The sequence below is a fragment of the Kitasatospora sp. NPDC057500 genome (assembly GCF_042802195.1).
GTDB lineage: Bacteria > Actinomycetota > Actinomycetes > Streptomycetales > Streptomycetaceae > Kitasatospora.
This window is the reverse complement of record NZ_JBHVER010000033.1, coordinates 1-53,540: the sequence shown is the minus strand read 5'-3', so window position 1 is coordinate 53,540 and position 53,540 is coordinate 1. Positions and strand designations below refer to the sequence as shown.

General features: G+C 73.0%; 53 protein-coding genes, 1 other RNA gene and 1 pseudogene. 22 read left to right on the top strand and 33 right to left on the bottom strand.

Annotated elements, in window-relative coordinates; genetic code table 11:
- Positions 1-103: 103 nt before the first annotated feature.
- Both yaaA and ACFU74_RS10465 read right to left on the bottom strand, forming a co-directional pair.
- A complete protein-coding gene (gene yaaA / locus ACFU74_RS10470; protein ID WP_380754777.1) occupies positions 104-889 on the bottom strand; it encodes a peroxide stress protein YaaA in 786 nt (261 codons plus the stop codon).
- Positions 890-930: 41 nt separating this feature from the next.
- Positions 931-1,386, bottom strand: a complete 456-nt coding sequence (locus tag ACFU74_RS10465; RefSeq protein ID WP_380754774.1) for a DUF3995 domain-containing protein — start codon at positions 1,384-1,386, stop codon at positions 931-933.
- A gap of 157 nt (positions 1,387-1,543) precedes the next feature.
- Between ACFU74_RS10465 and ACFU74_RS10460 the strand changes: the two genes are divergently transcribed.
- The 5 genes from ACFU74_RS10460 to rnpB all read left to right on the top strand — a co-directional run bounded on the left by ACFU74_RS10460 (position 1,544) and on the right by rnpB (position 5,523).
- The gene (locus ACFU74_RS10460) at positions 1,544-1,705 is read left to right on the top strand and encodes a hypothetical protein (protein WP_380754772.1); all 162 of its coding nucleotides are present in this window, start codon (positions 1,544-1,546) and stop codon (positions 1,703-1,705) included.
- A complete protein-coding gene (locus tag ACFU74_RS10455; RefSeq protein WP_380754769.1) occupies positions 1,702-2,073 on the top strand; it encodes a type II toxin-antitoxin system death-on-curing family toxin in 372 nt (123 codons plus the stop codon). The genes ACFU74_RS10460 and ACFU74_RS10455 overlap by 4 nt, the downstream gene beginning before the upstream one ends.
- A gap of 46 nt (positions 2,074-2,119) precedes the next feature.
- On the top strand, positions 2,120-3,586 hold the full coding sequence (locus ACFU74_RS10450; RefSeq protein WP_380754766.1) for an RNB domain-containing ribonuclease: 1,467 nt from the start codon (positions 2,120-2,122) through the stop codon (positions 3,584-3,586).
- A 26-nt stretch (positions 3,587-3,612) separates the two neighbouring features.
- On the top strand, positions 3,613-5,112 hold the full coding sequence (locus ACFU74_RS10445; RefSeq protein WP_380754763.1) for an MFS transporter: 1,500 nt from the start codon (positions 3,613-3,615) through the stop codon (positions 5,110-5,112).
- A gap of 13 nt (positions 5,113-5,125) precedes the next feature.
- Positions 5,126-5,523: RNase P RNA component class A (gene rnpB / locus ACFU74_RS10440), an RNA gene on the top strand.
- Between the two features lie 73 nt (positions 5,524-5,596).
- Here rnpB and ACFU74_RS10435 read toward each other — a convergent pair.
- Complete coding sequence (locus ACFU74_RS10435; protein WP_380754760.1) at positions 5,597-5,854, bottom strand: Prokaryotic metallothionein; 258 nt, start codon at positions 5,852-5,854, stop codon at positions 5,597-5,599.
- A 107-nt stretch (positions 5,855-5,961) separates the two neighbouring features.
- Positions 5,962-6,378 (bottom strand): ACT domain-containing protein, encoded by a 417-nt coding sequence (locus ACFU74_RS10430; RefSeq protein ID WP_380754758.1) that lies wholly within the window; start codon positions 6,376-6,378, stop codon positions 5,962-5,964.
- A 249-nt stretch (positions 6,379-6,627) separates the two neighbouring features.
- Between ACFU74_RS10430 and ACFU74_RS10425 the strand changes: the two genes are divergently transcribed.
- A complete protein-coding gene (locus tag ACFU74_RS10425) occupies positions 6,628-7,215 on the top strand; it encodes a PadR family transcriptional regulator (protein WP_380754756.1) in 588 nt (195 codons plus the stop codon).
- Between the two features lie 39 nt (positions 7,216-7,254).
- On the opposite strand, the gene ACFU74_RS10420 is transcribed toward ACFU74_RS10425, so the two are convergent.
- Both ACFU74_RS10420 and ACFU74_RS10415 read right to left on the bottom strand, forming a co-directional pair.
- Positions 7,255-7,452: a hypothetical protein gene (locus ACFU74_RS10420; protein WP_380754754.1), complete on the bottom strand. Its 198-nt coding sequence runs from the start codon at positions 7,450-7,452 to the stop codon at positions 7,255-7,257.
- Between the two features lie 28 nt (positions 7,453-7,480).
- Positions 7,481-7,711, bottom strand: a complete 231-nt coding sequence (locus ACFU74_RS10415) for a hypothetical protein (protein WP_380754752.1) — start codon at positions 7,709-7,711, stop codon at positions 7,481-7,483.
- Positions 7,712-8,150: 439 nt separating this feature from the next.
- Between ACFU74_RS10415 and ACFU74_RS10410 the strand changes: the two genes are divergently transcribed.
- Entirely contained in the window at positions 8,151-8,852 is a 702-nt protein-coding gene (locus tag ACFU74_RS10410; protein ID WP_380754749.1) for a bifunctional DNA primase/polymerase, read from the top strand.
- A 179-nt stretch (positions 8,853-9,031) separates the two neighbouring features.
- Here the strand turns inward: ACFU74_RS10410 and map are convergent, their stop codons facing one another.
- Positions 9,032-9,877 (bottom strand): type I methionyl aminopeptidase, encoded by an 846-nt coding sequence (gene map / locus ACFU74_RS10405; protein WP_380754748.1) that lies wholly within the window; start codon positions 9,875-9,877, stop codon positions 9,032-9,034.
- A 162-nt stretch (positions 9,878-10,039) separates the two neighbouring features.
- Between map and ACFU74_RS10400 the strand changes: the two genes are divergently transcribed.
- Positions 10,040-10,267, top strand: a complete 228-nt coding sequence (locus ACFU74_RS10400) for a hypothetical protein (protein WP_380754783.1) — start codon at positions 10,040-10,042, stop codon at positions 10,265-10,267.
- A gap of 19 nt (positions 10,268-10,286) precedes the next feature.
- Here ACFU74_RS10400 and ACFU74_RS10395 read toward each other — a convergent pair whose 3' ends face one another.
- Together ACFU74_RS10395 and ACFU74_RS10390 are read right to left on the bottom strand one after the other, a co-directional pair.
- Complete coding sequence (locus tag ACFU74_RS10395; RefSeq protein WP_380754745.1) at positions 10,287-11,636, bottom strand: MFS transporter; 1,350 nt, start codon at positions 11,634-11,636, stop codon at positions 10,287-10,289.
- Positions 11,637-11,766: 130 nt separating this feature from the next.
- The gene (locus ACFU74_RS10390; RefSeq protein WP_380754743.1) at positions 11,767-12,387 is read right to left on the bottom strand and encodes a hypothetical protein; all 621 of its coding nucleotides are present in this window, start codon (positions 12,385-12,387) and stop codon (positions 11,767-11,769) included.
- Positions 12,388-12,434: 47 nt separating this feature from the next.
- Between ACFU74_RS10390 and npdG the strand changes: the two genes are divergently transcribed.
- Positions 12,435-13,127 carry an NADPH-dependent F420 reductase gene (gene npdG / locus ACFU74_RS10385; RefSeq protein ID WP_380754742.1) on the top strand — a complete coding sequence of 231 codons (693 nt, stop codon included), beginning with the start codon at positions 12,435-12,437 and terminating at the stop codon, positions 13,125-13,127.
- Positions 13,128-13,222: 95 nt separating this feature from the next.
- The gene (locus ACFU74_RS10380; protein ID WP_380754739.1) at positions 13,223-13,408 is read left to right on the top strand and encodes a hypothetical protein; all 186 of its coding nucleotides are present in this window, start codon (positions 13,223-13,225) and stop codon (positions 13,406-13,408) included.
- Between the two features lie 28 nt (positions 13,409-13,436).
- On the opposite strand, the gene ACFU74_RS10375 is transcribed toward ACFU74_RS10380, so the two are convergent.
- Positions 13,437-14,252: a site-2 protease family protein gene (locus ACFU74_RS10375; protein WP_380754737.1), complete on the bottom strand. Its 816-nt coding sequence runs from the start codon at positions 14,250-14,252 to the stop codon at positions 13,437-13,439.
- A 199-nt stretch (positions 14,253-14,451) separates the two neighbouring features.
- Between ACFU74_RS10375 and ACFU74_RS10370 the strand changes: the two genes are divergently transcribed.
- The gene (locus ACFU74_RS10370) at positions 14,452-17,811 is read left to right on the top strand and encodes a BTAD domain-containing putative transcriptional regulator (protein ID WP_380754735.1); all 3,360 of its coding nucleotides are present in this window, start codon (positions 14,452-14,454) and stop codon (positions 17,809-17,811) included.
- Between the two features lie 87 nt (positions 17,812-17,898).
- Here the strand turns inward: ACFU74_RS10370 and ACFU74_RS10365 are convergent, their stop codons facing one another.
- From ACFU74_RS10365 to panB, 3 genes are all read right to left on the bottom strand, one after another.
- Positions 17,899-18,711 carry an ABC transporter permease gene (locus ACFU74_RS10365; protein WP_380754732.1) on the bottom strand — a complete coding sequence of 271 codons (813 nt, stop codon included), beginning with the start codon at positions 18,709-18,711 and terminating at the stop codon, positions 17,899-17,901.
- A complete protein-coding gene (locus ACFU74_RS10360; RefSeq protein WP_380754730.1) occupies positions 18,708-19,736 on the bottom strand; it encodes an ATP-binding cassette domain-containing protein in 1,029 nt (342 codons plus the stop codon). Before ACFU74_RS10360 ends, ACFU74_RS10365 begins: the two co-directional genes overlap by 4 nt.
- Positions 19,737-19,895: 159 nt before the next feature.
- Complete coding sequence (gene panB / locus ACFU74_RS10355; protein WP_380754728.1) at positions 19,896-20,765, bottom strand: 3-methyl-2-oxobutanoate hydroxymethyltransferase; 870 nt, start codon at positions 20,763-20,765, stop codon at positions 19,896-19,898.
- Between the two features lie 274 nt (positions 20,766-21,039).
- Here panB and ACFU74_RS10350 point away from each other — a divergent pair, with 274 nt between their 5' ends.
- The 3 genes from ACFU74_RS10350 (at position 21,040) to ACFU74_RS10340 (ending at position 24,790) form a co-directional block, all read left to right on the top strand.
- Positions 21,040-22,665: an MFS transporter gene (locus tag ACFU74_RS10350; protein WP_380754725.1), complete on the top strand. Its 1,626-nt coding sequence runs from the start codon at positions 21,040-21,042 to the stop codon at positions 22,663-22,665.
- A 224-nt stretch (positions 22,666-22,889) separates the two neighbouring features.
- On the top strand, positions 22,890-23,531 hold the full coding sequence (locus tag ACFU74_RS10345) for a TetR/AcrR family transcriptional regulator (RefSeq protein WP_380754723.1): 642 nt from the start codon (positions 22,890-22,892) through the stop codon (positions 23,529-23,531).
- Between the two features lie 203 nt (positions 23,532-23,734).
- Complete coding sequence (locus tag ACFU74_RS10340) at positions 23,735-24,790, top strand: endonuclease/exonuclease/phosphatase family protein (protein ID WP_380754721.1); 1,056 nt, start codon at positions 23,735-23,737, stop codon at positions 24,788-24,790.
- Positions 24,791-24,799: 9 nt separating this feature from the next.
- Here ACFU74_RS10340 and ACFU74_RS10335 read toward each other — a convergent pair whose 3' ends face one another.
- Positions 24,800-26,554, bottom strand: coding sequence for an NAD+ synthase (locus ACFU74_RS10335; protein WP_380754718.1), 1,755 nt, complete (start codon positions 26,552-26,554; stop codon positions 24,800-24,802).
- Between the two features lie 150 nt (positions 26,555-26,704).
- Here ACFU74_RS10335 and ACFU74_RS10330 point away from each other — a divergent pair, with 150 nt between their 5' ends.
- The gene (locus ACFU74_RS10330; protein WP_350555271.1) at positions 26,705-28,066 is read left to right on the top strand and encodes a glutamine synthetase family protein; all 1,362 of its coding nucleotides are present in this window, start codon (positions 26,705-26,707) and stop codon (positions 28,064-28,066) included.
- Between the two features lie 75 nt (positions 28,067-28,141).
- Here the strand turns inward: ACFU74_RS10330 and ACFU74_RS10325 are convergent, their stop codons facing one another.
- The 13 genes from ACFU74_RS10325 to ACFU74_RS10265 all read right to left on the bottom strand — a co-directional run bounded on the left by ACFU74_RS10325 (position 28,142) and on the right by ACFU74_RS10265 (position 40,883).
- A complete protein-coding gene (locus ACFU74_RS10325) occupies positions 28,142-29,419 on the bottom strand; it encodes a tyrosine-type recombinase/integrase (RefSeq protein WP_380754715.1) in 1,278 nt (425 codons plus the stop codon).
- 3 nt (positions 29,420-29,422) lie between these two features.
- A complete protein-coding gene (locus ACFU74_RS10320; protein ID WP_380754713.1) occupies positions 29,423-29,653 on the bottom strand; it encodes a helix-turn-helix domain-containing protein in 231 nt (76 codons plus the stop codon).
- Positions 29,654-29,909: 256 nt separating this feature from the next.
- Positions 29,910-31,892, bottom strand: a complete 1,983-nt coding sequence (locus ACFU74_RS10315; RefSeq protein WP_380754709.1) for a DUF3987 domain-containing protein — start codon at positions 31,890-31,892, stop codon at positions 29,910-29,912.
- A 75-nt stretch (positions 31,893-31,967) separates the two neighbouring features.
- Entirely contained in the window at positions 31,968-32,318 is a 351-nt protein-coding gene (locus ACFU74_RS10310; RefSeq protein WP_380754707.1) for a hypothetical protein, read from the bottom strand.
- Positions 32,315-32,911, bottom strand: coding sequence for a hypothetical protein (locus ACFU74_RS10305; RefSeq protein WP_380754704.1), 597 nt, complete (start codon positions 32,909-32,911; stop codon positions 32,315-32,317). Before ACFU74_RS10305 ends, ACFU74_RS10310 begins: the two co-directional genes overlap by 4 nt.
- A gap of 187 nt (positions 32,912-33,098) precedes the next feature.
- Positions 33,099-33,371 (bottom strand): hypothetical protein, encoded by a 273-nt coding sequence (locus ACFU74_RS10300; RefSeq protein ID WP_380754701.1) that lies wholly within the window; start codon positions 33,369-33,371, stop codon positions 33,099-33,101.
- A 14-nt stretch (positions 33,372-33,385) separates the two neighbouring features.
- Positions 33,386-33,835 carry a hypothetical protein gene (locus tag ACFU74_RS10295; protein ID WP_380754698.1) on the bottom strand — a complete coding sequence of 150 codons (450 nt, stop codon included), beginning with the start codon at positions 33,833-33,835 and terminating at the stop codon, positions 33,386-33,388.
- A gap of 37 nt (positions 33,836-33,872) precedes the next feature.
- Positions 33,873-34,061, bottom strand: coding sequence for a hypothetical protein (locus ACFU74_RS10290; RefSeq protein WP_380754696.1), 189 nt, complete (start codon positions 34,059-34,061; stop codon positions 33,873-33,875).
- 238 nt (positions 34,062-34,299) lie between these two features.
- Positions 34,300-36,564, bottom strand: coding sequence for a hypothetical protein (locus tag ACFU74_RS10285; protein ID WP_380754693.1), 2,265 nt, complete (start codon positions 36,562-36,564; stop codon positions 34,300-34,302).
- A gap of 93 nt (positions 36,565-36,657) precedes the next feature.
- Positions 36,658-38,505, bottom strand: a complete 1,848-nt coding sequence (locus ACFU74_RS10280) for a hypothetical protein (protein WP_380754690.1) — start codon at positions 38,503-38,505, stop codon at positions 36,658-36,660.
- Between the two features lie 14 nt (positions 38,506-38,519).
- On the bottom strand, positions 38,520-38,942 hold the full coding sequence (locus tag ACFU74_RS10275) for an ATPase (RefSeq protein ID WP_380754687.1): 423 nt from the start codon (positions 38,940-38,942) through the stop codon (positions 38,520-38,522).
- A gap of 49 nt (positions 38,943-38,991) precedes the next feature.
- Entirely contained in the window at positions 38,992-40,599 is a 1,608-nt protein-coding gene (locus tag ACFU74_RS10270; protein WP_380754684.1) for a DUF2637 domain-containing protein, read from the bottom strand.
- Entirely contained in the window at positions 40,596-40,883 is a 288-nt protein-coding gene (locus ACFU74_RS10265) for a hypothetical protein (RefSeq protein WP_380754681.1), read from the bottom strand. The genes ACFU74_RS10270 and ACFU74_RS10265 overlap by 4 nt, the downstream gene beginning before the upstream one ends.
- A gap of 715 nt (positions 40,884-41,598) precedes the next feature.
- On the opposite strand from ACFU74_RS10265, the gene ACFU74_RS10260 reads away from it, so the two are divergent.
- Positions 41,599-42,372 (top strand): helix-turn-helix domain-containing protein, encoded by a 774-nt coding sequence (locus tag ACFU74_RS10260; RefSeq protein WP_380754678.1) that lies wholly within the window; start codon positions 41,599-41,601, stop codon positions 42,370-42,372.
- Entirely contained in the window at positions 42,369-42,842 is a 474-nt protein-coding gene (locus ACFU74_RS10255; RefSeq protein ID WP_380754675.1) for an NUDIX domain-containing protein, read from the top strand. The genes ACFU74_RS10260 and ACFU74_RS10255 overlap by 4 nt, the downstream gene beginning before the upstream one ends.
- On the opposite strand, the gene ACFU74_RS10250 is transcribed toward ACFU74_RS10255, so the two are convergent.
- Together ACFU74_RS10250 and ACFU74_RS10245 are read right to left on the bottom strand one after the other, a co-directional pair.
- On the bottom strand, positions 42,839-43,423 hold the full coding sequence (locus ACFU74_RS10250; protein WP_380754780.1) for an HD domain-containing protein: 585 nt from the start codon (positions 43,421-43,423) through the stop codon (positions 42,839-42,841). The two genes, ACFU74_RS10255 and ACFU74_RS10250, sit on opposite strands and share 4 nt — an antisense overlap.
- Positions 43,413-43,847, bottom strand: a complete 435-nt coding sequence (locus ACFU74_RS10245; RefSeq protein WP_380754672.1) for a GntR family transcriptional regulator — start codon at positions 43,845-43,847, stop codon at positions 43,413-43,415. The genes ACFU74_RS10250 and ACFU74_RS10245 overlap by 11 nt, the downstream gene beginning before the upstream one ends.
- 501 nt (positions 43,848-44,348) lie before the next feature.
- On the opposite strand from ACFU74_RS10245, the gene ACFU74_RS10240 reads away from it, so the two are divergent.
- Positions 44,349-44,780, top strand: coding sequence for a hypothetical protein (locus tag ACFU74_RS10240; protein ID WP_380754669.1), 432 nt, complete (start codon positions 44,349-44,351; stop codon positions 44,778-44,780).
- On the opposite strand, the gene ACFU74_RS10235 is transcribed toward ACFU74_RS10240, so the two are convergent.
- From ACFU74_RS10235 to ACFU74_RS10225, 3 genes are read right to left on the bottom strand one after another with little or no spacing between them, the layout of a single operon-like run.
- Positions 44,745-45,239: an HIT family protein gene (locus ACFU74_RS10235; protein ID WP_380754666.1), complete on the bottom strand. Its 495-nt coding sequence runs from the start codon at positions 45,237-45,239 to the stop codon at positions 44,745-44,747. The genes ACFU74_RS10240 and ACFU74_RS10235 overlap by 36 nt on opposite strands.
- Positions 45,175-45,624, bottom strand: coding sequence for a TIR domain-containing protein (locus tag ACFU74_RS10230; protein WP_380754663.1), 450 nt, complete (start codon positions 45,622-45,624; stop codon positions 45,175-45,177). The genes ACFU74_RS10235 and ACFU74_RS10230 overlap by 65 nt, the downstream gene beginning before the upstream one ends.
- A 37-nt stretch (positions 45,625-45,661) precedes the next feature.
- Positions 45,662-46,639: a toll/interleukin-1 receptor domain-containing protein gene (locus ACFU74_RS10225; RefSeq protein WP_380754660.1), complete on the bottom strand. Its 978-nt coding sequence runs from the start codon at positions 46,637-46,639 to the stop codon at positions 45,662-45,664.
- A gap of 41 nt (positions 46,640-46,680) precedes the next feature.
- Here ACFU74_RS10225 and ACFU74_RS10220 point away from each other — a divergent pair, with 41 nt between their 5' ends.
- The 4 genes and pseudogenes from ACFU74_RS10220 to ACFU74_RS10205 all read left to right on the top strand — a co-directional run bounded on the left by ACFU74_RS10220 (position 46,681) and on the right by ACFU74_RS10205 (position 51,859).
- On the top strand, positions 46,681-46,839 hold the full coding sequence (locus tag ACFU74_RS10220; RefSeq protein ID WP_380754657.1) for a hypothetical protein: 159 nt from the start codon (positions 46,681-46,683) through the stop codon (positions 46,837-46,839).
- Between the two features lie 431 nt (positions 46,840-47,270).
- Positions 47,271-47,357 (top strand): annotated as a pseudogene (locus ACFU74_RS10215) (glutamine synthetase); the annotation flags it as partial.
- 153 nt (positions 47,358-47,510) lie between these two features.
- Positions 47,511-48,689 (top strand): hypothetical protein, encoded by a 1,179-nt coding sequence (locus tag ACFU74_RS10210; protein WP_380754655.1) that lies wholly within the window; start codon positions 47,511-47,513, stop codon positions 48,687-48,689.
- Between the two features lie 137 nt (positions 48,690-48,826).
- Positions 48,827-51,859, top strand: coding sequence for a bifunctional [glutamine synthetase] adenylyltransferase/[glutamine synthetase]-adenylyl-L-tyrosine phosphorylase (locus tag ACFU74_RS10205; protein WP_380754652.1), 3,033 nt, complete (start codon positions 48,827-48,829; stop codon positions 51,857-51,859).
- 85 nt (positions 51,860-51,944) lie between these two features.
- Here the strand turns inward: ACFU74_RS10205 and ACFU74_RS10200 are convergent, their stop codons facing one another.
- On the bottom strand, positions 51,945-52,856 hold the full coding sequence (locus ACFU74_RS10200; protein WP_380754650.1) for a phosphatase PAP2 family protein: 912 nt from the start codon (positions 52,854-52,856) through the stop codon (positions 51,945-51,947).
- Between the last annotated feature and the right edge of the window lie 684 nt (positions 52,857-53,540).

Sequence of the window (53,540 nt, the reverse complement as noted above, 5' to 3'; positions counted from 1 at the left end):
CCGCCGCGGGGCGCCAGATCAACCCCCCGGGCCACCTGCGCTGCCGGGGGCGGGGGCGGGCCGCACCACCCGACCGGCCCCGGCTCCCGGCGCTCCTCCGTGCTCAGTGCACCTCGGTGACCACCACGTCCAGCTGCCACGGCTTGCGCGCGGTGCCCTCGGCGGCGACCTCCACCCGGTGGCCCAGCCCCAGCAGCGCGTCCAGCAGCTCGGCGGGGGTCTTCGGCTCGGCGCCCGCCACCAGCAGGTTGCGGACCAGCCGGCCCTTGGTGGCCTTGTTGAAGTGGCTGACGACGGTCCGCCGGCCGTCCCGCTCCTGGAGCACCCGCACGGTCGCCGTCCGGGCTGCCACCTCGCCGGCCGGCTTCCACGCCGCCGCGTAGGCGGAGGAGCGCAGGTCCAGCACCAGGCCGTCGGCGACCTCCGGCAGCACATCGGCCATCGCACGCCGCCAGTACGCGCCGAGCGCCCCCGGCCCGGGGAGCTTCACACCCATCGAGCAGCGGTAGGGCGGGATCCGGTCACCGATCCGCACCGCACCCCAGAGGCCCGAGAAGACCAGCAGGCTCCGCTCGGCCCGGCCGTACGCGGCCTCGTCCAGCGTCGCCAGCCCGAGGTTGTCGAACAGCACCCCGGTGTACACCTGCCCGGCCGGGAACGCCCCCGCCGTCGGCAGCCCCGCGTTGCGCGCCACCTCGCCGCGCAGCCCCGGGCTCAGCCCGAGCACCCCGGCGGCGGCGTCCTCGTCCCCGCGGCACAGCGAGACCAGCGCCTCCAGCACCTCCGCCCGCGCCGCCGTCAGCCCGGGCAGCGACAGCCCGTCGAGCGCCACCGGCACACCGTCCCCCGACGCGGCCTTCCCCTCCGAGGGCGGCAACAGCACCAGCACGACGGACTCCTCCACACTCCACGGCCACGAACCACGCCACCCTACGCAACCCACCCCCGCCCCGGGAAACCGCTGGTCACCGCGGCTCCGGCGCCGAGCGCCAGGCAGAGCGGCGCGTAGTACCGGGTGTCCATCCGCCGGAACCGCTCGCTGCGCGCGCCCAGCCCGAGACCGGACACCACCAGCCCGCCCGCCCCGCGGGCCAGCAGCACCGCCGACACCGCCCGCACCCCCGCCCGCCGCACCCGCGCCGGCCCCACCGCCGGCGCCACCCCGGCCTCCGCCGCCACCAGGTAGGCGGCCGCCCCGAGCGCCCCGGCCACCGCCGCGCACGCCGCCGCCGGCGGGACGCCCTCGCCCGTGCCGACCACGGTGTCCGCGAACTCCTCCGGCGTCCGCAGCGGCCACGGCGTCACCGTCCACACCGCGTGCAGCGCCCCGGCCACCGCGAGCCCCCCGGCCACCGCCGCACCCACACCCCGAGTCACCGCACCCATCACCCGGACCTCCGTCCCCGCCGATTCCCTGACGCCGACCACGCTACGACCCCTCACACGCCGGCCCCCGGGCGGATAACCGGTGGCCGCCGCGGGCCCGCCCGGCCTACTGTCCGGTCGAACCGACAGTGCCGACCGAACCGAGGAGCGTGCCGCGATGACCCCGAACCCCCTGGACCGCGTCCCCGGCGGCGACGACGCCGTGGAGGAGTCCCCCGCCGCGCGACCCCCGGCCACCCGCGCCGAGCGCCGTGCCGCCCTGGTCCACCGCATCCGCGAGGCCAACGCGGAGACCCTGGAGAGGCTGAAGGACCTGTGATCGACTACCTCGACCCGGACGACGTCAGCTATCTCGCCGGGGGCCCGCGCAACATCCGTGACCTCGGCGCCCTGCACTCCGCCCTCGGGCGGCCGCGGGCGAGCGTGTTCGGCGCCGACGCCTACCCCGACCTGTGGACCAAGGCCGCCGCGCTCGGCCAGAGCCTCGCCCGCAACCACCCGCTGGTCGACCGGAACAAGCGCACCGCCTTCGAGGCGATGCCGCTGTTCCTCGACTACAACGGCGAGCCCTACACCGACCCCGGCCCCGACGAGGCCGTCGCCTTCGTCCTCCGGCTGGCCACCGGCGGCTACGACGACAGCCTCACCCTCGCCGCCGCGGACCTGCGCACCCTCCTCGGGCGCTGACCCGCGCCGACGGGCGGCGGGCGGCCGGGCGGCCTACGCTGCCCCCATGCCCCGCCGAAAGCTGCGCGTCAAGGCCGCCGACTCCGCCCGGATCAACGAGGAGCTGGCCGAGCTGCGCGCCCGGCTGGAGATCCGGGCGGAGTGGCCCGAGGCCGTGCTGGCGGAGGCCGAGGAGGCCGCCGGCTCGCCGCGGATGCCGGACCACGACGCCACCGACCTGCCGCTGTTCACCGTCGACCCGCCCGGCTCGCGCGACCTCGACCAGGCCATGCACCTCGCCCACCGCCCCGGCGGCGGCTACCGCGTCCACTACGCGATCGCCGACGTCGCCGCCTTCGTCCGCCCCGGCGGCGCCGTCGACGAGGAGGCCCGCCGCCGGGTGCAGACCCTGTACTTCCCCGACCGCCGGGTGCCGCTGCACCCCGCCCGGCTCTCCGAGGACGCGGCCAGCCTGCTGCCCGGGGAGGTGCGCCCGGCCCTGCTCTGGCAGCTCGACCTGGACGCCGACGGCGCCGTCGTCCTCGCCGACCTGCGCCGCGCCGCCGTCCGCTCGCACCGCAGGCTCGACTACGCCGCCGTGCAGCGCGCCGTGGACGCCGGCGGCGCCGACGAGCAGCTCGGCCTGCTCGCCACCGTCGGCCGGCTGCGCGAGGAGCGCGAGCGCGCCCGCGGCGGGATCAGCCTGCCGGTGCCCGAGCAGGAGATCGAGGAGACCGCGCGCGGCTACGCCCTCGGCTACCGCGCGCCCGGTCCCGCCGACGGCTGGAACGCCCAGATCTCGCTGCTCACCGGCCTGGCCGCCGCCGATCTGATGCTGGACGCGGGCGTCGGCCTGCTCCGCACCCTGCCCGCCGCCCCGCCCGCCGCGTACGAACGGCTGCGCCGCACCGCCGACGCGCTGGACGTCGACTGGCCGGACGGCCTGCCCTACCCGGACCTGGTCCGGTCGCTGGACCCGGAGCGCCCGCTGCACGCCGCCTTCCTCAACGAGTGCACCGGCCTGCTGCGCGGCGCCGGCTACCACGCCTTCGACGAGAGCCGGGGCGTGCCCGCCCCCGCCGACCCGGCGCACGCCGCGCTGGCCGCGCCGTACGCGCACTGCACCGCGCCGCTGCGCCGGCTGGCGGACCGGTACGCGCAGGAGGTCTGCGCGGCGGTCGCGGCGGGGGAGCGGGTGCCGGACTGGGTGCGCGAGGCGCTCACCACCGTGCCCGGGCTGATGGCGGGCGGCGAGCGCCGGGCGGCCGAGGTCGAACGGGCCTGCGTGGACCTGGTGGAGGCGGAGCTGCTGGCCGGCCGGGTGGGGGAGGAGTTCCGGGCGGTGGTCATCGACGTGGACGAGAAGCGGCCGGGCCGCGGCACCGTCCAGCTCCGCGAACCGGCCGTCCGGGCCCGCTGCGAACGCCCGGACGGCGCCTCGCCCCCCACCGCGCTCCCGCTCGGCGCGCGGATCACCGCCAGGCTCGCCACCGCCGACCCCACCACCCGGACGGTCCGCTTCGTCACCCTCTGACGCCCGCCCGGTGGGAGGATCGATCCGTGCCCGAAGCCACCCCCCAGAGCCCGCCCGCGGCCGACCCCGGACGCCGCCGCCGGCAGCTCGTCCTGGCGATCTGCTGCCTGAGCCTGTTCATCGTCGGGCTCGACAACACCGTGGTGAACATCGCCCTCCCGCAGATCCAGCGGGACCTGGACGCCCCCGCCTCCGGCCTGCAGTGGATCATCGACGCCTACACCCTGGTACTGGCCTCGCTGCTGATGCTGTTCGGCTCGCTGGCCGACCGCTTCGGCCGCCGCCGGGTGTTCCAGACCGGTCTGCTGGTCTTCGTGCTCGGCTCGCTGCTCTGCAGCCTGGCGCCGGGCCTGGGGTGGCTGGTGGCGTTCCGGGCGGTGCAGGCGGTCGGCGGCTCGATGCTCAACCCGGTGGCGATGTCGATCATCACCAACACCTTCACCGAGCCGCGCGAACGGGCCCGGGCGATCGGCATCTGGGGCGGCGTGGTCGGCATCTCGATGGCGCTCGGACCGCTGCTCGGCGGCTTCCTGGTGCACGCCGCCGGCTGGCCGGCGATCTTCCTGATCAACGTCCCGGTCGGCCTGCTGGCCTGTCTGCTGACCGCCCGCTACGTCCCCGAGTCGCGCGCGCCCCGGGCCCGTCGGCCGGACCCGGTGGGGCAGCTGCTGATGATGGTGCTGCTCGGCTGCGGCACCGCCGCGATCATCGAGGGCCCGGAGCACGGCTGGACGTCCCCGCTGATCCTCGGCCTGGCCGCGGCGGCGCTCGCCGCACTGGCCGCCTTCCCGCTCTGGGAGCGGCGGGTCGCCGAGCCGCTGGTCGACCCGCGGTTCTTCCGCAGCGCGCCGTTCACCGGCGCCACCGTGACGGCCGTCTGCGCCTTCGCCTCGCTCGGCGGCTTCCTCTTCCTCAACACCATCTACCTCCAGGACGTCCGCGGCTACAGCCCGGTGGAGGCCGGCCTGTGGACGCTGCCGATGGCCGGGATGATGCTGGTCTGCGCGCCGGTCTCGGGCCGGATCGTCGGTGCCCGGGGCCCGCGGCTGCCGCTGGTGCTGGCCGGCCTCGGCCTGGTCGCCAGCGGCCTGCTGCTCACCCGGCTGGCCGCGGACTCCCCGCCGGGCCTGCTGCTGGCGGCGTACGGGCTGTTCGGCTTCGGCTTCGGGTTCGTGAACGCGCCGATCACCAACGCCGCCGTCTCCGGCATGCCGCGCGCCCAGGCGGGCGTGGCGGCGGCCGTCGCCTCCACCAGCCGGCAGGTCGGCCAGTCGCTCGGCGTCGCGGTGATCGGCACCGTGGTCGCCTCGTCGGTGGTCGGCACCGTCGCCGTCGGCTTCGCCCCGGCGACCCACGCAGGCTGGTACGTCATCGCGGGCCTGGGGGCCACGATCGGCCTGCTCGGCCTGGTCACCACCTCCGATTGGGGCACCGCCACCGCCACCCGGGTCGCCGCCGGCCTCGGCGGCGACCCGCCCCTCACCCGCCCCGGGGTACGGGAGGCCCCGCCCGAGCGGCTACCATGACCACTACGGCGGAAGAGCCGGCCGGGCGGTCGCGACGGGTCTTCGGACCCGCCGAGGAACGTCCGGGCTCCACAGAGCAGGGTGGTGGGTAACGCCCACCCGGGGTGACCCGCGGGACAGTGCCACAGAAAACAGACCGCCCGCCGCTTCGGCGACGGGTAAGGGTGAAACGGTGGTGTAAGAGACCACCAGCGACCGGGGTGACCCGGCCGGCTCGGTAAACCCCACCTGGAGCAAGGTCAAGATCGGTGCCTCACGGCGCCGTGCGCGGATGCTTGAGGGCTGCTCGCCCGAGTCCGCGGGTAGACCGCTCGAGGCTGTCGGCAACGGCAGCCCTAGATGGATGGCCGCCTCCCTGGGCCGCGCGAGCAACCCAGGAGACAGGACCCGGCGTACAGGCCGACTCTTCCGCCCCTTCCCCTTCGACCAGGTGGGACCACCTGGTCGGGGGGTTTCGTCGTTCCGGGGCGGCCGCGCGGCGGGATCAGCCCGGGTGGGTGCCGACGGCGTCGCGGATCTGGTCGCCGAGGCCGCCGTTGACGCGGGCGCAGTTGGCGCAGCAGAAGAACATGCCGGCGACCTCGACGCCGTGGCCGACGATGCGGACGTTGCAGTGCTCGCAGCGCGGGGCGAGCTTCTCCATCGCGCACTCGAAGCTGTCGAAGGTGTAGGTGTCGCCGGTGACCGTCTTGATCTCGAAGGCGAGCCAGTAGTCGTTGCCGCAGGTGACGCAGATGGCCATGGCGGCGCACTTCCTTCCGGGCGGAGGGGAGGGGCCGGGCGGGGGTGCCCGGCCCCTCCAGTCTCCGAGGCGCCGCGCGGGGCGGCCACCCGGCGGGTCCGAGCCGGTCAGCCGGTGGGGGCGGTGCCGGCGGCGTGCGCGGAGAGGTCCTCCAGGGCGCGGACGGCCAGGTCGGCGTCGTCGGCGGCGACGAAGAGGTGGTCGTGGTGGAAGCCGGCCACCACGTTGCAGCTGATCCCCTCCTCGGCCAGCCGGGTGGCGACGGCGGCGGTCAGGCCGACGGCCTCCAGCGCCGAGTGGATCCGCAGGGTGATCCAGGCGGCGACGTACTCGTAGCGCAGGCCGAGCGCGTCGGCCTCCTCCTGGGCGACCACCACCGTCACCCCCTCGGGTTCGGCGACCGTGGCCACCGGCCGCAGTCCGGCGGGCACCTTGGTGGGCAGCGTGCAGTAGACGTACCGCCCCGGGTTGAGCAGGGGGTGCAGGTCGCGCAGCAGTTTCGCGAGGTCTCGTTCTCCGGCCATGCCCCGCACCGTAGCGGCCGGTGGCCGGGAAGCGGTGGAGGGCGTATCGGAATCCGTTGACGGCCGACAGTCACCGATATATCGTCGAGTTATCGGGACAGTGACTCGACTGTTCTGAACGATCGTCTGACCATCGTCTACTGGGTCGCGGCGGAGCGGCCCGAACGGGAGGTGGGTGCGGTGCGCCCAGGACGATTCCGTGGTGAAGGGGGCCCCGGCGGCTGCCGCCCGGGGCCGGAGTTCGCCGGGATGCCCGGTGAGTACTACGAGGGCCGGGGGGCGTTCGGCCCCTTCGGGCCGCCGTTCGGCGGCGGGCCGGGCGGACGGCCGGGCCCGCCGTGGGCCCGGGGCGGTTTCGGCGGTCCGCCGTGGGTCCGGGGCGGCCGGCGCGGCGGGCGGGCCCGGCGCGGGGACGTGCGTGCCTCGCTGCTGGCGCTGCTCAAGGAGCGGCCGATGCACGGCTACGAGATGATCGCCGAGATCGCCGAGCGGTCCGGCGGGGCGTGGCGGCCGAGCCCCGGTTCGGTCTACCCGACCCTCCAACTGCTGGAGGAGGAGGGCCTGGTCACGGCGGAGGAGACCGGCGGCAAGCGGCTGGTCTCGCTCACCGAGGCGGGCCGGTCCGAGGCCGACGCCGGGCCGGACGAGCCGTGGGCCGAGGCGGGCCGGGAGATCGACTGGGCCGCGGTCCAGGAGGTCGGCCAGGCGCTCGGCGCCGTGGAGCAGGCCGTCCGGCAGGTCATGGCGACGGGCAGCGAGGCGCAGCGCGCCAAGGGCCTGGAGGTGCTCAACGAGGCACGCAAGAAGCTGTACCTGATCCTGGCCGAGGACGCCTGACCGTCATGGGGACGCAGGGCGGGTGACGGTGCCCGCCGCTCAGGGGCGGACGACGAACAGCGCCACGCACGAGAGCAGCAGCACCGTCCAGGCGAACCAGAGCCAGCCGTTGGAGCCGATCACCGCGCTGTAGACGCTGACCACCACCAGCAGGCCGGCCGTGACCGCGGCCACCTGCCGGTTGTGGTGCGCCACGGCCTGGGACCGGGTTCTGGGGTGCCGTGCGGTTCTCGCCATCGCCGTCCTCCCGCGAGGGAGGCGGCCGTCACCCGGAAGCGAGGGCGGTGGCCGCCTCGTCGTACTCGTAGCGCCAGTACCAGCGGGCGCCCCGCTGCTGCTTGGCCCGGACGTACACCAGTGTGCGCGCCGGGGTGCCCCCGTGCGAGGGGACCGGCACGGTGTACTTCTTGGGCACGCCGTACATCGGCCCCAGCGGGATGGGGAGGATCCGGCCGTCCAGGGGGCCGCCGACGAATTCGGTGTCCGCGCTCTTCACCCCACCAGGGTCTCACCCCGCGCCGGTGTGCAGCGGCGCCGGTGTGCAGCGGTGGTGGCGCGCGGCGGAGGCGGTGTGGGGGCCGGGTGCCGGGAGTGTGACCGGAGAGGCACCGCCCCCGGTCATCCGGAGGGCCCGCGCACCCTTATCCTTCCTGTTACGCCCTCGGGGTCCACCCGGGTCAGCGGGCCCGTACGGGCCGGGCGAGGCGCACCTCACCGTGCCCGCCGGGCCGCCGAGCCGCAGCCGTCGTGCCGCAGTGACTCCGTACCGTGACCCCGGCGTCGGCCGTCCGGCTACTCCGGCTCCGGCCGGCAGGGCGCGGGACTGCAGGGCCGAGCACCACCCGGGGAAGCAGCGGGGGGCGCCGTGCGTTGCGTCGGAGTGGTACGTCGAACGCTGTGTCACACCAAGCACGGCAATGCGCGGAAGGGGCCCGATGGAATCCGGCGGCAGGTGGACGGCCTGGTGGCAGAAGCGTGACCGTGAGCGGGGCCGGCCGGCGGCCGCCGACAGCCCCGCGGCCAGACTGGACCAGCTGCTCGGCGCGGTCCGCGCCGGGTTCCCGCTCGCCCCCGCCGCCCATCCGGCCGGCTACCGCTGTTCCTGCGACCGGGTCGCCTGCCCGGCCCCCGCCCAGCACCCGGTCTCCTTCGCCTGGCAGACCCAGGCCACCACCGATCCCGAGCAGCTCGCCCGCTGGCTCTCCCGCGACCCGCAGGCCAACTTCATCACCGCCACCGGCCGCGTCCACGACGTGCTGGACGTGCCGGCCGAGGCCGGGCGCCTCGCCCTGGAGCGGCTGACCGCGCTCGGCGTCGAGGGCCCGGTGGCCGCCGTCGGCGGGGACCGCTACCTGTTCTTCACCGCCACCAGGGGCACCCCGGTGGACGAGGACGAGTGGTGGCCGAGCGCCCTGGACTCCACGCCGGACACCATGTCCGAGCACCCCGGCCTGCGCTGGCACTGCCGCGGCTCGTACACCCTGCTGCCGCCGGCCGCGCTGCCGGACGGCTCCGAGGTGCGGTGGCTGCGCGGGCCCGACCAGCCGCTGCCGGACCCGCTGCGGGTGCTGGACGTGCTGACCGACGCCTGCACCGAGGTGGGCGCCGTCGCCGAGGAGCAGTGGCTGATCGGCTGACTGCTACTCGCCCGCTCGCCTCCGGGGCGCTGTGATCCGGGGCCGACGGTCGTCGCTCCAACGCCGCTCCTTCGTCACGGCGTCCTCGCTCCTGCCTTTCGGCACCGGCGCGCCCCTTCGGCTCGGGGCGGCCGGTACTCGCCCGCTCGCCTCCGGGGCGCTGTGACCCGGGGCGGGGACTACGGCAGGGTGAGGACCTCCGCGCCGTCCGCCGTGACGACCAGGGTGTGCTCGAACTGGGCGGTGCGCTTGCGGTCCTTGGTGACGACGGTCCAGCCGTCCGGCCAGATCTCGTAGTCGTAGGTGCCCAGGGTGAGCATCGGCTCGATGGTGAACGTCATCCCCGGCTTGATCACCTCGGTGGCCCGCTCGCTGTCGTAGTGCGGGATGATCAGGCCGGAGTGGAACGACGTGTTGATGCCGTGTCCGGTGAAGTCCCGCACCACGCCGTAGCCGAAGCGCTTGGCGTAGGACTCGATGACGCGGCCGATGACGTTGATCCGGCGGCCGGGCTTGACCGCCTTGATCGCCCGGTCGAGCGACTCCCGGGTCCGCTCGACCAGCAGCCGGGACTCGTCGTCCACGTCACCGACCGGGTAGGTGGCGTTGAGGTCGCCGTGCACCCCGTGGATGAACGCGGTGGCGTCGATGTTGACGATGTCGCCGTCCTGGAGGACGGTCGAGTCCGGGATGCCGTGGCAGATGACCTCGTTGATCGAGGTGCAGACCGACTTGGGGAAACCCCGGTAGCCGAGGTCGGACGGGTAGGCGCCGTGGTCGCACATGTACTCGTGGGCGACCGCGTCCAGCGCGTCCGTGGTGACGCCGGGGGCGATCAGCTTGGCCGCCTCGGCCATCGCCCGGGCGGCGATCCCGCCGGCGACCCGCATCTTCTCGATCGTCTCGGCGGTCTGCACCTCGGGCCCGGTGTACGCCGCCGGGGCGGGCTTGCCGACGTACTCGGGGCGCGCGATGTGCGCCGGGACCTTGCGGGTGGGGGACTGGATGCCGGGTACGAGTGCCATGGCGGCGAGTCTAGTTGGCGCGACCGGCGGGCCGTGGCCGGGCACCGTGGCCGACGCCGGGTGTGCGGACGGTGCCCCGGCGGGGAATGATCGGGGCGACGCGACGCCGCACCGGGAACGCGAGCCGCGCCCGCCGACACGGAGGTGACCGACACCATGCCCATGGGATTCCGCCGCAGCAAGCCGACCGGCCGGCCCGGCGAGTGGTTCTACTGCATCAAGCACGGCAAGGTCGAGGAGGGGCCGGAGTGCCCCGCGAAGGACCGTCTCGGGCCGTACGCCACCCGGGAGGAGGCGTCGCACGCGCTGGAGACCGCCGAACTGCGCAACCGGGAGTGGAGCAACGACCCGCGCTGGAACGACCGCTCCGAGGACGCGCCCGAGGAGTAGCGGGAGGACGGGTGGCGGCTCAGGACGCGCCCGCCGCCTCCCGCTCGGCAGCCTCCCGCTCGGCCGCCGCCTTCTCGTGCTGGGCGCGGACGGCGGCCGCGTGCGGATCGGTGCGGTCGTCGTAGGAGAGCAGCCGGGGCAGCGCGGTGGCCAGCGCCAGGACGCCCACCACGCAGGCGACGCCGCCGATCCACACCGAGGACCGGACGCCGACCAGCCCGGCCATGCCGCCCGCCCGGACCTGGCCGAGTTGCGGCCCCACCGAGTAGCTGAGCAGTTCGACCCCGGCCATCCGGCCGCGCACCTCGTCCGGGATGGACTGGTTCCACAGCGTGGAGCGGGCGATGCCGCTGATCTGGTCGGCGCCGCCGGCCAGCATCAGGCAGAGCAGCACCAGCCAGACCGAGCCGGACACGCCCGCCAGCGCGATCGCCACGCCCCAGCCGAGCGCGGCGACCAGCAGCAGCCGGCCGTGCCGGTGGACCCGGGAGGTCCAGCCGCTGGTGGCCGCGACGAGCAGGGCGCCGACCGCCGAGGCGGCGTACATCGGGCCGAGCGCCCATTCGGAGTGCAGTTCGGCGGCCAGGAAGGGGAAGATCGCCACCGGGAAGGCGAACAGCATCGCGCACAGGTCGATCGCGTAGGTGCCCAGCAGGTCCTTGCGGCTCCACGCGTAACGGATTCCGGTGAGCACCGCCCGCACCGACGGCTTCTCGGCGTCGGTCGGCGGCGGGACGGCACGGATCCGGGCGAGCAGCAGCACCGAGGCGCCGAAGGTCACGACGTCCAGCGCGTACGCGGTCTGCACCCCGGCGAACGTCACCACGACGCCCGCCAGCGTCGGACCGGCCACCGAACCGACGTTGCGGTAGAGGGAGTTGAGGGCGAAGGCGGCGGCCAGCTGGTCGTGCCGGACGACCCGCGGGGTGAGTGCGTCCAGCGACGGGCGCTGCAGGCCGTCGGCGGCGGCGACCAGCGCCGCCACCGCGTAGACCGGCCACAGCACGGGGGTCGGCAGCAGCGCGTTGACCAGCAGCAGCACGCTGAGCAGGCCGAGGCCGGCCTCGCTGAACAGCACCAGGCGGCGGCGGTCCAGGGCGTCGGCGAGGGCACCGCCCCAGAGGCCGAAGACGATCAGCGGGACCAGCTCGAAGGCGCCGACCAGGCCGACCGCGAAGGAGGAGCCGGTCAGCTCCTTGATCTGCAGCGGCACGGCGACATAGGTGAGGAAGCTGCCGAAGCTGGTCACGCAGCCGGAGAGCCAGAGCAGGCGGAAGTCCCGGGACGAGCGCCAGGGCGAGAGGTCGGGGCGGACCGCGCGCAGCAGGGAGCCCGCCAGACCGGTCGGGGGTTGGTCGGCGTCCTTCACGAGCGACCATCCTGCGCGGGGGCCCGGCCGGGCCGCAACGGATTTTCGCCCGTCGGCGGCCCGCCGTCATCCAGGCAGCCCGGCAGCCCGTCCGCAGCCCGGTGGTGCCTGCCTACGGCCTACCGACGGCCTACCAGCGGCTGACCGTCGGCCCCGCCGTGAGCCGCCCGGCCAGCGCCGCCAGCCGCTGCAGAGCGGCGCACCGTGCGGGCCGCTGCCCGGCCGCGACGCTGACCAGGTGCTGCGCCAGGTCGAACGGCTCCTCCTCGGCCGTGCCCACCGCGAGCCGCCGGTGCGCCAGACCGGCCAGATCGGCGAGGCCGGAGGGGGCCGTTCCGCCGGGCCCGGCACCCTCCACCGCCAGCACCGTCGCGCCGTGCCGGCGGGCGTCCTGCACCCGCTCCAGCAGCGTCCCGCCGGCCGCCGCCGGGGCGACCACCAGGACCGTCGCCCCGCGCCCGGCCTCGGTCAGCCGGCGCAGACCGTGCGCCAGGTGGGCCGGGGCCTGCGGCGGGACCCGGTGCCGCAGCAGGGTCGGGGCCAGCCGGGGCACGTCCGACCAGGCGGCCTCGTCGTGCAGGTGGGCGGCCAGGTGCCAGGGCTCGTACGCCTCGGTGCCGACCAGCAGCAGCCCGTCCGCCCCGCGCCTGGAGACCGCCCGCCGCAGGTCGCCGGCGAAGCCGCCGACGGCCTCCAGCCAGCCCGTCCCGGCCAGTCGCTCCCGTAGTGCCGAAACTCTCACCGCGTCCATGGCGGACAGGATGACGCGGGGGGCCGGGGGTTTGGCAGGATCGGCGCATGACTTCCCTCGATTCAGCGACAAACCCGGCCCACGAGCTGCCGGACGTCTCGCAGCTCGTGGTCGGCGTCCTCGGCGGCACCGGCGACCAGGGGCGGGGGCTGGCCCTGCGGCTGGCCGGGGCCGGCCAGCAGGTGATCATCGGCTCGCGCGACGCGGCCCGTGCGCAGGCCTCCGCGGAGGCGATCGGCCTCGGCGTGCGCGGCGCCGACAACGCCACCACCGCCCGGGAGAGTGACATCGTGATCGTCGCGGTGCCGTGGGACGGCCACGCCGCCACGCTCACCGCGCTCCGCGAGGAGCTGGCCGGCAAGATCGTGGTGGACTGCGTCAACCCGCTCGGCTTCGACAAGCAGGGCGCCTTCGCGCTCGTCCCGGAGGAGGGCAGCGCCGCCCAGCAGGCCGCCGCCCTGCTGCCGGACTCCCGGGTGACCGCCGCCTTCCACCACCTGTCGGCGGTACTGCTCCAGGACGAGTCGATCGAGCGGATCGAGACCGACGTGATGGTGCTCGGCGAGGAGCGGGCCGCCACCGACGTCGTGCAGGCGCTGGCCGGGCGGATCCCCGGCATGCGCGGCGTCTTCGCGGGCCGGCTGCGCAACGCGCACCAGGTGGAGTCGCTGGTGGCGAACCTCATCTCGGTCAACCGCCGCTACAAGGCCCACGCGGGCCTGCGGATCACCGACGTCTGACCACCGGCTCGCCGGCCTCACCCCTGGACCCGGTCCTGAGGTGAGGTCGGCGACAATGGGGGCCGTCCGTTCACCGGCCCCAGGAGTCTGCCGCCATGCCCCGCACGTCCGTCCTCGCCTCGATCGTCGCCATTCTCGCGCTCGCCGCCGCCGTGGTCTCGGTGGTCCAGGGCTGGTGGGTCGGCCTCATCTGGCTCCCGATGGCGGGCATCGCCAGCAACGTGCTGTGGATGAACGTGCGCCGCGAGAAGCTCGCCCGGGCCGCCGCCGAACAGGCCTGACCCCGCCGAGCAGGACCGGCCCCGCCGGTCAGTCCTTCCAGAACGTGAACAGCTCGTGGCCCACCTGCGGGTAGGCGCGGTCGACACCCAGCAGTTCCATCACGCCGTACACGGCCTCGAAGAACCAGTGGTTCACCTCCGGCTGCCAGAGCAGCGCGAAGACGGCCAGCATGCCGTACGGCGCGAACGGCTCGATCGCCCGCCGGGTCTTGTACGACAGCCAGGGCTCGACGATGCCGTAGCCGTCCAGGCCGGGCACCGGCAGCAGGTTGAGCAGGGTCGCGCTCAGCTGCAGCATGCCGAGGAAGCCCAGCGCCAGCGCGAACGGCGAGACGTTCAGCTCATAGCCGTTCCAGACCGCGTGCACCTGCGGGTCGTCCAGCCAGCCCGCGCCGACCGGGATCAGCAGCAGCACGGCGGCGAGCAGGTTCACCAGCGGGCCGGCGGCCGAGATCAGGCTGTGCTTGAGCCGTCCCTTCACCCGGTGCCGCTCGATCCAGACCGCGCCGCCGGGCAGGCCGATGCCGCCGAGCAGCACGAAGACGATCGGCAGGACGAAGCTGAGCAGCGCGTTGGCGTACTTGAACGGGTTGAGGGTCAGGTAGCCCTTGGCGCCGACGCTGATGTCGCCGCCGTGCAGCGCGGTCCGCGCGTGCGCGTACTCGTGCAGGCAGAGCGAGACCATCCAGCCGGCCACCACGAACAGGAAGACCCCGAACCGGGCGTTGCCGTACCCCTGGTAGACCGCCACGGCGGAGGTGGCGAGGATCGCGAGCAGCACCCAGAACACCGGACTGATCCGGCGGTCCTCGCTGCGTGAGCGCTGCGTTGCGGCGAAGGTCATGGTGTGGGTGCTCCGAAGACGGTTGGGGCCGGCGGGGTGGACGGTCAGTGGTCGATCATGCCGGGCGGTCGCGGCCCCGGACAAGCCGTCCCGGGTGAACGCACGGCACCCGCCGCCGGGTTCCGCTCCCAGGTGTGGGCGGGGTGCAGGACTGGACAAATGTGCGTGGTCCGCCGCGCCGATCCACCAGAATGGTTCGGTGCACTACGGCATCCTCGGCACCACCACGGCCCACCACGACGACGGCACCCCGGTCCCGCTCGGCGGCGCCCGGCTGCGCGCCCTGCTCGCCGCGCTGGCCCTGCGGCAGGGGCGTCCGGTGCCGGCCGACCTGCTCGCCGACGAGGTGTGGGACGCCGAGCCGCCGCAGGACTCCTCCGCGGCGCTGCAGACCCTGGTCGGCCGGCTGCGCCGCACCATCGGCCGCGACCGGGTGGGCTCCGGCCCGGCCGGGTACTGGCTGACCGACCCGCTGACCGACCTCGCCGAGTTCCAGCGGCTGGCCGCCGAGGGCCGCCGGGCGCTGGAGAGCGGCGACCACGCCGGGGCCGCCGAGCGGCTGCGGGCCGCGCTCGCGCTCTGGCGCGGTCCGGTGCTCGCGGACCTGCCGGACCGCAGCGGACCGGCCACCCGGCTGGAGGCGCAGCGCGAGGAGGTCCTGCGGCACCGGATCACCGCCGACCTCGGCCTCGGCCGGGCCGCCGACCTGGTGGCCGAGCTCGCCGAGCTGTGCGAGGGGCAGCCGCTGGACGAGTCGCTGCAGTACCTGATGGTGCGGGCGCTGCACGAGGGCGGCCGGACGGCGGAGGCACTGCGCCACTACGAGCGCACCCGGCGCGCCCTCGCGGACGAGCTGGGCGTCGACCCGGGCCGTCCGCTCCGGACCCTCTACGCCGAACTGCTCACCCCCGCCGAAGCCCCCGCCGAAGCCCCCGCCGCCCCCGCCCAGGCACCACGCGCCCCCGTCCCGGCCCCGGCCCCGGTGCCCCGCGCCGCGGGCAACCTGCGCGGCCGGCTCACCAGCTTCGTCGGCCGCGAGAACGACCTCGCCGCCCTGCGCTCGGTGCTCGCCACCAGCCGGCTGGTCACCCTGACCGGCCCCGGCGGCTCCGGCAAGACCCGGTTGTCCGTCGAGGCCGGCCGCCTGGAGCAGGGCGCCGGCCACTGGCCGGACGGCGTCTGGCTGGCCGAGCTGGCCCCGGTGGAGCGCCCGGACGCGGTACCCGGCGCGGTGGTCTCGGCGCTCGGCCTGCGCGAGACCGTGCTGCACACCGGCGGCAGCATGGTCGCCGAGGTGATCGAGCCCCGTAACGACGACCCGGTGCGCCGGCTGATCGAGCACTGCGGGCGCCGCCGGATGCTGCTGGTCCTGGACAACTGCGAGCACCTGATCCAGTCCGCCGCCGACCTCGCCGACAGCCTGCTCACCGAGTGCCCCGGCCTGACCGTGCTGGCCACCAGCCGCGAGCCGCTGGGCGTGCCGGGGGAGACCGTGCTGCCGGTGGAGCCGCTGCCCGACCCGGTGGCGCTGCGGCTGCTGGCCGAGCGGGCCGCCGCCGCCCGCCCCGGCTTCGACCCGCGCAGCGACCCGGAGGCCTGCGCGGAGATCTGCCACCGGCTGGACGGCCTGCCGCTCGCCATCGAACTGGCCGCCGCCCGGCTGAGGGTGATGACGGCCCGGCAGATCGCCGACCGCCTGGACGGCCGGTTCGCCCTGCTCACCGCCGGCAGCCGGACCCTGCTGCCGCGCCAGCAGACGCTGCGCGCGGTGGTCGACTGGAGCTGGGACCTGCTCGGCAAGCAGGAGCGCGCGGTGCTGCGCCGGCTGGCGGTGTTCGCCGGCGGCTGGACGATGGAGGCGGCCGAGGCGGTCTGCTCGGACGGCGCCGAGGTGCCCGCCGAGGAGGTCGCCGACCTGCTGCTCTCGCTGGTCGACAAGTCCCTGCTGGTCGCCGACCTGGACGGGGACGGCCCGCCGCGCTACCGGATGCTGGAGACCATCCACGAGTACGCGCTCGAACGGCTGGCCGAGGCGGGGGAGAGCGCGGCGACCGAGGGCCGGCACGTCGCGCACTTCCGCGAGCTGGTGCGCGGCGCCGACCGGAACGTGCACGGCCCGGCGCAGCTGCACTGGCTGGCGGTGCTGGAGCGGGAGCACGACAACGTCCGGGCCGCGCTGCGCCGCGCCGTCGCCCGCCGGGACGAGGACGAGGCGCTGGTGCTGGTGCTGGGCATGAGCTGGTACTGGTCGCTGCGCGGCTTCAGCCAGGAGTCCCGCCGCTGGTACGAGGCGGTGCTGGCGTTCGGCCCGGACCCGCTCGGCCCGGACGCGCTCCGGGTGCCGCTGGACCGGCCGGTGCTGGACCACCCGCTGCCGCTGCCGCCGGAGGTGGCCGCCGAGGCCCGCCGGTCGGTCGTCGTCTGCCGGCTGCTCAGCCTGTTCGAGGGCAATCTGGACGTGCTGGCCGATCCGGAGACGGTCGCCCTGGCCCGGCAGGTCACCGAGGTCTACACCCCGGACCTGCCGCAGGCCTACCGCTTCCCCGGCCTGATGCGGGTCTTCGGCTCCTTCCTGGTCGGGCAGCTGGACACCATGAAGGACCTGCTGGACGACGCGGTGGAGGGCTGCCGGCGGCACGGCAGCCCCACCGACCTGGCGTTCATCCTGCAGATCCGGGCCAAGATGATGAACGACTGGCCGAACGGGGCGGCGCAGAGCACCGCGGACGGCGAGGAGTCGCTGGAGCTGTTCCGCCGGGCCGGCGACCTGTGGGGGATGTCCCAGGCGCTGTCCGCGCGCGGCGAGTCGCTGGCCAACCAGGGCCGCTCGGCGCAGGCCGTCGAGGCGTACCAGCGGGCGATCGAGCTGGCCGAGGCGCTGGGCGCGCCGCAGGAGGTGCCGATGCTGCAGGTGCACCTGGGCTCGGCGATGCTGGCCGAGGACCTGGACGCGGGGGAGCGCCGGATCCGCGAGGCGCTGGCGGAGATCGAGCCGGGCGACAACCAGTCGACCAACGGCGCGCTGCTCTTCGGGCACCTGATGCTCTGCGGGATCCAGAGCGCGCGGGGCGACTACGAGGCGGCGCTGGCCGAGCTGGACGCACTGCGCTGGACGCGGATCGGTGCGTTCGTCCCGGACGTGGTCGGCGGGATACTGACCGTCACCCGGGGCTGGATCACCGCCCGCGGCGGTGATCCCGAGCGCGGTATCGAACTGGTCCACCAGGGGCGGGGGCTGCTGCGCTCGATGGCCACCGTCGCGAGCGGGTTCGTCGAGCAGATGTCGGTGGTGATGCTGCCGCCGGTGATCGGGGTGCTGGACGCCTTCGCCCGGCGCGACGGGGACCTGGACAAGGCCCGCCGGGCTGCGGTGCTGTTCGGCGCGCACGCCGGGATGAACGGGCCGCGGGGCGGCTACCTCGACCGGATCGAGCGGGAGCGGGCCGAGGAGAGCCTGCGCGGCCTGCTCGGTGACGCGGTGTTCGAGGCGGCCGTCGCCGAGGGGCGCGGGCTGTCCGTGCCGGAGACCAACGCGCTGGTGGACCGGCTGGTCGACTGACCGGCGCGTGGGGTGTTCGCGGAGCGCGCCGGGCCCCGGGGTGCTCCCCTCGCGCACCCCGGGGCCCAGCCGCCGTCCGGACATCGCTCAGGTCCGCTTGCGGAACCGGGCGACGGCGAGCGGTGCGAAGACCGCGGTGATGCCGACCGACCAGGCCAGCACGATGATCGTCGGGTGCGCCACCGCGCCCTGGCCGTTCATCAGCGCCCGGCAGGCGTCGGCCAGCGCGGACAGCGGGTTGACCTTGGTGAAGGACTGCAGCCAGCCCGGCATGGTGTCGGTCGGGGCGAAGATCGAGCTGCCGAACTGCATCGGCATCAGCACCAGCATGGAGACCCCCTGGACGGCCTGGGCGCTGCGCAGGGCCATCCCCAGCAGCATCGAGATCCACACGATCGACATGCCGAACACCAGCGACAGGCCGACGGCCGCCAGCGTGGCGAGCACCCCGCCGTTCAGCTCGAAGCCGATGAGCATCGAGAAGACGATCATGATGCTGAAGGAGAGCAGGGCGCGGCAGGTCTCCGCCGCCATCTTGGACAGCAGCACCGAGGAGCGGCCGATCGGCAGGGTGCGGAAGCGGTCCATCACGCCGGTCTGGAAGTCGCTGTTGAGGCCGGTGCCGACGGCCATCGCGAGGGTGAGGCCGGTCTGCCCGAGCAGGCCGGGGATCATGTACTGCTTGTAGGCGTCCTGGCCGCCGGAGATGGCGCCGCCGAAGACGTAGACGAACAGCACCGTGAAGATGATCGGCATCAGGACGGCGTCGAACATCGACTCCGGGTCGGCCTTGATCCGCATCAGGTTGCGGCGGGTCAGCGCGCCGACGTGCCGCAGGTGGCCGGCCAGGCCGATCCGGCTGTCCTCGGCCCGGAGCGGGGCGAGCGTGGCGGTGGTCATGCGACGGGCTCCTTGGCGAGGCTGGGGGCGGCGTCCGCGGGCGCCGGGCGGTCCGCGGGCTTGCCGGTGATGGCGAGGAACACCTCGTCGAGGCTGGGCAGCTTGGTGTCGATGCCGGCGACCGCGAAGCCGCGGGTGCCGAGCACGCCGATCACGGTGGTCAGCTGCTCGTCGTCGGTGATCGGCACCGAGAGCAGGCCGGTGTCGGCGGAGAGGGTGGCGGCGATGCCGGAGTCCTGGAGGCAGCGGGCCATCTCGGGCAGCTCGGCCGGGTGCACCGGGCGGACCTGGAGGGTCCGGCCGCCGACCTGGGCCTTGAGCTCGGCTATGCCGCCGGCCGCGATCACCTTGCCGCGGTCGATGACGGTCAGCTCGCCGGCGAGCTGCTCGGCCTCCTCCATGTACTGGGTGGTGAGCAGCACGGTGGAGCCCTCGGCGACCATCCGCTGCACCTCGTCCCAGACCTCGTTGCGGGTGCGCGGGTCGAGGCCGGTGGTGGGCTCGTCCAGGTAGAGCACCTTGGGCCGGCCGATCATCGAGGCGGCCAGGTCGAGGCGGCGGCGCATGCCGCCTGAGTAGGTCTTGGCGGGCCGCTTGGCGGCCTCGGTGAGCGAGAACCGCTCCAGCAGTTCGGTGGCGCGGGCCTTGGCCTCCCGGCGGGGGAGGTCGAGCAGCCGGCCGATGAGGTAGAGGTTCTCGTAGCCGGAGAGCAGTTCGTCGACGGAGGCGTACTGGCCGGTGAGGCCGATGGTGCGGCGCAGCTGCTTGGGCTGGCGCAGCACGTCGTAGCCGCCGACGAAGGCGGTGCCGGCGTCGGGCTTGATCAGCGTGGACAGCACGCGGACCAGGGTGGTCTTGCCGGCGCCGTTGGGGCCGAGCACGCCGAGGACGGTGCCCTCGCGCACGGTGAGGTCGACGCCGTCGAGTGCCTTGGTGGTGCCGAAGTGCTTGACGATGCCGTGCACCTCGACGGCGTTCCCCGCGGCGGGCCCCCGGTCGTTCGGGGCGGTGGAGATTCGTGTCATGCCCCAAGGCTGTCGGCCCCGGCTGTCAGCCCGCTGTCAGGGCCTCGCCGGCGGCGGCTGCGCGGTGGCGGGGCGCTGCCGGCCGCTGTCGGCCCGCTGTCACGCCGCTGTCATCCGGGGCCCGGCCCGGCCGTGGCCGGGCCCCGGTGACGGCGGGCGTCAGTGGAAGGTGTGCTCCGGCGCGGGGAAGGCGCCGCCGCGGACGTCCTCGGCGAAGGCGCGGGCGGCGTCGCCGAGGACGGCCCGCAGGTCGGCGTACTGCTTGACGAACTTGGGCACCCGGCCCGCGGTCATCCCGGCGAAGTCGGTCCAGACCAGCACCTGGGCGTCGCAGTCGGCGCCGGCCCCGATGCCGACGGTGGGGACGGCGAGCTGCTCGGTGACCTGCCGGGCCAGCTCGGCGGGCACCGCCTCCAGGACGACCGCGAAGGCGCCGGCCTGCTGCACCGCCTTGGCGTCGCGCAGCAGCTGGTGCGCGGCCTCGTCGCCGCGGCCCTGGACGGGGTAGCCGCCGAGCGCGTGCACGGACTGCGGGGTGAGCCCGACGTGGGCCATCACCGGGACGCCGGCCTCGACCAGCAGCTCGATGGCGCGGGCGCTGCGCTCGCCGCCCTCCAGCTTGACCGCGCCGACCCCGGCCTCCTTCATCAGCCGGGCCGCGTTGTGCATCGCCTGGGCGGGGGACTCCTGGTAGGCGCCGAACGGCAGGTCGGCGACGACCATGGCGCGCTTGGTGCCGCGGACGACGGCGGCGGCGAGCATCACCATCTGGTCCATGGTCACCGGCACGGTGGTCTCGTAGCCGAGGTGGCAGTTGCCGGCGGAGTCGCCGACCAGCAGAACGGGGGTGCCGGCCTCGTCGAAGACGCCGGCGGTGAGGGCGTCGTAGGCGGTCAGCATCGACCACTTCTCGCCGCGCTGCTTGGCGGCGGCGAGGTCGCGGACGGTGACGCGGCGGTTGACGACCCCACCGTAGAGGGTGGCGGTCGACGCCTGGTTCTGGGCAGGCGAGGGCGAAGAAGCGTTCATCGAACGGGCTCCTGAAGGGTTGTCGTCTCGTGGCGCCGTGCGGCGTCCCCGGATCACCTCCATGCTTGCACGGCCCGGCGCGGGTGCAAAAGGGGCGGGTGCCACTCCGCTTCCGGCGGCCGTCCCGGAGGGCGCGGCGGGTCTTTGCCACGGCTTTACGATACGGATTCGTCTCGTATCGAAAATCCCGCTACGCTGACCGCGGGGGGTTTGCGAGACGACCGCGGATCGAAATGCCCGCCAGTGCCGTGCCGTACCACGACGGGAAGAATCCATGACCACCGCAGCCGCGCCACCCGGTGTGCCGGAAGCCATCCACCGCCGTCGCTGGGCGATCCTGGGCACCCTGGTGCTCGCCCTGCTCGTCGTCGTGCTGGACAACTCGATCCTCAACGTCGCGATGAAGACCATCGCGTCCCCGGCGCCCACCGGCATCGGAGCCAGCCAGAGCGACCTGGAATGGTCGATCAACTCCTACACGCTGGTCTTCGCCGGACTGCTGTTCACCTCCGGCCTGCTCGGCGACCGGTTCGGCCGCAAGCGGGCGCTGCTGGCCGGCATGGCCGTCTTCGGCGTCGCCTCGCTGCTCTCCGCGCTCGCCAGTACCCCGGGCGAGCTGATCGGCTACCGCGCGCTGATGGGCGTCGGCGGCGCGCTGGCCATGCCGGCCACGCTCGCCATCATCATGAACGTCTTCGAGCGCTCCGAGCAGCCCAAGGCGATCGGCGTCTGGGCCGGCTCGGTGGGCCTGGCCATCGCGATCGGCCCGATCACCGGCGGCCTGCTGATCGAGCACTTCTGGTGGGGCTCGATCTTCCTGGTCAACGTGCCGATCGTGATCGTCGCGCTGATCGCGATGACGCTGCTGGTCCCCGAGTCCAAGGACCCGAACCCGGGCCGGATGGACCCGGTCGGCGTGCTGCTGTCCATCGTCGGCCTGGTCGCGCTGATCTACGGCATCATCAAGGGCGGCGAACTGGCCGACTTCACCGCCGTCGAGGCCTGGGGCCCGGTGCTGGTCGGCCTGGTCGCACTGGCCGCCTTCGTGCTCCACGAGCGCCGCACCGCGCACCCCGCGCTGGACGTCGACTGGTTCCGCAACAAGGTGTTCAGCGCCTCGGTGGTCGTGATCGGCCTGGTCTTCTTCGCGCTGATGGGCGTCTCGTTCTTCGGCGTCTTCTACACCCAGAGCGTGCGCGGCTACAGCGCGCTGGAGGCCGGCGCGCTGATGCTGCCGCTGGCCGTCGCGCAGCTGGTGTTCGCCCCGCGCGCCCGGCTGGTGGTCGACCGCTTCGGCGTCCGCGCCACCTGCGCCGTCGGCATGCTGTTCATCGCGGCCGGTTTCCTCGGCTACGTGATGCTGGGCGCCACCACGCCGATCTGGGTGCTGGTCGTGCTCGGCCTGCTGATGGGCACCGGCATGGCGCACGTCATGCCGCCGATCACCGTCGCGATCATGGGCGCGCTGCCCCGGGAGAAGGCGGGCGCCGGCTCGGCGGTCAACAACACCTTCCGCCAGGTCGGCGGCTCGCTCGGGGTCGCGGTGCTCGGCGCGGTGCTCTCCACCGTTTACCGCGACGGGATCTCCGACCGCCTCGCCCAACTGCCCGGCGAGGAGCTGCGGGAGAAGGCCGGCGAGTCGCTGGAGGCCACCCTGGCCGTCGCCGCCCGGCTCGGCGACCGGGGCAAGGAGCTGGTCGGCCCGGCCAACGACTCCTTCATCCACGCCATGCACGTGGTGGCCGGGCTCTCCGCCGTGATCACCGTGGGCGGCGCGCTGCTGGCCTGGTTCCTGCTGCCGGGCAAGGCCCCGGCCGACGGGCCCGCCGCCCCGTCCGGCGCGGCGGCGACCGCCCGGCCGGACGGGGCGGTTCGCAAGACGGCGGTCGCGGACGCCTGACCCCCCCGGACGCCTGACCCCCCCGGACGCCCGACCCCCGGGACGCCCGACCCCCGGGACGCTCGACCCGCTGACACGCGAGCCGTGCCGTACCCGTCCGGGCCGTGGCCGCGCTGAGCGACAATGGGGCCCTGCCACCCGGGAAACCGCCGGTGGCAGGGCCCACGAACGCGTGCGACCCCGCCCCTCCGCCGGGCCGGGGCCCCACCACCGGGAGATGTGAGATGAAGACCGAGTCGCCGGCCGCGCCGCCCTGCACCGGCCCGCGCCGGGGCAGACCCCGCAGCGAGGCCGCCGAGCAGGCGATCTTCGCCGCCGTCGAGGAACAGATGGCGGCCGGCACCAGCCTGTCCGAACTGACCATCGAGGGCATCGCCACCGCCGCCGGCGTGGGCAAGGCCACCATCTACCGGCGCTGGACCAACAAGGAGGCACTGCTGGTCGACATGGTCAGCAGGCTGGAGGAGCCGCTGCCCGCGGCCACCGGATCGATCCGCGGCGACCTCGTCGCGATGATCGAGTACATGCGGTTGCGCGGGCTCGCCAAGCGCTCCCGCTGGGTGCTCAAGGCGGCGCTCGGCCAGATGCACGGCTGGCCCGAACTGCACGCCGCCTACCGCGAACGGGTGATCGCGCCGCGCCGGCAGGCCGCCCAGGACATCATCCGCCGGGGCGTCGCCGAGGGCGAGCTGCGCGCCGACCTCGACGAGGAACTGCTCGCCGACCTGCTGATCGGCCCGATCCTGGCCCGCAGCGTCCTGTGGGACGACGCGGACCTGGACGACCCCAGGCTGGCCGAGCGGATGGTCGACGCACTGCTCACCGGACTGGCCGGCCCGGCCCTGCGGCCCCCCGTGCCCGCCTGACCGGCCCCGGCCCGCCAGTGGCCTGGCTCACCAACCGGGCCACGCCGGAACCCCGGCCTCCCGATCGGACGTCTGTCCCGGCATAGGCTGAGCCGGGAATCCGACCGAACCCGCACCGGTCCGGCACGCCCTCCGCCACCCGGCGGCGGACCGCCCCGGACCGGCCGCGGACGGGCGGACGGCGCGAACGAGGGAGCCACGGCATGGCGCAGGCGTACAGGGCGGACCGGGTGTCCACGGCGGAGGCCGGCGACCCGGACTCCGGCCGGCGCCCCGCGGCCGGGTTCCTCGGCGTGCGGCGCTGGGGCCGCGACGCCCGCGGCGCCACCACCTGGCGGCGCGGCCTGCTGATCGCCCTGCTGGCGCTGCTCACCGGCGCCCTGCTGGCCTTCCACGCCGAGGTGCCGAACACCACCGGCAACCTCGGCAGCCTGCTGGAGACCTTCCTGCCCTGGGTGGGCCTGGTCCTGCCGCTGCTGCTCGTCCCCGCCCTGCTGCGCCGCTCCGCCACCGCGCTGATCGCGCTGCTGGTGCCGACGGTGATCTGGGCCGACATGTTCGGCGGCGCGCTCACCGACAAGAGCGGCGGCACCGGCGACTTCACGGTGGTCAGCCACAACGTGGCCGCCCTCAACGCCGACCCGCGGGGCACCGTCCGGATGCTGGAGGACTCCGGCGCCCAGATCGTCGCGCTCCAGGAGCTGGCCGGCCGGCCGCTGCGCACCTACGAGGCCGAGCTCGCCGACAGCTACCCGCACCACGCCGTGGAGGGCACCGTCGGGCTCTGGTCCAAGTACCCGATCAGCGACGTCCGGGTGGTCGACATCCGGATGGGCTGGACCAGGGCCTTCCGCGCCCAGGTCAGCACCCCGCAGGGCCCGGTCGCGGTGTACGTCGCCCACCTGCCGTCGGTCCGGCTCAAGGCCGAGGGCGGCTTCACCGTCAACCAGCGGGACGTCAGCGCCCAGCTGCTCGGCGACGCCATCGAGGCCGAGCCGCTGAAGAAGGTGCTGCTGCTCGGCGACCTCAACGGCACTATGAACGACCGCAGCCTGGCGCCGGTCACCTCGCAGATGCGCTCCGCCCAGGGCGCGGCCGGCGACGGCTTCGGCTTCAGCTGGCCGGCGTCCTTCCCGATGGCCCGGATCGACCAGATCATGAGCAAGGGCGGGCTGGAGCCCACCGACTCGCGGACCCTGGAGCGGGACGGCAGCGACCACCTCGCGGTGGCCGCCACCTACCGCTACGAGGCTTCCTAGGACTCGCCGTCAGCCCTGGCGCCACCGGTTGGTGATCGGCAGCCGGCGGTCCCGGCCGAAGCCCTTGACCGAGATCTTCGGGCCCGGCGGGTACTGCCGCCGCTTGTACTCGGCGGTGTCCACCAGCCGCACCACCCGGTCCACCACGGCCGGGTCGAACCCCGCCGCCACGATCGCGTCCCGGCCCTGGTCGCCCTCGACGTACAGGTCGAGGACGGTGTCCAGCAGGTCGTAGTCGGGCAGCGAGTCGGTGTCCTTCTGGTCCGGCCGCAGCTCGGCGGACGGCGGCTTGGAGATGGTGTTCTCCGGGATCGGCGGCACCTCGCCGAGCCGCTCGGCCTCCTCGTTGCGCCAGCGGGCCAGCCGGAAGATCAGCGACTTGTAGACGTCCTTGATCGGGCCGTACGCGCCGACCGAGTCGCCGTACAGGGTCGAGTAGCCGACCGCCAGCTCGCTCTTGTTGCCGGGCGCGAGCACGATGTGCCCCTCCTGGTTGGAGATCGCCATCAGCAGGGTGCCGCGCAGCCGGGACTGCAGGTTCTCCTCGGCCAGGCCGGTCAGCTCGGTGGCCGCCATGTAGGCGTCGAACATCGGGGCGATCGGCACGGTGCGGAAGTTCAGCCCGGTGCGGTGGGCCAGCTCGGCCGCGTCGTCCCGGGAGTGCTGCGAGGAGTAGCGGCTCGGCATCGAGACGCAGTACACGTTCGAGGCGCCGACCGCGTCCACCGCGAGGGCGGCCACCACGGCCGAGTCGATGCCGCCGGACAGGCCGATCAGCACCGAGCGGAAGCCGTTCTTGCGGACGTAGGCCCGGGTGCCGGAGACCAGCGCGGACCAGATCTCCGCCTCGTCGCCGATCCGCGGCGCCACCCCGGCGGTCACCGGTGCGGCGGGGGCCGGGGCGGGCTCGCCGCCCAGCTCGGCGCGGACCAGGTGCAGGCCGTCGGCGAGCAGCAGCCCGTCGGTGTGGTCGCTGTTCGCGGCCGGCAGGTCGAGGTCCAGCACCAGCAGGTGCTCCTCGAACTGCGGCGAGCGGGCCAGTACCTCGCCGTCCGGGGCGACCACGATCGAGTCGCCGTCGAAGACCAGCTCGTCCTGGCCGCCGACCATGTTCACGTAGGCGAGCGCGCAGCCCGCCTCGGCGGCCCGGCGGCGGACCAGCTCCAGCCGGGCGTCGTCCTTGTTCCGCTCGTACGGCGAACCGTTGATCACCAGCAGCAGGCCGGCCCCGGCCTCGCGGGCGGCGGTCACCCGGCCGCCGTCCTGCCAGATGTCCTCGCAGATCGCCAGCGCGACGTCCACCCCGTGCAGCCGCACCACCGGCAGCTGGTCGCCGGGGACGAACCAGCGGTACTCGTCGAACACGCCGTAGTTCGGCAGGTGGTGCTTGGCGAACCGGGTGGCCACCTCGCCGCGGAACAGCACGGCGGCGCAGTTCTGCGGCGAGCCGGCCGGGCGGCCGAAGCGCGGCGAGGCCTGCTCGGAGCGGCCGAGGTAGCCCACCACGACGGGCACCTCGCCCAGCCCCTCGGCGGCGAGCCGCCCGGCCAGCTCGACCAGCCCGGCCCGCGACGCCTCGACGAAGGAGCGGCGCAGCGCGAGGTCCTCGACCGGGTAGCCGGTCAGGGCCATCTCGGGGAACGCGACCAGCTGGGCACCGGCTTCGACGGCCTGCTTGGTCCAGTGCACCACCTCATCGCTGTTGCGTGCGATGTCACCGACCCACGGGTCGGTCTGGCAGAGGGCGAGACGGAGATTGGGCATGCCACCGAGTCTAATCGTCGATCTGACGCAATGTCTCGGCCGGGGTCGCCGCTGCCTCCGGCGGCGGTGATCCGCCATGATGGGGAGAGCCGCTTCGGGGTGGGTTCCGGGCGTAACACGAACGTAAAGAGCAGAGGTGAGACTGTCCTCATGGGCAAGCAGCAGGAGTTCGTGCTTCGGACGCTCGAAGAGCGTGACATCCGGTTCGTCCGGCTGTGGTTCACCGATGTCCTGGGGTTCCTGAAGTCGGTCGCGGTGGCGCCGGCCGAGCTGGAGCAGGCGTTCGAGGAGGGCATCGGCTTCGACGGCTCGGCGATCGAGGGCTTCGCCCGGGTCTACGAGTCCGACATGATCGCCAAGCCGGACCCGACCACCTTCCAGATCCTGCCGTGGCGCTCGGAGACCCCCGGCACCGCCCGGATGTTCTGCGACATCCTGATGCCGGACGGCTCGCCCTCCTACGCCGACCCGCGGTTCGTGCTGAAGCGCACCCTGGAGAAGGCCTCCGCCCAGGGCTTCACCTTCTACACCCACCCCGAGATCGAGTTCTTCCTGCTGAAGAACCTGCCCGGCGACGGCACCCCGCCGATCCCCGCCGACCAGTCCGGCTACTTCGACCACACCCCGCGCGGGGTGGGCCACGACTTCCGCCGCCAGGCGATCACCATGCTGGAGTCGATGGGCATCTCGGTGGAGTTCTCCCACCACGAGGGCGCCCCCGGCCAGCAGGAGATCGACCTGCGGTACGCCGACGCGCTGTCCACCGCCGACAACATCATGACCTTCCGGCTGGTGATGAAGGAGGTCGCGCTGGAGCAGGGCGTCTACGCCAGCTTCATGCCCAAGCCGTTCTCCGACCACCCGGGCTCCGGCATGCACACCCACCTCTCGCTGTTCGAGGGCGACCGCAACGCCTTCCACGAGTCCGGCGCCGAGTACCAGCTCTCCAAGGTCGGCCGCTCCTTCATCGCCGGCCTGCTGCGCCACGCCGCCGAGACCGCCGCCGTCACCAACCAGTGGGTGAACTCCTACAAGCGGATCTGGGGCGGCTCCCAGCGCACCGCCGGCGCCGGCGGCGAGGCCCCGTCCTACATCTGCTGGGGCCACAACAACCGCTCCGCGCTGATCCGCGTCCCGATGTACAAGCCGGGCAAGCAGGGCTCCACCCGGGTCGAGGTCCGCTCCCTCGACACCGGCTGCAACCCCTACCTCGCCTACGCCGTCACCCTGGCCGCCGGCCTCAAGGGCATCGAGGAGGGCTACGAGCTCCCGCCCGGCGCCGACGACGACGTCTGGGCCCTCACCGACGCCGAACGCCGCGCCCTCGGCATCCAGCCGATGCCGCAGAACCTCGGCGAGGCGATCGACCTCATGCAGCGCAGCGAACTCGTCGCCGAGACCCTCGGCGAGCACGTCTTCGACTTCTTCCTGCGCAACAAGAAGCAGGAGTGGGAGGAGTACCGCTCCGAGGTCACGCCGTTCGAGCTACGCAAGAACCTCCAGGTGCTGTAATCGCAGGTCAGGGCTGGTTTCGGGCTGAGTGAGGTCCCCGGGTCGGCGGCACGCAGCCGCCGACCCGGGCCCGCTTCAGTCCTCCTGGGCCGCCTGTGGGCCGTCAGGCAGCGGATCGGTGGCCCATCCGAGCGTTTCGTAGAGCCGGTCGACGGCCCGGCGGGTCCGGCCGTCGCTGCTCGGCATCAGGTGCGTGTAGACCCGGAGCGTGAACCCGGGGTCGCTGTGCCCCAGGTACTTGCTCAGCGCTTTCACGTTCTCGCCGGCGTCCAGGAGGACGGTGGCGTAGAAGTGCCGGAGGGCGTGCATGCCGTCCTCCCGGGACGCCTGGTGCCGCTTCCCCTTCTCAGGCTCCGGGAGGACCCCGGCCGCGACGAGAGCGGGCTTCCACGCGTATGTGTTGAAGTCGGCCCGCCGCACCGGCCCACCCCCTTCCCGGGAGAAGAGCAGCCGCTTCGTCACCGGGGGACCGTCCGGGGTGAGCCACGGCAGCGTCACCTCGTCCGGCGGGAACGCCTCCATGTGGGCCTTGAAGAGGCGACCGACCTGCGTGGGGAGCGGTACGTCCCGGACCTTCCCGCGCTTCGGCGGGGCGAACACCAGACGCCCGCCGATGACCTTGATCTGGTAGCCGACATGCAGCCATCCGGTGTCGAACCCGATCTCGTCCACCGGTAGACCGAAGATCTCCCCCTGCCGCAGCCCGCATCCGCCGCCGGCGTCCGCCATCGCTCGGTACCGTTCCGGCAGACCCGCACGCACGGCGTCCACCCGGTCCGCCGGCCACGGACGGACCCGCCCCGGCGCCCGGCCGGGGGCGGTGACCGACCGGGAACGGCACGGGTTCGTCGTCCGCAGCTGGTCCTCGACGGCCGCGGTGAAGATGCCGGAGACGCTTCCGAAGATGACCCGGCGGTACGACGACGCCGGCACCGCCTTCTCCAGCTCCGCCAGCCACTCCCGGATGTGGGAGGGCAGGAACGAGTCCATCGGGCGCGGGCCCAGGTACGGGATCGCGTGCCGCCGGATCTGGGCGTGCACCGAGGCCCGGGTGTTGAGGTCGGTGTGCTGGGACTTCAGCCACTTCTCCGCGTACTGCTTGAAGGTGACCCGGGCCGCCTTCGGATCGACGTACTGGCCGCGCGACATGTCGGCCTCGATCCGGGCCAGCCACTCATCGGCCAGTCGCTTCTGACGGTCCGGGAAGGACTTGGACTTCTCCGTGCCGTCGGGGCCGACGTAGCGGGCGCGGTAGCGCTTGCCGGTGCCGTAGCGGTCGGTGCGAACGCGCCGCGGCTTGCCGTTGGGGCCGGGCTCAGTCTTGTACCAGCGGTCCTGGATGTGTCCTGCCATTGATCAAGCCGCCTGTTCGTTCTGCTCGGCCGCCCATTCGGCGACAGCCTGCGGGTGGTAGCGGACGTGCCGGCCGACCCGGAAGCCGGGCGGCCCCGTGCGCTTGCGGCGCCACTGGTAGACGGTCTCCAGCGGCACGCCGAAGATCCGGGCGATGTCCTCGGGTTCGAGGTAGCGGTCGGGGAGGGGGCGGACGACCGTTGCGGTACCGCCGCGTTGGCCCTTCGCGGGCATGCGGACACCTCCGGCGAGAGGTTCGGATGGTGGTTGCGGAGTGTTACTGGCCCTCTCGCGGACGGGGGCGGAGGGCGGAAAGTGTCAGGGATGTCAGGGCAAACCGCTGGCCTGCGGCTTTGGCTCCTGGCAGGGCGTCAGGGATTGTCAGGGATGTCAGGGAAAGTCGCGGTTTCCCTGACATCCCTGACAATCCCTGACGTCGTGTCCGGGGTCGTTTTGGCTGGTCAGGGGTTTGCCCTGACATCCCTGACGGTTACGGGGCTTCGGCCCCGTCCGTGGGGGTGCTCACGGCCGGGTGGACACGGTAAGTGAGGGCCTGGGGCCGGCCGCGCTGGCCGGTGGGCCCGTGCTGGTCGGTGCGGAGCCAGCCGTGCTGTTCGAGCAGTTGCAGGGCGGGCTCGACGTCGGCGACCTTCTTGAAGCGGCGGCTGCTGGCGACGGCGTCGTGGGCCTTGATGTGGGTGCGGTGGGTGCCGTCCTTCTTCGGCCGCTGGAGCCACTGGAGGAGGGCGTGGGCGTCCTCGGTGGCGGGGTCGGCGGCGATCAGGTCGAACACGGCGAGGGTGTGGGCGGTGTAGTACTCGGCGATCTCGGCCGCCCGGTCGACGGTGGCGGCCTGGAGGGGCGCGCGCCCGTCGCCGGCCGCGTGGTCGGCGAGGTGGAGCAGGACGGCGATGCGGGCGATGTGGCCGACGAGCTTGCCGGCCCAGTCCTTGATGTGGGCGAGCGGCTCGTCCGGGCGGAGCTGGACCTCGAACTTCTCCTGCAGCTTCTCCACGGCGAGGTCGGCGGCCTCGGTCATCGTGACGGTGACGGGCTCGTCCAGGGCGACGAGTTCGCGCAGGAGCGCGGTGAGGCGCAGGTCGTAGGCGGCGGCGACCTGTTCGGGGACGGGGGTGGTGCGGATCTTGCGGTAGCCGAGGTTGGAGGGCGGCAGGGAGTACAGGAAGCGGGCGAGCAGGCCCCGGTCGCGGGCGCCGGGGGCGGCGCCGAGCTCCTGGAGGACGGCGGGCTGTGGGGTGACGCCGATGGTGAGCGCGGGCTTGTCGACGGTGGGCTGCTCGCGGGTGATCCGGTCGGCCTGGAGGCGCTCGCCCTTGTGGGCTTGCAGGAACACGCCGAGGTTGGGCTTGCTGCTGTAGCGGCCGACGATGCTGTCGAACAGGTCGCCTTCGGGGGAGAGCGCGGCCAGGCAGCGGTGGACGCCGAGTTGGTGGGTGACGGTCTCGGGGGTGATGTCCCCGGACAGGGTGAGACGCGGACTGGGCGGGACGACGATCTCGTCGGCGAGCATCCGGGCGGCGGAGATCTCGGCGACCAGGTGCGCGCGGTCGAGGTCGGGGTTCTTGCGGGCCTTGGCCATGAGCGCGTCGACCTCGGCGAGCGCGGTCTCCTTGGCGGTCTCGGCCTCGATGATCCGGGCCCGGGCGTCGGCGCGCAGCTCGTCCTCGACCCGGTAGACGGGTGCGGTCATGAACGCGAAGACGTCGGACTTGCGGCTGGCCGGCGGCATCGCGCACACCAGGTAGAGGTTGGACTGCTCGCGCCAGCCGGGCCGGATCTCCACCCCGACCCGTCCGCCGGCGGCCGTCGACAGGGCGGCCAGGCCCATGGTGGCGGCCATGTCGGGCGGGGTCTGCGTGAACTCCGCCACCGCCTCCACATAGGCGCCCACCCAGGTCGGGAGGGCGTGGACGGGGAAGGTCGGCAGGGCGGTGTGGGAGCCGAGCGGGACGGGGTCGAGCCAGGTCTCGCCGGTGGCGAGGTCGGCGAGCGCGGCCAGGGCGGCGGCGCGCACGTCGTCCAGGTCGGCCGCCCCGTCGCCGGCCATGTGGGCCAGGCGGCTGGTGGCGGTGTTGATCCGGCGGCGCTCGGCGGCCGCGCGCACGATCTCGGCGTAGTAGTCGCCGTTCGCCGCGGTGGGGGTGGCTTCGATGCAGGTGTGCAGGTAGCCGGGCCCACCGACCCGGCCGAGGTCGCCCTGGGCACGCAGGACACCGGTCAGCAGCAGCGGGTCCACCGGCCGCTCACCCCCGGCCATGCGGGTGATGGCGCGCCAGATGGTCTCGTGCGCGGGGTGGTAGAACGCACCCGGGTCGCCGAGCTGGGCGGCGAGCGCGGGAATCTGGACGGGGTCGAGCAGGGCTGCGCCGATGACGGCCTGTTCGGCGGCCTTGATCTCGGCGGGTTCGGGCCGGAACGAGATCACGTTCGGGCGGGCGTGCTCGGTGCTCAACGCGGCTCCTTTCGTACGGAGCGAGGCGGCCCGCACCCGGATGGTGCCGGGCGCGGGCCGCGAGAGGGGAGGGGTTCAGAACAGGGCGTCCGGCTCGGCCGGTTCGGCGGCGGCCCGTCGGGCGGCCAGGGCGCGGCGGCGGGTGGCGTCGTGGCAGGCCGGGCACCACGCGGCCAGCTCCCGCTTCGGCAGGGCGGCGGCGCGGTGCGCGGGCAGCAGCAGGCCGTCCGGGTCGGCGGGGGCGGCGAGCATGTGGACGGGGCCGGTGCCGTGGCGGGCGTAGCCGCCCTGGGCGGCGGGGCAGCGGCCGCCGTCCTTGTCGTGTTTCTTGCCGCAGGTGCCTCGGCATTGGCAGCGGCCGGCGGCTGCGGCGAGGACGGCCTGCCACAGACCGGTGGTGTCGCCGAGCGGCGTTCGCTCGTTCACCAGGCACCGCCGATCAGGTCGTCGACCAGCGGGGCCAGTGCGCTGTTGGCGTGGGCGGCGAGGGCGGTGACGATCTGCTTGGCCTCCCGGGGGAGGGTGCGACCGGGCCGGGCGGCAGTGGGCTGGATCAGGATGTGGTCGGGGATGGGGACAAGGAGGGTGGCGGCGAGCAGGACGGCGGGGCGGTCGGTGTGCTCGGGGGCGACCAGCACGGGCCACGGGTCGGTGGGGCGGCTCCAGGGGTCGCGCTCCCAGTCGAGGGGGCGGGGCCGTCCGGCGGGGCGGTGGGTGAGGTGGTGGTGGTGCAGGCCGACCTTGGCGGAGAGGACGGCGCCGCCGTCGTGGTCGCGGTGGACGGTGAGCGGGTAGACGTCGGGGCGCACGTTCACGTAGCCGGGGGACATCACGGGGAAGGTGGCCACCGACCAGGAGACGGCGGCGAAGTCCACCGGGTGGAGCGGCTGGCCCTCGTCGTGGAAGTCGTCGGCGTGCTGGGCGATGTAGGCGCCGTAGCGGGAGTGGCCGTCGCTGGCCTGCTCGCGGTCGCGGATGTCGTCCACGATCGCGAGCGTGGAGCGGTCGAAGTCGGGCATGTTGGTTCCCGTCTCGTTGTGGGATGCACGGCCCCGCACCAGTCGCCGACCTTGGCAGAGAGACGGCTGGTGTGGGGCTTCGTGCTGTGTGGGGTGGGAGCGGGTCTGTCCGGTCCCCCGCACCGCCCGCGCCCCGGCCGCTGGCTGCGGCGGGGTGCGGGTGGCACGGCCGGTCGGGCAGGCCGGTCTAGAACGGCGGCTCGCTGGAGTAGACGGGCGGGGTCCAGCCGAGGAGCAGGCGGGCGGTCCAGCGGGGAAAGGTGAGCAGGCGCCGGACCCGGGAGGGGTCCCAGCAGGTGCAGTACCAGTAGTCCGTCCCGCCGAACTCGCCCTCGTCGTCGGCGTAGTCCTCGGCCCACCCGCCCGCGCCGTCGCAGTCAGGGCACTTCGGGCGGGGCGTGTCGGTCAGCTCGATCGCGGGGCGGGGCCACGGGTTGAAGCGCAGTCGCATGCGGGCCATGACGGTTCCTCCGGTCAGCGGTTGCGGTTGGAGACGGTGACGTTGACGTTCACGGCGCCCTGCCCACCGCCGCCCCGGCCGCCGCCGCTGCCGGTGGTCTTGGCGAGGGCGTAGGCGCCGACGCCGAGCGCGGCGAGTCCGCCGACGCTCCCGGCCGCCGAGGCGACGGCCTGGACCGCGTAGCCGATGCCGAGGCCGCCGACGCCGAGCGCGACGCCGCCGGCGAGCAGGCGGGCCGGCCACGGGTCCCGCACTGGAACCGGGTTGGTGGCCGACGGCGGGGCGGGCAGGTAGACGGCGGTCGGTGCGAGTGCCGGGCCGTGGACCACCGGGGCGGGGGCGGCGGGGTGGTAGACGGCGGACGGTGCGGCGAGCGGGGTGGGGGTGAGGTAGTAGGGGGTGCCGTCCGGGCCGTGGTGCACCGGGGCGGCGAACGACTGCTGCGGGGCGGTGGTGCGGTCCATCGGGTTCTCCTGTCGGCGGGGCGGTGCGCGGGTGGAGTCAGTGACCGGTGACGAGTCCGGCGAGGGCGGCGAGGAAGGTGTTGACCGGGTCGGCGAGCCCCGTGGAGGCGGTGGTGAAGCCGGACAGCCACAGGACGGCGGCGGTGCCGATGCCGACGCGGCGGGCGCGCAGGAGGAGGGCGGCGGCGAGGGCGAGCAGGACGGTGACGCTGATCGTGATGGCCACGGGTGGCGGTCCTTCCCGTACGTTTTTGGTGACGGAGCGTCACGGGCTTGTGTGGGGCACACAGCGGCCCGGGGAAGCGGGTTTCGGGGGTGCGGGGCGGGGTTTGTGTGGGGCTTGCTGTGTGCCCCACACGGGTCACACGGGCAGGTCAGAGGGTCACACGCGCCTGTGTGCCCCACACAGGCGCGTGTGGCCCTGTGTGACCCTGCGTGTGTGACCCTGTGTGGCCCTGTTTCGGCTACTGGCGGTAGCGGGTGAGGGCGTCGGCGAGGGTGTGGGCGTAGAACCCGGCCTTGGCGTCGCCGTCGATCCGGACGGTCCCGGCACCGGGCCGGGAGACGCCGACGGCCCGCAGAAGCGCGTTCAGATCGGTGCCGAGCGTCTGGGCGTCCACGCCGAGTGCGGCGGCCAGATCCCCGATGAACATCCGGTCCCCGCCATTGCTGGTGATCGCGGCGTGGGCGCGTACGAGCAGGCCGGGCGCGGGGTCGGTCACCGGCTCGTAGACGCTCCCGCCGTCCTCCCCGTCCGCCGGGGCGGTCGGCGGGGTGGTGCGGTGGGCGGAGAGGCGGAGTCCGCCGGGCCGGGGCTGCTTCACCAGCCGGTCGCCGGCGGCGGTCCGCCCGCCCGGGGTGAGGGAGGACAGGTTCAGCCCGCCCGCCCCGGCCGCGGCGGTCGGGTGGCTGTCGCCGTTGTCGGTCGGGTCCGGTTCGTCGGCCGGGCCGGTGGGGGCGTTCCAGAGCCATCCGGCGCGGTCGTCGTTCCAGCGGCGGGCGTAGTCCTCGCCGGCGGCCTGGGCGGAGACGGAGTCGAGGGTGGGGCGGAGGTGGTTGGTGGCGAGGATGGCGGCGCGGACCTGGGAGGGCGACGTTTTCCAGGTCTTGAAGGGGGTAGGGGCGAAGCCGTCGGCGCCGGCGGCGCCGATGACGCCGGAGCCCTTGGCGTTGAGCTGGCGGGTGTCGACCTTCGCCCTCGGGAACATCTTGGCGAGGTTGTTCCCGGCGCTCTCCCCGGACGTGAGGGCGACGCCGACGGGGGAGAATTTGCGGATCTCGGTGTCGCCGAGCGCGCTCACGTTGCCGTCGACGGCGGTCAGCACGAACCGGACGCCCATGGCGCGGGTGGTGCGCATGGCCTTGCGGACCGCCTCCCGCAGCTCCTTCAACACGGGCGGGGCGCTGGGCTGGATCGACAACAGTTCCGCGCCCTCGTCGACGACCACCATGATCTGCGGCAGCGCGGCCGACACGGGCAGAAGGGTGGTGTCCATCTCGTCCAGCAGGTCCTGGTAGTGCTGCTGGCGGGCCGCGTTGATCCGCAGCGCGGCCCGCATCATCCGCAGCGCCTCCTCGGGGGTGGAGGCGATCCAGTCCACCCCCGGCTTGGTGCCGGCCGGGGCGGGGACGGTTCCGGCCTTGGGGGCCTTGCGGCCGGTGGCCTCCAGCCAGGGCCGCGTCCACGGGATGCCGACCGCCCCGGCCTTCAGGTCGATGACGAAGGTCAGGACGTCGGTGCAGCGGGCGAAGCCGGTCAGGACGCCGTCGACGAGGGTGGACTTGCCAGATCCGGGCGGGCCGAGCAGCAGCGCGCACGCCTCCCGCAGGTAGACCTTGACGGGGTCGAGGTTGGGCAGCATGCCCCAGGGGATGCCGGTGAGGATCGACAGGGGACTGTAGTCGTCGGGGTAGGGCTGGGCGTTGGCCATGCCGTTGACGGTGGGGATGTCCAGGACCACGCGGCCCTGGATGTCGCCCTCCTCGACGGCGATGACGCAGCCGAGCGGCAGGCGGGCGTCCCCGGCGAGGGCGCGGGCGCGGCCGGCGATCTGGTCCCAGGTGGCCGTGCCGCCGGGGAGTTCGGCGGCCAGGGAGAAGCCGCCGCCGGTCTTCCAGAACTCCACGGCGAACACCCGGGTCTGGACGCCGGCGACGCGGTGGATGCGCTCCTCCCACTCGCGGGCGATCTGGCGGCGGCGGTGGTCGAGGGCGTCGGCGGCCTTCGCCGCCTGCGGCGACATGGCGAGGCGTTCCTCCTCGGCGGCCTCCTCGTGGACGGCGGCGGTCGAGGCCATCGCCCCGATCCCCACCCCGAGGCCGGCGAGGGTTCCGGCGGCGGCCCAGGAGAGGGGGCCGGTGTGCATCGCCCAGGTGGTCCAGCCGCCGGCGAGCAGCCACGACGCGGAGCGGGTGGCCACCGTCATGGCGGTCAAGCGGCGGCGCACGCTCCAGCCGATCCCGTGCCCCAGGGCCCCCGCCGCCCCGACCGCGAGCGGCAGGGTCTCGGGCATGCCGGTGGCGGCGCCGAGCAGGGCCAGGGCTCCGGCGCCGGTCGCCGCGGACAGGGCGCCGGTGGCGGGGCCGTGCGGGGCGGCCCAGTCCAGCGGCACCCCCCGCTTCACCGCCCGGGGCCGGGGCGTCTTGGCCGGCTTCTCGGCGGCGGCGGTGGCGTGGGCGTGGGGGGTGTGGTCGGGCGGGAGGTTGGTGAGGTTCAGGCGGTCGGTCATGCGGTTCTCCGGGTGTGGGCCGGGGCGGGCCGCACGCGCAGGTGCGGCCCGCCCCGGAAGGTGGAGGAGAGATGAACTAGCCGACGACTTGGGCTAGTTGTTGTTGGTGGTGTCCCACTTCTGCTCGCCGGTGCGGGGGTCCTCGTGGCGGCGGATGTCGTGCTCGTGGTGGGTGCGGAAGACCGGGCCGACCTCGCCGGCGGCCTGCACGGCGAGCTGGATGTGGGAGTAGACCTCGGTCAGGGCCTCGGCGATTGGGGCCTCAAGCGGGAACTCGTCGTCCGCCTTCTCCGCCAGGATCTTGAAGACGTTGGCGATCGACTGGAGCGCGTCCGGGATCTCCTCGCACATGGCGAGGACCTCCATCATCCCGTCGGGGTCGAAGGTGTTGGCCAGGGCCTCCATCTCGGCGGCGACCTGGGCGAAGCTGAACGTGCTGCTGGTGGCGGTGGACACGGTCCCTCCCGGGAACTCGGTGCTGTCGGTCGAGTGGTGGTTGCGGGGAGCACGCGGCACCATGTCCGCGACCACCCCCTCGTCGGTGTCGGGGTCGTCGAAGGTTTCGGCGGCGGCGAGGTCGGCGTCCAGGGCGGCGCCGATCACCCCGTCACGGGCGGTCCGGTCGGCGCGGGCCCGGCCGACCATGCGGTCGAACAGCCTGCGGCCCGGGTGCATCAGCCACGGCGCGCCAAGGCGGCGGCCGAGCGGGGTGGTGACGGCGCCGACCAGGCCGACCGCGCCGGCCAGCAGCGCCGCCAGCGCCCACCGGACGAAGTACCGGCCGACCGAGCGCCGCAGCCGCTTACGGGCCGCACGCGCCACCGCGCCCTTGCGCATCGCCACCCGACGCTCCCTCACCCGCGCGTCCGCCCGCCCGTCCCGCGCCACCCGCCCGGCCAGACGCTTGCCCTCGCGGCTCTGCCGCCGGGCCTGACGCCGCGCCTGCCGGGCGGCCTCCCGCGCACTGCCCGCCACCGACCCCGAACCACCGGTGCTGGCCGTGCCGGTGCCGGGGGTGGTGTGGCCGGGGCGGGACAGCTCCCGGGCCACGGCCTTCGCCGTCCGCTTCTCCTCGCGAGCGGCGGTCTTGGCGGCGCGGCGGGCGTCGGCGACGGTGCGGCGGGCCGCCGTGTCCTGCACCCGCTTCTCACGCAGACTCGGCGCCGCCGCGGCACGCTCGGCACGCGCCGCCCGCACCCGCGCAGCCCGAACCGACAACCCCGAATCCGCACCGCCGCCGACCGACGGCAGGTGACCGGCAGCGGCGCGGCCCCGGGCCCCGGGCCCGGACGCGGCGGTCGAGGCCACGGTCGAGGCGGCCCCGCCGGGACGGGGGTGGGACGGGGCGGCCGGGCCGCGGCGCGGCGCCGAAGTGGCGCCGACCGGGGCGTTGCTCGCCCCGGACGGGCCGGTGCTCCTGCCCGCACGCGGTCCCGCCCCGGCAGCGGCGGCCTGCCGTGCGGGGCGATGCTGCTGGCCGAGCGGCGACCGGGCACCACCCGCCGCCGGGCCGGGCGCCCCGAACAGGCCACCCACGCCCGGCCGGTTCGGCGCCTGGCTGGTGTTTCGGCGGGCCGGGGTCTTGCGGCTGTTGGTGCGGGAGCGCAGGGCGGCAGCGCCGGTCACGGCGACGGCGCCACCGGCGAGCAGGGCCAGCAGCACCGGCCCGCCCGCCAGCGCGGCGGCCGACACCGCGCCGACGGCGGAGTTCCCGCTGGCCACCGCCAGCGGCACCACCGGCAGACCACCCCGGGTGTGCCCCGCACGGGCCGACGGCCGGCGCGCGCCCGCCGTGGCGGGCGCGGCCTGCTCCGCCACCGGAACGGGCGCGGTCACGACCTGGGTTTGCTGCGGCACCGGCCTGGCGGGCGCAGCCGACCGGACCGGGGCGGGCCGGTTGGTGACCGGTGCGGCCTCGGCCGGGACCAGGGTCTCGGACATGGCGTCTCCCCTGGTCACGCGCCCGCCGGGGCGACGGCGTCCCCGGTGGCGGTGCGCTCGACGACGGGCTTGCCAAGGTCACGGTGGATCAGGTGGACCGCGGTGCCGGTCCTGCCGAGACGGCGGGCCAGCGCCATGGCGACGGTGGCGGCGCGGTGCCGGCCCCCCGCGCAGCCGACCGCGATGGTCAGCGGCGCCTCGGTGGGCCCGGCGTCGAACGCGTCGGCCACGAGCGCGGCGGCGGTGATGGCCTCCCGGATGCCCGGGGTGCCGAGCACGGCCCGGCGGACCGGCAGGTCGTGGGCGGTCAGGCGGCGAAGGGCGGGGTCGACGTGCGGGTCCTTGAAGTGCTTGCGCAGATCGAGGGTGAGGTGCGCGGCGGGCGGGGCGCCGTGCAGGTACCCGAAGCTGATCACCCAGATTTCGGTCACAGACATGACAGGGATCTCCTGTTGCTGGTGGCAGCGGAGCAGGTCAGGGGGTGTGTCAGGCGGTGAGCGCGGCGGGGCGGTAGCCGTCGGCGATCAGGTCGGCGGCGTCGGCGCGGCGCTGGGAGGCGGTGGCGAGGGAGACGTCCAGGGCCTCGGCGATGGTCTGGAGCGTGACGGCCTCGGGGTTGCCGGCGCCGTCGGCGAGGATCATGCGAGCCACACGGCGGGTGGCGCGGGCGGCGGGGGTCAGCTTCGCCGTGTCCTCCGCTTCGACCGCGCGCAGCTCCGCTTCAGCGACACGCGCCCGTGCTTCAGCCGCACCCCGGCGGGCCGTCTCGGCGGCGTGCCGCAGGTCGGCCTCGGCGCGGGCGGCGTCGGCGGCGTCGCGGTCGGCTTCAGCCGCGCGGCGGCGCGCTTCAGCGGCGGCCTCCTCGGCTTCAGCCGCGCGCTTGGCCGTTTCAGCGGTGCGCAGCCGGGCCTGCTCGGCGGCCTCGTCGTCCTCGGCGCGGGCCCGCTCGACGGCCGCCGCCTCCCGGTCCGTTTCAGCGGCACGGCGGCGGGTTTCAGCGGCGGACTGCTCCGTTTCAGCGGCGACCCGGTCGGTTTCGGCGGCGCGCTGGCGGGCCTCGGCGGCCTCCTGCTCGGCGGTGGCGGCGGCCATCACGGCCCCCGCCTGGTCGAGGCGTTCGGCGGCCTCGGCCTCACGGACGGCGGCGACGGTGCGGGCGTGGGCGTGGGCCTTGGCCGTCGCCGTTTCGGCGCCGACCTCGAACCCGGCCGCCTCCACCCGCCCGGCGGTGCGGAGCCTGGCGATCTCCAACTCGGCGGCGCGGGCCTCGGCCCGCGCGCTCACCTCGGCCTCGAACGCGGCCGTGCGCTCGGCCCGCAGCCGCGCGGCCTCCTCGGCCTCCATCGGCAGGGCCAGGGCCTCGTCCACGGACAGGCCGAAGCGCTCCATCGTGAGGGGAAGGCGCTGGTCGGAGGGCGCCTTGTGCCAGTCGCCGCCGTGCTCGCGCTCCAGCATCACCCGGTAGACCAGGCGCTCGCGCTCCAGCTCGACCGCCTGGTCGTAGGAGGCGATGCCGTTCAGGCGCATCCGCCGGTACATCCGGAACGACGGCCACGGGGCGAGGAGCCAGCGGTGCAGCGGCACGCCGTCGCGGCCGTGGCCGGCCTCGATCCGGGTGATCCGGATGACCAGGCGCCGCCCGGCCTCCACCACCGCCACGAACATGATCGGGATGACGGCGTGCATACCGGTACCGGTCGGGTTCGCCAGCAGCGGCCCCGCCGAAGCGGCATTGAAATAGATCGTCGCGCAGGTGAAACCGTGCGCCAGAAGCCGCAGCCACGGCGCCGGGGCACCCTTGCGGATCAGGTGCAGATCCATCGCCAGCAGCGCCACGATCCCCGCGTCCACACCAACCGGGAACGCGTAGCTGAAGTCCCCGAACCCGTGCCTGAAACCCAGGTCCCGCAGCGCGCTGTAGGAGCCGGAGAACCCGATCCCGGCGAGCGCCGCACCACCGACGGCGGCGAGGATCGCCACCCCCAGCATCAGCTTGTCCGACGCCACCACCCGGGCACCCGAAGCGGCCGGGCGTGCGGTTGAAGCGGTGGCGGCCGGGGTCGAAACGGGCGCCGGCGCCGTCATGGTGGTCATGCGGCCACCCGCTCAACGCTCGCCGTGCGACGGATGACCGCCGGGCGCCGCAGCGGCACCGGCGCCATGTCCAGCAGCCGCTCGGCGTAGGCGGCCAGCTCCGGGTCCTCCCGGCGCAGGTCCGCGATGATGCCGGCCGCGGCGTCCATCCGGGCGGTGCGCTCCGTCTCGCTCTCACCGGGCACGCCGGTGAACAAGCGGGTGAAGTCCGAGTCCACACCGAGCGCCAGCTCGGCGAACTCGTCCTCCGTCAGGGCCGTCTGCCCTGCAACAATCGACCTCACGGGTCTACCTCTTCTCAGTTGGGGGTGTGGGCCCGGGGCCGCCGCGCGCCCGGCCAAGGAATGCGCGGCGGCCGCTTCATGTGGGCCCGAGCCACTCGAACGTCACGAGCAGCCACGACCCCCGGCACCCGTCCCGCAGTCATGGGTGCGAGGGGGTGTCGAGGGCCGTGGTCACTGGTGAAGCTGGGGGTTCGGTCTCGGCTGGACGCGGTGCAGCTCGCTCCGGGGAGATCGCTCCCGGAGGTCGTCGCCGGCGAAAAGGTCGGCCGCGTCGGTCTTTTGAGTCGGCTGCGTGTCCCATGTACGGCCCGCCGTCTTAAGAGCGGGCCGAGGTGTCAGGGCGTGCGCCCCTTCTCCGCCGACTGGTCTCCACTCACCCCGACCGGTGTGGTCACGGGCGGACTGCGGTGGTGGATCACGCTGTGGAGTTGTCGATCGTACGTTTGTGCAGCTCAGGGCAGCCCAAAGAAGGGCTGTCAGTTCGCCAGCCTCGTCATGCGAGACATGTTGAACATGTCTCTTACGATGGCGATAAGCCGACGCTGCGTCAAGTCCTTCGCTTGGTTCGGCCAGCGATTCCCGACCGCGCATCACTAGATTCGGCGCTTCGGCCCTGTCGGAACACGGCGCGTCTGGACGGCTACGTTCCGACTTCGCTACGGTCGAGTCGTCCCAGATCGTCCAAGTGCCGCAACGTCGTCCAGGGGAGGGCGCGATGGCCAACGAGAGGCTGCGAGGGGCGATCCTCGCCTCCAAGTTGACGATTGACCAGATCGCCGAACGGCTAGGAACGAGCCCGCGGACGGTGGAGCGGTGGGTGGAGGCCAAAGATGGGCGTCGGCCCTATCGGCGCTTCCAGTACGCGCTCGCGAACCTGCTGCAGCGGGACCTATCGGACCTGTGGCCGGACGAGCAGACCAGCAGCGCGACGGCCGAGGCCGGCCGGGCGGAGTTGGTGAAGCTCTACCCCCACCGGGCCGTCGTCCCGAAGGAGCTGTGGACCTCGCTCTACGCGAAGGCCACGCGGCACTTCGACCTGGTGGTCTACGCAGGCTTCTGGCTCTCCGAGGATCCGCTGTTCTTCAGGCTCATCCGGGAGAAGGCCCAAGCCGGCGTGCCTGTGCGGCTCATGTTGGGCGATCCCGACAGTCCAGGAGTGGCCCAGCGGGGTGAAGACGAGGGGATCGGGCTTGCCATGGCAGGCAAGATCCGGAACGCGCTGGCCAACTACGCGCCGCTGTTCGGGCTTCCCGGGGTCGAGTTCAGGCTCCACTCGACGACGCTCTACAACTCGCTCTATCGCGCCGATGACGACCTGCTCGTCAACGGGCACGTCTACGGAGTCGGCGCCTACCTTGCCCCGGTCCTGCACCTATCGCAGGTGCCCGGCGGAGAGCTGTTCAGTACGTACGCGGCGAGCATCGAACGCATCTGGGAGGGCTCCCGGATCATCACCTCGCCCCAGCTCGAAAGTGAGGCCGTCGCATGAGCCGGATCGACTACTTCAATGACCCGGCCGCGCCGCCGGCGAACTCCGTTGTGCCGTCAGTCACCGCAGTGGTGACGAACGACGCGGGGCGACTGCTGCTGATCCACAAGACCGACAACAACCTCTGGGCGCTCCCCGGTGGCGGCCACGACATCGGGGAATCCGTCGCGGACACGGTGGTCCGCGAGGTGCGCGAGGAGACAGGAATCGACGTCGAGGTCGACTCCGTCGTGGGCCTGTACACGGACCCGGCGCACGTTATCGCGTACGACGACGGGGAGGTCCGGCAGCAGTTCTCCATCTGCTTTAAGGCCCGGCCTGTCGGCGGCGCGCTGCGGACGAGTTCGGAGTCGAGAGAGGTCCGCTGGGTGGACCCGGCGGACCTCGACGACCTGGACATTCATCCGTCCATGCGGCTCCGGATCACGCACGGCCTGGACGCCACCCGGGTGCAGCCGTACATCGGTTAGGCCGTGGCGCGGGCCTGAATCAGCCGGCTGTCGATCCGGCGTGCGGCCGCGTCGATCTCCGGCTCGGCCCGCCGGATGAACCGGCCGACGATGCTGTCGGGCCCGTACCGGCCCACGATCTCCGCGATCCGGTCGGGCGTCGTCGTCGGCGTGCCGTCCGGCGTCGTCGTCATGTCGCAGTAGATCAGGGCGTCCACCAGGTGAGGCTCCTCCAGCGGGAACTCCTCCTCCAGCTCCCGCCGCAGGCCGCGCTCCTCCGCTTCGAGCAGCGCGCACGAGTGGTGGGCGACCAGCCGCACCACGCGCTCGTCGACGCTCTCCGCGCGCAGGAATCGCGCGCCGTCGAGCGGGTGGAAGCCGGTGTCAACGATCCGCGGCGAGTAGCCGACGTCGTGCAGGACGGCGGCGGCCTCCAGCAGCTCGGCATCCGGGCCGAGGATGTCGGCGAGGGTGCGTGCCTTGCTGGCCACCCCCTTCGAATGGGACCAACGGCGGGGAAGATCGGTGGACAGAAGGGACTCGGCAAGCTCGTAGGCCCACACAGTTGTATCTGCTCCTCGGTGATCGTGGTCAGGAGTGATCGGCGGGAAGGGCCCGGACGCGTCGGCCCTTCCCATGGCGCACTTCGAGAACGCCGGCGCCCTCCAACTGAGCGAGGGCCCGTCGAACGGTGCCCCTCGCGGCCCCGGTCGTCTCGGTGAGCTCCTTCTCTGAGGGGAAGTCGGCTCCGACATCGAGTGTCCGCACCAGAGCGGTGAGCTGGTCGAGCACCGGCGGCTTGCGCTCGGCGCCAACAACTACCCACCCGGCTCCGGGACGCGACGTAATGAGGCCCTTCCCTGCAAGGGAGTCCAGGGCGCGACGAACCGTGGTCCGGCCAACGCCGTGGGTCTCCATCAGCTGGGCTTCGGAAGGAAGCGACGTCACTGTGGAGTTCCCGCTGATCTCGGTCTCGATCGCGTCGGCGATCCGCAGGTAGGTACCGCGCGGGCTCCGCTCGGGCACGAGCCGCTCCCTTCTCTAGGCAGATACCTAGCCAGGATGAACGATCGCAGGGGTCACCTGCCAGCGGCCAGGATGGGAGCCACGGATGGCAGCTGCCCAAGCTGTGGTTAGAGCCCACAGCCGGTTTCGTCTCCCTGCCGGTTCAAGGGCGCGCGCGGCGCGCCAGCGCGCGGCTCAGCCGCTCGCCGCCGCTCCTGTCTTCGCCCCGCTCCGGCGGCGGCCGGCCGCGCAAGGCGGCTGAGGTCAGAACCTGCGGTGGCTGGGGCGGGCGGCTACGCGGTTTTACCCACCTCTCCGGACTGGGACCCGCGTCGAACAAGACTGGGGGCCACTCGGCCGAATTGCGGTCAGCCCCAAAAGCCCTGACCGATTCGCACCAGCTTACGGCCCCCTGATCATGCTCGACCCCAGACCAGGCAGGACACCGGCCAAAACCGCTCCCCCGCGAGTTAGAGTGGCCTACTATCAGCATTGGCACACGACTAAGGGCAAGGAGGGGAAATGTCTGCAGAGACACGGCATGTCCTGTCAGATCAGTCGATCAAGCACCTAGAGTTTATTCAAGCGGTTGTGACCAGGCTCGGCAATGGGTCATTCCTTATCAAAGGCTGGGCGCTCACGCTTGCAGGCGCCTTCCTTGGATTCTCTGCAAACAGCAAGAGTTGGAAGCTTGCCGCGGCCGGAGTAGTCCCACTTGTTGGTTTTTGGATTCTCGATGCCTACTTTCTCCGCCAGGAGCGAATGTATAGAATGCTCTATGATGACGTGCGGAAGCCGAACTCTTCAATTGACCCATTCAGCATGGATGCTAGGCCCTACAAGGCCAGAGTCAACTGGTACAAAGTCCTCTTCTCTAACACGCTCGTGAATTTTTACCTCGTGCTGTCAATCCTGTCGCTAGCTTTTTCTGCATGGAAGTTCATTCGATACTGATCGAATCTTCAGCGCCAATTCGTCGAGTCGCTTCGGCTCGAACGCCGCGCGCTCTGGCCAGATTGCACCAAAGCTGTCATTGTCCCAGCGTGGAACGATATGAAAATGCACATGCGATACTGTCTGAGTGGCTGCCGCCCCAGATGAGTTGATGAAATTAATGCCATCGGGGCGCAATTGCTTTTTAATTGCATTTGCAGTACGCAGGACGGCATTCATCAAGGAGGTCATAGCGGCGGGTTCGACTTCTAGAAGATCCCGGAAATGCCTCCTTGGGATCACTAGCGTGTGGCCCAAGGCGGCGGGGCTTAGGGGAAAGAAGGAAAGATTTTCGGGATCCTCATAGACAATCCGTGCCGGGCTGCTGCCTAGCGCGATGAGGCAGAATGGGCAGTCAGATTCTCCCGCTTTCTTGGAAAGCGGATTCCACCCAGGATCCGAGGTTGTTGTATCCGTCATTGTAGACCCAATCGTAGGTCTTGCAAGAGGCTGGAAGGGGGTTAAGGCCGGGCCGATCCGTGTTGCCGAAGCGGTCTTTGATGTTGTGGATGTAAATTCCAAACAGGCCGTTCCCCCTCTCGATGCTCTTGTCGATCTCGTATCGCACCCACCGCCGACTGGCGGTTTCAGCCCCTATCAGTACTGCGGTGACGCTGGTTCTCATGAGGCCGTCGTCCATCAGCCTGCGAAGTGCAGCATCTCCCACCAGCTTTGCATCCTCCCAGAGTGATGCGTCGATGAATTCTGCCTCAATACTCGGCTTCAGGCGGGCGCTGTTCCGAACGATTGATGAGCGCCATATGTCGCGCTCGTAGTGGAAGCTAAAGAATGTCCTGCGGGCCAAAGTATTCCCCTTCGAGGGTCAAATTTAGAGCAAGCTCTTATTGGGTGGGTGATTCGTCTCTTGCTGAAAGGCCGATGGCACTCTTGGACAATCGACTGAAATCGAGGTTGACGACAACGCTTACACCATGGTTTGTGCAGAAGTGGTCGGCTGCGCAGTGTACCGACCTCATCGCTATCTCGGTTGAGTCGTCATCCCATGGAGACGACCTGCACCAATAGCTAAGCATGATATCTTTGTCGTCCGGTGCCAGTTCTCCATGCTTGATAGCTATCTGGCTTTCTCGCACTTCCGCCTTAATGTCGAGGGTTCGAATTTTGGCCAAGTGCTGGAATATCGACTCCTTTTCCATTCCGAGCATTCGGGAGATGAGATCCAGGGAGATGTGAACGCCCTTTGGGAGTTCAGCGTCGCATCCGAATGCGAAAACCCCGGCAACGACTCTCCTCTCGTCTGGCGCCATATAACTCAAGGCATTATAGAAGGAGTATGCAATGCGGTGAATTCGCCTTTTCTCAGATTTATCGGCCCCCTTGGCGCCCATTGCTGACCAAAGCCTGTCAATTTTGGTGGGAAATCCTGGACTTGAGTAGCGTGGCCCCACCTTTTCTTTCACCAGCTTGGCAAACTTCTTAGGCGACATGTCAGAAATGTCAAGATATGCAATTGTGTCCGGGAGTCCATCCATGGCTGTGTCGTCGAATCGTGCTGGGAGGATGTATTCTACGTTCTCGCGAATTGCGCGGGCCTGGGCGCTGCGGCGCTCGTGATTTGTCCAGACTTTTTTTGCGTAATGTTGAGAAATGAAAAGAACGCAATATCTGGACTTTGTGCGGTAGATATCATCCAGGTGTGTATATAGGTCTTTCCCCCAAAGGGCTACCTGCTCATATTCGTCATAGAAGACCCTGATCCGACTGTCTCTCAGTATCTGGGCGACTGACTGAACGTAAGCACGGTCCTCGGCGGCGAAAGACAGGGCCACGTCATACTGGGGTTCCCTGGACTCCGTCATGCTCAGATCCTAGCGAGGGAGTGGGGCGTTCGACCCCTGCAATGCGAAAGATCAAGCAGTTGATTGCAATCGTGCAGTCTGGGCTTGCTCGTGCCTGCTTTGAAGGTGTGGCCATCTGGTTGGTGGGCGTGCCCATGCCCAATGCGGCTATGGACGATCAGTCAGCCTTCTCCGCCTGTCCGCTGCTGCGGCCCGCATGAGGCCGCTCAGCCTTGGCTAGAGCTGAGTGCTGACTGTGCTACAGCGATCCCGTGTCCCGCGTACAACTGTGGACGCTCGGGGCTTCTGTAAGGTCGGCAGATCGCCTCCCATGCGTCGGGTGGAAGGCCAGGTTACTTCAGGTTGAAGAGGCCGTCTGCCGTACGCAGTAGCCCCATGCCATTGCCGTGCCAGATCGGGCGGTACGTGGCGGTCAGTTGGGGGCGCCGGCGGGTGGTAGCTGGCGAACGGACAGGCCGGGAGCGGTGCAGGTCAGGGTGAGCAGGTGGGCGCTGCTCATACAAAGCAGGGGTGAGGCTGGGCCGCCTGTGGGCCGCTCGGGGCTGGCCGGCGGTGGCCAATGGCACTCGTCAGTGACAGCTCCGTGGGCGGTGATCAGAGGCTGAGTGATCCTCTTCGGGGGTGGCATCAGTTCCTGCGCAACAAGAAGCAGGAGTGGGAGGAGTACCGCTCCGAGGTCACGCCGTTCGAGCTGCGGAAGAATCTTCAGGTTCTCTGACGGCCTGTCAATCGTTTCGGGCAGGGCGGGCGGTGTCCCCCGCGCATGGTAATCCGTTAGGCCAGTGTGGCTACTCTGCAGCGGTGCGAGCCGTTGCGGGGGCGCGAGTGGGCGTATGCAGAAGATCCGTTTTGCGGATCACCCTGGAGTGTCATGCGTACTCGAATCACCACCCTGGCCCTGTCCGGACTGACCTCGGCCGCCCTCGTGTGGGGGGCCGCTTCCGCCGCCTACGCCTCGCCCTCCGCCGACGACCACCGTGCGGCCGCCGGATCGGCGGAGGCCCAGGGTGAGTGGGTCGACGGGCTCCTCCGTGTGGCTGCGGAGGACAGCGGCAACGCCGTCCACGCCTGGTCGTTCGACAGCCGCGACGGGCTGCCGAACGAGCTGACGGTCCGCCACTCCTACTGGTCGGACGGCCTTCCCGGGGCGGCCGCCGTCGAGCAGGGCGTGGCGGCGGCCACGGGCGGGGCGGACGCGGCGGTCGAGCCGGCCGGGGAGGAGGCCTGGCGCGACCGGCCGACCCCCCGGCCGCTGACGCCCGAGGCCTCCGACGAGTCGGACGCGTACCCGGCCCCCACCGGCGAACCCTGCCACGAGGAGGCCACCGTCTGCCCCTGCCCCCACGGTGACCACGGGGGCCACGGCGGGCACGAGGGCCACGGCGGTGGCGGCGGGAACGGCGGGAACGGCGGCAACGGTGGCAACGGCGGGGCCGGTGGGAGCGGCGGCGAGCAGAGCCAGTCCGAGAGCCAGGAGCAGGCCCAGGGCCAGTTGCAGGGGCAGGGCCAGTCCCAGGGTCAGGGCCAGTCCCAGAACGGCCAGCAGGCCCAGGACCAGCACGTCAACGTGACGGTCATCGTGCAGAACCACATCCACAACGACCTCAACAACAGCGCCAACAACAGCGCCACCAGCAACTCGAACAACACGTCGCAGAACTCGGCGCAGAACTCGGCGTCCAACAACGCCTCGAACAGCGCCTCGAACTCGAACTCGAACTCGAACGCGGCGCACAACAACCAGTCGTCCTGGCAGTCGAACAACCTCTCCAACGTGAACAAGGCCAAGTTCGGTGCGGGTGAGCACGGGTCGTACCGGCCGGGCCACGGAGGGCACCAGGGTCACCAGGGCGGCGGCCAGGGCCACCAGGGCCACCAGGGTGGCGGCCACGAGGAGAACGGCGGCCACCACGGCAAGGAGAACGGCCGGCACCACGAGGAGCTGGCCGAGACCGGCAGCGGGTCGACGCCGGTCCTGCTCGGCCTCTCGGCGGCGTTCGTCGCGGCGGGTGCGGCGGCCATGCGGATCGGTCGCCGCCGTTCCGCGTGACCGGAGCGGGTGGTGGACGACGGGCGGTGCGCGAAGCGGCGCGCCGCCCGTCGCCGCGTCCGGGGTCGTCCAGCCCGGTTCGCGGGTGGCGCGGCGCCCGGGCGCGTAGCCTGCTGGGGCGGACGGACGGAGAGGCGATGACGGTGGAGGAACAGCGGGCCGGCAGCCGGGTCAGCCGGCCGGAGATCAGGCTGGTGCGGCGCGGCTTCACCGATCCGGCGCGGGCGCTGCGGCTGCTCGCCGAACCGGCCCTGGACGGCCTCGGCGCGGACCCGCTGCTGCTCGACGCGCTCGCCGCCACCGCCGACCCCGACCTCGCGCTGCTCGGCCTGTCCCGGCTGCTGGAGGCCGCCGACCCGGCCGACCGGCGGACCCTGCGGGACACCCTGACCACCTCCAAGCCGCTGCGCGACCGGCTGCTCGGCGTGCTCGGCGTCTCCACCGCGCTCGCCGACCACCTCGCCCGGCACCCGCACGACTGGCACGTCCTGGTCACCTTCGAGCTGCGCGACATGCACCCCGGCCCGGAGGACTTCCGCCGCGCGCTCGCCGAGGCCGTCGCCCCCGCCGTCGCCGACCCCGCCGGGCGCCCGGCCGACGCGCTGCGCGTCGCCTACCGCCGCTGCCTGCTGGGCATCGCCGCCCGCGACCTCACCGGCACCACCGACCTCGCCCAGACCGCCGCCGAACTCGCCGACCTGGCCGGCGCCACCCTGCAGACCGCCCTCGACCTGGCCGCCGCCGAGGACCCGGACGCCGCCGAGGCCTGTCGGCTCGCCGTCATCGGCATGGGCAAGTGCGGCGGGCGCGAACTCAACTACGTCTCCGACGTCGACGTCATCTACGTCGCCGAGCCGCGCGAGGGCGTCGACGAGCAGCGGGCGCTCCAGGCCGCCACCCGGCTGGCCGCCGCGCTCACCCGGCTGTGCGCCGACACCACCGGCGAGGGCACCATCTGGCCGGTCGACGCCAATCTGCGCCCCGAGGGCCGCAACGGCCCGCTGGTCCGCACCCTGGCCAGCCACCTCGCGTACTACCAGCGCTGGGCCAAGACCTGGGAGTTCCAAGCGCTGCTCAAGGCCCGCCCGGTGGCCGGCGACCAGGAGCTCGGCGAGGCGTACACCGCCGCCCTGGCGCCGCTGGTCTGGCAGGCCGCCGCCCGGGAGAACTTCGTCACCGACGTGCAGCAGATGCGCCGCCGGGTGATCGACTCGATCCCCGTCACCGAGCTGGACCGCCAGCTCAAGCTCGGCCCCGGCGGCCTGCGCGACGTCGAGTTCTCCGTCCAGCTGCTCCAGCTGGTGCACGGCCGCACCGACGAGGCGCTGCGCAGCGGCAACACCCTGGAGGCGCTGGCCGCGCTCTCCCGCGGCGGCTACGTGGGCCGCGCCGACGCCGCCTCGCTGGACACCGCCTACCGCTTCCTGCGCTCGCTGGAGCACCGCATCCAGCTGCACCGGCTGCGCCGCACCCATCTGATGCCCACCGGCGAGGAGGACCTGCGCCGGCTCGCCCGCTCGCTCGCCCCGCTGATCAACGACGACACCCGGGCCGACCCGGTCTCCGCGCTCCAGCGGGAGTGGAAGCGGCACGCGGTCGAGGTGCGGCGGCTGCACGAGAAGCTGTTCTACCGCCCGCTGCTGGACGCCGTCGCCGAACTGCCGCCCGGCGCGGCCGGCCTGCGCCCGGAGGCGGCCCGGGCCCGGCTGGAGGCGCTCGGCTACGCCGACCCGGCCGCCGCGCTGCGCCACCTCACCGCGCTCGCCTCCGGGGTCAGCCGAAAGGCGGCCATCCAGCGCACCCTGCTGCCGGTGCTGCTCGGCTGGTTCGCCGACTCCGCCGACCCGGACGCCGGGCTGCTCAACTTCCGCCAGGTCTCCGACGCGCTCGGCCGCACCCCCTGGTACCTGCGGCTGCTGCGCGACGAGAGCGCCGCCGCCGAACAGCTGGCGCGGGTGCTGTCGGCGGGCCGGCTGGCCCCGGACCTGCTGCTGCGCGCGCCCGAGGCGGTCGCCGTGCTGGGCGATCCGCAGGGGCTGGTGCCGCGCGGGCGAGCCGCCGTGGAGCGGGAGGTGCTGGCCGCCGTCGGCCGGGCCGACTCCACCGCCGCCGCGGTGGCCGCCGTCCGGGCGGTGCGCCGGCGCGAGCTGTTCCGCACCTCCGCCGCCGATGTGCTCGGCCGGTTCGGCGAGGACCCGGCGCAGGCCCTGGAGACGGCCGGCGAGGCGCTCACCGCGCTGAACGCCGCCACCCTCCAGGGCGCGCTGCGGGCCTGCGTGGCCGGCTGGGAGGCCCGCAACGGCGCGCTGCCGACCCGGATCGCGGTGATCGCGATGGGCCGCTTCGGCGGGCACGAGCTGGGCTACGGCTCAGACGCGGACGTGCTCTTCGTCCACGAGCCGCTGCTCGGCTCGCTGGAGGAGGACGCCGCCCGGGCCGCCCAGGCGGTCTGCCTGGAACTGCGAGCCCTGCTGGCCGCGCCGTCCACCGAGCCGCCGCTGGAGGTGGACGCCGACCTGCGGCCCGAGGGGCGCAACGGCCCGCTGGTGCGCTCGCTGGCCTCGTACGCGGCGTACTACCGGCGCTGGTCGCACGCCTGGGAGAGCCAGGCGCTGCTGCGGGCCGAGCCGGTGGCGGGCGACCCCGAGCTGGGGGAGCGGTTCCGGCTGCTGGTCGACCCGCTGCGCTACCCGGGCACCGGGGTGCCGGAGCGGGACCTGCTGGAGATCCGCCGGATCAAGGCCAGGATCGAGGCGGAGCGGCTGCCGCGCGGCGCCGACCCGACCACCCACACCAAGATCGGCCGGGGCGGGCTGGCGGACGTCGAGTGGACCGTCCAGCTGCTCCAGCTCCAGCACGGGCACGGGCTGCCGGGGCTGCGCACCACCCGGACCAGGGCGGCGCTGGCGGCGGCGGCCGGGGCCGGGCTGGTCGGCGCGGAGGACGCGGAGGTGCTGGACGCGGCCTGGGTGCTGGCCTCCCGGGTGCGCTCGGCGGTGATGCTGGTGCGCGGCCGGCCGGGGGACTCCTTCCCGGCGGACGCCCGGGAGCTGGCGGGGGTGGCCCGCTACCTGGGGTACGGGGCCGGGCACACCGGCGAGCTGGTGGACGACTACCGGCGTGCCACCCGGCGGGCCCGGTCGGTGGTGGAGCGGCTGTTCTACGGGTGACACGGGGCGGGACGGGGCGTGCCGGGGCGGGACGGAAGAGGGGCCCCGGTGGTGTCCGGGGCCCCTCTGTCCGTCCGTGCCGGCGCTACCGCCGGGCGCTGGTCACCGCGGGTTCGCTCCACTGCTCCGGGACGGTGACCGGCTCGGCCGGCTGCTCCTCCCCGACGGGCACCTGCGGGAGCGAGTAGACCCAGGAGTGGTACAGCCAGCGGGCGGCGAGGTAGCCCACCAGCAGGCAGAGCAGGCCGCCGACGGCATCCATCCAGAAGTGGTTGGCGGTCGCGACGATCACCACCAGGGTGGCCACCGGGTAGAGCAGGCCGAGCACCCGGACCCAGGTCCGGCGGGCCAGGAAGAAGATGGTCAGACCGCACCACGTCGACCAGCCGATGTGCATCGAGGGCATCGCGGCGAACTGGTTGGAGACATGGGTGGCCGGGCCGGAGGCCATCGAGCCCCAGGTGCCGTGCGTCTTCACGGTGTCGATGAAGCCGCCGTCGGTCATCAGCCGGGGCGGTGCCAGCGGGAAGAAGTAGAAGCCGACCAGCGCGATCGCGGTGGTGACGAACAGCACCGTGCGCACCGCACCGTAGCGGCCCGGGTGCCGGCGGTAGAGCCAGACCAGCACGCCGATGGTCACGACGAAGTGCAGTGTCGCGTAGTAGTAGTTCATGCCGGTGATCAGCCAGCCGATGCCGTCGGCGGCGTGGTTGACCGAGCGCTCGACGGCGATGCCGAGGGACTTCTCAAGATCCCAGATCCAGCCGGCGTGCTTCTGCGCCACCGACTCCTGCTCGGGGACGGCGTTGCGCACCAACGAGTAGATCCAGTAGCTGAGGCCGATCAGCACCAGCTCGAACCAGATCCGCGGCCGCGCCGGGGAACGGCGCTGATCACGCACACGGGTGCGCAGGGCGGCGGTTCGGGAAGGGGCCGCGCGAGTGGCTCCGTCGGGCATGCGGCCGCCGTTCTGCTGGATCTCGGTCGGTTCCCCCATGGACGAGAAGTCTGCCAGACGTCCCGTAGCCGTCCGCTCATCCTCCGGAAGTGGATTCTTCACCGGCTGTCCCCCTTGAGAGGTAGGGGGTGGCTCCCACCGGGGGAGGGGGTGCGATCGGGTCTGGTGCGAACCGGTGGGACGGGCATACGTCCCATTGTCATGCCGGGAGGGCCGGGTGGCGCAATCGGGGGTGGGCGCCAGGAACCGGGCGGCTTCACCGCCGGCACCCCGCACCGAACCCGGTGCCCGCCGCCGTCGGCACCGCCGTGCTCCCCTACAACCGGGCCGACGGCGACCACGACGCCCGGGTCCTGCACACCCGGACCGGCGCCGCCGTCCCCACCGACCGGGGCAGCCCGCTGCAACCGGTCCCGGGGCGACCGGCCCCGGTTGCGTCCTGCACCCGGATAGTGGCAGGGACCTGCCAGACGACCACTCCCTCGACCGGGCGCCGGTGGCCGCGAGGTCCGGCTCCTCGGCAGCCGACCCGGCCGCCTGCTGCCGCGGTCCGCAGGCGCCTGCGCCCGGCCGGACCCCGGTGCGGCCGAGGCGCGGCGGACCGGCGCGCGGCCCGGGCGCTGCACCCGGTGCGGGCGAAGGGTGCCGATCCGGCACCTCCACCGTGCCGGCTCCGGCGCCGTGACCGGCACCTCCACCGTGCCGGGCCGCACCGTGGAGGTG

Bases quoted from the DNA above. Each gene is read 5' to 3' on its own strand.
- ACFU74_RS10465 (WP_380754774.1), bottom strand. From the start codon at position 1,386: ATGGGTGCGGTGACTCGGGGTGTGGGTGCGGCGGTGGCCGGGGGGCTC.
- ACFU74_RS10460 (WP_380754772.1), top strand. From the start codon at position 1,544: ATGACCCCGAACCCCCTGGACCGCGTCCCCGGCGGCGACGACGCCGTG.
- ACFU74_RS10450 (WP_380754766.1), top strand. From the start codon at position 2,120: ATGCCCCGCCGAAAGCTGCGCGTCAAGGCCGCCGACTCCGCCCGGATC.
- ACFU74_RS10435 (WP_380754760.1), bottom strand. From the start codon at position 5,854: ATGGCCATCTGCGTCACCTGCGGCAACGACTACTGGCTCGCCTTCGAG.
- ACFU74_RS10430 (WP_380754758.1), bottom strand. From the start codon at position 6,378: ATGGCCGGAGAACGAGACCTCGCGAAACTGCTGCGCGACCTGCACCCC.
- ACFU74_RS10425 (WP_380754756.1), top strand. From the start codon at position 6,628: ATGCCCGGTGAGTACTACGAGGGCCGGGGGGCGTTCGGCCCCTTCGGG.
- ACFU74_RS10420 (WP_380754754.1), bottom strand. From the start codon at position 7,452: ATGGCGAGAACCGCACGGCACCCCAGAACCCGGTCCCAGGCCGTGGCG.
- ACFU74_RS10410 (WP_380754749.1), top strand. From the start codon at position 8,151: ATGGAATCCGGCGGCAGGTGGACGGCCTGGTGGCAGAAGCGTGACCGT.
- map (WP_380754748.1), bottom strand. From the start codon at position 9,877: ATGGCACTCGTACCCGGCATCCAGTCCCCCACCCGCAAGGTCCCGGCG.
- ACFU74_RS10400 (WP_380754783.1), top strand. From the start codon at position 10,040: ATGGGATTCCGCCGCAGCAAGCCGACCGGCCGGCCCGGCGAGTGGTTC.
- ACFU74_RS10390 (WP_380754743.1), bottom strand. From the start codon at position 12,387: ATGGACGCGGTGAGAGTTTCGGCACTACGGGAGCGACTGGCCGGGACG.
- npdG (WP_380754742.1), top strand. From the start codon at position 12,435: ATGACTTCCCTCGATTCAGCGACAAACCCGGCCCACGAGCTGCCGGAC.
- ACFU74_RS10380 (WP_380754739.1), top strand. From the start codon at position 13,223: ATGCCCCGCACGTCCGTCCTCGCCTCGATCGTCGCCATTCTCGCGCTC.
- ACFU74_RS10375 (WP_380754737.1), bottom strand. From the start codon at position 14,252: ATGACCTTCGCCGCAACGCAGCGCTCACGCAGCGAGGACCGCCGGATC.
- ACFU74_RS10365 (WP_380754732.1), bottom strand. From the start codon at position 18,711: ATGACCACCGCCACGCTCGCCCCGCTCCGGGCCGAGGACAGCCGGATC.
- ACFU74_RS10360 (WP_380754730.1), bottom strand. From the start codon at position 19,736: ATGACACGAATCTCCACCGCCCCGAACGACCGGGGGCCCGCCGCGGGG.
- panB (WP_380754728.1), bottom strand. From the start codon at position 20,765: ATGAACGCTTCTTCGCCCTCGCCTGCCCAGAACCAGGCGTCGACCGCC.
- ACFU74_RS10350 (WP_380754725.1), top strand. From the start codon at position 21,040: ATGACCACCGCAGCCGCGCCACCCGGTGTGCCGGAAGCCATCCACCGC.
- ACFU74_RS10345 (WP_380754723.1), top strand. From the start codon at position 22,890: ATGAAGACCGAGTCGCCGGCCGCGCCGCCCTGCACCGGCCCGCGCCGG.
- ACFU74_RS10340 (WP_380754721.1), top strand. From the start codon at position 23,735: ATGGCGCAGGCGTACAGGGCGGACCGGGTGTCCACGGCGGAGGCCGGC.
- ACFU74_RS10335 (WP_380754718.1), bottom strand. From the start codon at position 26,554: ATGCCCAATCTCCGTCTCGCCCTCTGCCAGACCGACCCGTGGGTCGGT.
- ACFU74_RS10330 (WP_350555271.1), top strand. From the start codon at position 26,705: ATGGGCAAGCAGCAGGAGTTCGTGCTTCGGACGCTCGAAGAGCGTGAC.
- ACFU74_RS10325 (WP_380754715.1), bottom strand. From the start codon at position 29,419: ATGGCAGGACACATCCAGGACCGCTGGTACAAGACTGAGCCCGGCCCC.
- ACFU74_RS10320 (WP_380754713.1), bottom strand. From the start codon at position 29,653: ATGCCCGCGAAGGGCCAACGCGGCGGTACCGCAACGGTCGTCCGCCCC.
- ACFU74_RS10305 (WP_380754704.1), bottom strand. From the start codon at position 32,911: ATGCCCGACTTCGACCGCTCCACGCTCGCGATCGTGGACGACATCCGC.
- ACFU74_RS10300 (WP_380754701.1), bottom strand. From the start codon at position 33,371: ATGGCCCGCATGCGACTGCGCTTCAACCCGTGGCCCCGCCCCGCGATC.
- ACFU74_RS10295 (WP_380754698.1), bottom strand. From the start codon at position 33,835: ATGGACCGCACCACCGCCCCGCAGCAGTCGTTCGCCGCCCCGGTGCAC.
- ACFU74_RS10285 (WP_380754693.1), bottom strand. From the start codon at position 36,564: ATGACCGACCGCCTGAACCTCACCAACCTCCCGCCCGACCACACCCCC.
- ACFU74_RS10280 (WP_380754690.1), bottom strand. From the start codon at position 38,505: ATGTCCGAGACCCTGGTCCCGGCCGAGGCCGCACCGGTCACCAACCGG.
- ACFU74_RS10275 (WP_380754687.1), bottom strand. From the start codon at position 38,942: ATGTCTGTGACCGAAATCTGGGTGATCAGCTTCGGGTACCTGCACGGC.
- ACFU74_RS10270 (WP_380754684.1), bottom strand. From the start codon at position 40,599: ATGACCACCATGACGGCGCCGGCGCCCGTTTCGACCCCGGCCGCCACC.
- ACFU74_RS10260 (WP_380754678.1), top strand. From the start codon at position 41,599: ATGGCCAACGAGAGGCTGCGAGGGGCGATCCTCGCCTCCAAGTTGACG.
- ACFU74_RS10255 (WP_380754675.1), top strand. From the start codon at position 42,369: ATGAGCCGGATCGACTACTTCAATGACCCGGCCGCGCCGCCGGCGAAC.
- ACFU74_RS10240 (WP_380754669.1), top strand. From the start codon at position 44,349: ATGTCTGCAGAGACACGGCATGTCCTGTCAGATCAGTCGATCAAGCAC.
- ACFU74_RS10235 (WP_380754666.1), bottom strand. From the start codon at position 45,239: ATGACGGATACAACAACCTCGGATCCTGGGTGGAATCCGCTTTCCAAG.
- ACFU74_RS10225 (WP_380754660.1), bottom strand. From the start codon at position 46,639: ATGACGGAGTCCAGGGAACCCCAGTATGACGTGGCCCTGTCTTTCGCC.
- ACFU74_RS10220 (WP_380754657.1), top strand. From the start codon at position 46,681: ATGCGAAAGATCAAGCAGTTGATTGCAATCGTGCAGTCTGGGCTTGCT.
- ACFU74_RS10210 (WP_380754655.1), top strand. From the start codon at position 47,511: ATGCGTACTCGAATCACCACCCTGGCCCTGTCCGGACTGACCTCGGCC.
- ACFU74_RS10205 (WP_380754652.1), top strand. From the start codon at position 48,827: ATGACGGTGGAGGAACAGCGGGCCGGCAGCCGGGTCAGCCGGCCGGAG.
- ACFU74_RS10200 (WP_380754650.1), bottom strand. From the start codon at position 52,856: ATGGGGGAACCGACCGAGATCCAGCAGAACGGCGGCCGCATGCCCGAC.